57 protein-coding genes and 2 pseudogenes (1 of these 59 running past the window's edge) are annotated in these 54,845 nt (G+C 71.9%); 24 read left to right on the forward strand and 35 right to left on the reverse strand.

The annotated features are described in order from the left end of the window. Window positions 1-34 precede the first annotated feature (34 nt). Complete coding sequence (aceE, locus tag PV350_RS02500; protein ID WP_499509629.1) at window positions 35-2,722, forward strand: pyruvate dehydrogenase (acetyl-transferring), homodimeric type; 2,688 nt, start codon at window positions 35-37, stop codon at window positions 2,720-2,722. Between the two features lie 102 nt (window positions 2,723-2,824). On the opposite strand, the gene PV350_RS02505 is transcribed toward aceE, so the two are convergent. Then, window positions 2,825-5,278, reverse strand: coding sequence for an FtsX-like permease family protein (locus PV350_RS02505; RefSeq protein WP_500332693.1), 2,454 nt, complete (start codon window positions 5,276-5,278; stop codon window positions 2,825-2,827). Then, window positions 5,272-6,009, reverse strand: a complete 738-nt coding sequence (locus PV350_RS02510; protein WP_499509631.1) for an ABC transporter ATP-binding protein — start codon at window positions 6,007-6,009, stop codon at window positions 5,272-5,274. Before PV350_RS02510 ends, PV350_RS02505 begins: the two co-directional genes overlap by 7 nt. Before the next feature lie 212 nt (window positions 6,010-6,221). Between PV350_RS02510 and PV350_RS02515 the strand changes: the two genes are divergently transcribed. Together PV350_RS02515 and PV350_RS02520 are read left to right on the forward strand one after the other, a co-directional pair. Then, a complete protein-coding gene (locus tag PV350_RS02515; protein WP_500332694.1) occupies window positions 6,222-7,511 on the forward strand; it encodes a sensor histidine kinase in 1,290 nt (429 codons plus the stop codon). Then, window positions 7,511-8,143, forward strand: a complete 633-nt coding sequence (locus tag PV350_RS02520) for a response regulator (RefSeq protein ID WP_499516721.1) — start codon at window positions 7,511-7,513, stop codon at window positions 8,141-8,143. The genes PV350_RS02515 and PV350_RS02520 overlap by 1 nt, the downstream gene beginning before the upstream one ends. A 34-nt stretch (window positions 8,144-8,177) precedes the next feature. Here the strand turns inward: PV350_RS02520 and PV350_RS02525 are convergent, their stop codons facing one another. From PV350_RS02525 to fdxA, 4 genes and pseudogenes are all read right to left on the reverse strand, one after another. Further along, window positions 8,178-8,909, reverse strand: coding sequence for a DNA alkylation repair protein (locus tag PV350_RS02525; RefSeq protein WP_499509633.1), 732 nt, complete (start codon window positions 8,907-8,909; stop codon window positions 8,178-8,180). A 27-nt stretch (window positions 8,910-8,936) separates the two neighbouring features. After that, on the reverse strand, window positions 8,937-11,390 hold the full coding sequence (locus PV350_RS02530) for a SpoIIE family protein phosphatase (protein ID WP_500332695.1): 2,454 nt from the start codon (window positions 11,388-11,390) through the stop codon (window positions 8,937-8,939). 138 nt (window positions 11,391-11,528) lie between these two features. Beyond that, window positions 11,529-12,011, reverse strand: a complete 483-nt coding sequence (locus PV350_RS02535) for a GNAT family N-acetyltransferase (protein WP_500332696.1) — start codon at window positions 12,009-12,011, stop codon at window positions 11,529-11,531. Window positions 12,012-12,174: 163 nt separating this feature from the next. After that, a pseudogene (fdxA, locus tag PV350_RS02540) lies at window positions 12,175-12,486 on the reverse strand (ferredoxin); the annotation flags it as partial. A 209-nt stretch (window positions 12,487-12,695) separates the two neighbouring features. Here fdxA and PV350_RS02545 point away from each other — a divergent pair. The 5 genes from PV350_RS02545 (at window position 12,696) to PV350_RS02565 (ending at window position 17,627) form a co-directional block, all read left to right on the forward strand. Next, complete coding sequence (locus tag PV350_RS02545) at window positions 12,696-13,940, forward strand: NAD(P)/FAD-dependent oxidoreductase (RefSeq protein ID WP_499509636.1); 1,245 nt, start codon at window positions 12,696-12,698, stop codon at window positions 13,938-13,940. Between the two features lie 188 nt (window positions 13,941-14,128). Then, window positions 14,129-15,829: an L-aspartate oxidase gene (locus tag PV350_RS02550; protein WP_499509637.1), complete on the forward strand. Its 1,701-nt coding sequence runs from the start codon at window positions 14,129-14,131 to the stop codon at window positions 15,827-15,829. A 166-nt stretch (window positions 15,830-15,995) separates the two neighbouring features. Next, a complete protein-coding gene (locus PV350_RS02555) occupies window positions 15,996-16,745 on the forward strand; it encodes an SDR family oxidoreductase (protein ID WP_499509638.1) in 750 nt (249 codons plus the stop codon). Window positions 16,746-16,824: 79 nt separating this feature from the next. Further along, the gene (locus tag PV350_RS02560; RefSeq protein ID WP_499509639.1) at window positions 16,825-17,421 is read left to right on the forward strand and encodes a YceI family protein; all 597 of its coding nucleotides are present in this window, start codon (window positions 16,825-16,827) and stop codon (window positions 17,419-17,421) included. Continuing rightward, window positions 17,421-17,627: a hypothetical protein gene (locus tag PV350_RS02565; protein WP_499509640.1), complete on the forward strand. Its 207-nt coding sequence runs from the start codon at window positions 17,421-17,423 to the stop codon at window positions 17,625-17,627. Before PV350_RS02560 ends, PV350_RS02565 begins: the two co-directional genes overlap by 1 nt. 12 nt (window positions 17,628-17,639) lie before the next feature. On the opposite strand, the gene PV350_RS02570 is transcribed toward PV350_RS02565, so the two are convergent. Then, window positions 17,640-17,993: a VOC family protein gene (locus tag PV350_RS02570; protein WP_500332697.1), complete on the reverse strand. Its 354-nt coding sequence runs from the start codon at window positions 17,991-17,993 to the stop codon at window positions 17,640-17,642. 88 nt (window positions 17,994-18,081) lie between these two features. Then, a complete protein-coding gene (locus PV350_RS02575; RefSeq protein ID WP_499509642.1) occupies window positions 18,082-18,804 on the reverse strand; it encodes a DUF6082 family protein in 723 nt (240 codons plus the stop codon). Window positions 18,805-19,036: 232 nt separating this feature from the next. Here PV350_RS02575 and PV350_RS02580 point away from each other — a divergent pair, with 232 nt between their 5' ends. Next, window positions 19,037-19,444, forward strand: coding sequence for a nuclear transport factor 2 family protein (locus PV350_RS02580; RefSeq protein WP_499509643.1), 408 nt, complete (start codon window positions 19,037-19,039; stop codon window positions 19,442-19,444). A gap of 9 nt (window positions 19,445-19,453) precedes the next feature. On the opposite strand, the gene PV350_RS02585 is transcribed toward PV350_RS02580, so the two are convergent. Further along, the gene (locus PV350_RS02585; RefSeq protein WP_500332698.1) at window positions 19,454-20,344 is read right to left on the reverse strand and encodes an AraC family transcriptional regulator; all 891 of its coding nucleotides are present in this window, start codon (window positions 20,342-20,344) and stop codon (window positions 19,454-19,456) included. A gap of 181 nt (window positions 20,345-20,525) precedes the next feature. On the opposite strand from PV350_RS02585, the gene PV350_RS02590 reads away from it, so the two are divergent. Further along, the gene (locus PV350_RS02590) at window positions 20,526-21,608 is read left to right on the forward strand and encodes an aldo/keto reductase (RefSeq protein WP_500332699.1); all 1,083 of its coding nucleotides are present in this window, start codon (window positions 20,526-20,528) and stop codon (window positions 21,606-21,608) included. A 74-nt stretch (window positions 21,609-21,682) separates the two neighbouring features. On the opposite strand, the gene PV350_RS02595 is transcribed toward PV350_RS02590, so the two are convergent. The 3 genes from PV350_RS02595 to PV350_RS02605 all read right to left on the reverse strand — a co-directional run bounded on the left by PV350_RS02595 (window position 21,683) and on the right by PV350_RS02605 (window position 25,304). After that, window positions 21,683-24,064, reverse strand: coding sequence for an ATP-binding cassette domain-containing protein (locus PV350_RS02595; protein ID WP_499509646.1), 2,382 nt, complete (start codon window positions 24,062-24,064; stop codon window positions 21,683-21,685). 172 nt (window positions 24,065-24,236) lie between these two features. Beyond that, window positions 24,237-24,647, reverse strand: coding sequence for a VOC family protein (locus PV350_RS02600; protein WP_499509647.1), 411 nt, complete (start codon window positions 24,645-24,647; stop codon window positions 24,237-24,239). A gap of 84 nt (window positions 24,648-24,731) precedes the next feature. Then, the gene (locus PV350_RS02605; RefSeq protein WP_499509648.1) at window positions 24,732-25,304 is read right to left on the reverse strand and encodes a GNAT family N-acetyltransferase; all 573 of its coding nucleotides are present in this window, start codon (window positions 25,302-25,304) and stop codon (window positions 24,732-24,734) included. 113 nt (window positions 25,305-25,417) lie between these two features. Here PV350_RS02605 and PV350_RS02610 point away from each other — a divergent pair, with 113 nt between their 5' ends. Beyond that, on the forward strand, window positions 25,418-25,879 hold the full coding sequence (locus PV350_RS02610; protein ID WP_499509649.1) for a hypothetical protein: 462 nt from the start codon (window positions 25,418-25,420) through the stop codon (window positions 25,877-25,879). A gap of 16 nt (window positions 25,880-25,895) precedes the next feature. Here PV350_RS02610 and PV350_RS02615 read toward each other — a convergent pair whose 3' ends face one another. From PV350_RS02615 to qcrB, 5 genes are all read right to left on the reverse strand, one after another. Further along, window positions 25,896-27,128: an MFS transporter gene (locus PV350_RS02615; protein ID WP_500332700.1), complete on the reverse strand. Its 1,233-nt coding sequence runs from the start codon at window positions 27,126-27,128 to the stop codon at window positions 25,896-25,898. Window positions 27,129-27,383: 255 nt separating this feature from the next. Then, window positions 27,384-28,019: a DUF1062 domain-containing protein gene (locus PV350_RS02620; protein ID WP_500332701.1), complete on the reverse strand. Its 636-nt coding sequence runs from the start codon at window positions 28,017-28,019 to the stop codon at window positions 27,384-27,386. A gap of 400 nt (window positions 28,020-28,419) precedes the next feature. Continuing rightward, on the reverse strand, window positions 28,420-29,223 hold the full coding sequence (locus tag PV350_RS02625) for an alpha/beta fold hydrolase (RefSeq protein ID WP_500332702.1): 804 nt from the start codon (window positions 29,221-29,223) through the stop codon (window positions 28,420-28,422). A 281-nt stretch (window positions 29,224-29,504) separates the two neighbouring features. Beyond that, window positions 29,505-30,455, reverse strand: a complete 951-nt coding sequence (locus PV350_RS02630; protein ID WP_499509653.1) for an alpha/beta hydrolase — start codon at window positions 30,453-30,455, stop codon at window positions 29,505-29,507. Between the two features lie 77 nt (window positions 30,456-30,532). After that, the gene (gene qcrB, locus PV350_RS02635) at window positions 30,533-32,161 is read right to left on the reverse strand and encodes a cytochrome bc1 complex cytochrome b subunit (RefSeq protein ID WP_499509654.1); all 1,629 of its coding nucleotides are present in this window, start codon (window positions 32,159-32,161) and stop codon (window positions 30,533-30,535) included. A 288-nt stretch (window positions 32,162-32,449) separates the two neighbouring features. On the opposite strand from qcrB, the gene PV350_RS02640 reads away from it, so the two are divergent. Continuing rightward, window positions 32,450-33,334: a sigma-70 family RNA polymerase sigma factor family protein gene (locus tag PV350_RS02640; RefSeq protein WP_500332703.1), complete on the forward strand. Its 885-nt coding sequence runs from the start codon at window positions 32,450-32,452 to the stop codon at window positions 33,332-33,334. Between the two features lie 25 nt (window positions 33,335-33,359). Here the strand turns inward: PV350_RS02640 and PV350_RS02645 are convergent. From PV350_RS02645 to PV350_RS02655, 3 genes and pseudogenes are all read right to left on the reverse strand, one after another. Beyond that, window positions 33,360-34,001 (reverse strand): annotated as a pseudogene (locus PV350_RS02645) (sigma-70 family RNA polymerase sigma factor); the annotation flags it as partial. Between the two features lie 432 nt (window positions 34,002-34,433). Beyond that, a complete protein-coding gene (locus PV350_RS02650) occupies window positions 34,434-34,874 on the reverse strand; it encodes a MarR family winged helix-turn-helix transcriptional regulator (protein ID WP_499509656.1) in 441 nt (146 codons plus the stop codon). Then, window positions 34,871-36,226 carry an NAD(P)/FAD-dependent oxidoreductase gene (locus PV350_RS02655; RefSeq protein ID WP_500332704.1) on the reverse strand — a complete coding sequence of 452 codons (1,356 nt, stop codon included), beginning with the start codon at window positions 36,224-36,226 and terminating at the stop codon, window positions 34,871-34,873. Before PV350_RS02655 ends, PV350_RS02650 begins: the two co-directional genes overlap by 4 nt. A 283-nt stretch (window positions 36,227-36,509) precedes the next feature. Here PV350_RS02655 and PV350_RS02660 point away from each other — a divergent pair, with 283 nt between their 5' ends. Together PV350_RS02660 and PV350_RS02665 are read left to right on the forward strand one after the other, a co-directional pair. Beyond that, window positions 36,510-36,971 carry a hypothetical protein gene (locus PV350_RS02660; protein ID WP_499509658.1) on the forward strand — a complete coding sequence of 154 codons (462 nt, stop codon included), beginning with the start codon at window positions 36,510-36,512 and terminating at the stop codon, window positions 36,969-36,971. A gap of 138 nt (window positions 36,972-37,109) precedes the next feature. Beyond that, on the forward strand, window positions 37,110-37,589 hold the full coding sequence (locus tag PV350_RS02665; protein WP_499509659.1) for a cupin domain-containing protein: 480 nt from the start codon (window positions 37,110-37,112) through the stop codon (window positions 37,587-37,589). Window positions 37,590-37,646: 57 nt separating this feature from the next. On the opposite strand, the gene PV350_RS02670 is transcribed toward PV350_RS02665, so the two are convergent. The 4 genes from PV350_RS02670 to PV350_RS02685 all read right to left on the reverse strand — a co-directional run bounded on the left by PV350_RS02670 (window position 37,647) and on the right by PV350_RS02685 (window position 41,155). After that, window positions 37,647-38,522: an RNA polymerase sigma-70 factor gene (locus PV350_RS02670; protein ID WP_499509660.1), complete on the reverse strand. Its 876-nt coding sequence runs from the start codon at window positions 38,520-38,522 to the stop codon at window positions 37,647-37,649. A 48-nt stretch (window positions 38,523-38,570) separates the two neighbouring features. Further along, the gene (locus PV350_RS02675; RefSeq protein WP_499509661.1) at window positions 38,571-39,302 is read right to left on the reverse strand and encodes an SDR family oxidoreductase; all 732 of its coding nucleotides are present in this window, start codon (window positions 39,300-39,302) and stop codon (window positions 38,571-38,573) included. Window positions 39,303-39,448: 146 nt separating this feature from the next. Beyond that, window positions 39,449-40,672 (reverse strand): PP2C family protein-serine/threonine phosphatase, encoded by a 1,224-nt coding sequence (locus PV350_RS02680; protein ID WP_500332706.1) that lies wholly within the window; start codon window positions 40,670-40,672, stop codon window positions 39,449-39,451. A gap of 216 nt (window positions 40,673-40,888) precedes the next feature. Beyond that, entirely contained in the window at window positions 40,889-41,155 is a 267-nt protein-coding gene (locus tag PV350_RS02685) for a WhiB family transcriptional regulator (protein WP_499509663.1), read from the reverse strand. A 276-nt stretch (window positions 41,156-41,431) separates the two neighbouring features. Between PV350_RS02685 and PV350_RS02690 the strand changes: the two genes are divergently transcribed. Continuing rightward, window positions 41,432-41,929, forward strand: a complete 498-nt coding sequence (locus tag PV350_RS02690; protein ID WP_499509664.1) for an Ohr family peroxiredoxin — start codon at window positions 41,432-41,434, stop codon at window positions 41,927-41,929. Window positions 41,930-41,932: 3 nt separating this feature from the next. Here PV350_RS02690 and PV350_RS02695 read toward each other — a convergent pair whose 3' ends face one another. Then, window positions 41,933-42,652, reverse strand: coding sequence for a hypothetical protein (locus PV350_RS02695; protein WP_500332707.1), 720 nt, complete (start codon window positions 42,650-42,652; stop codon window positions 41,933-41,935). Window positions 42,653-42,884: 232 nt separating this feature from the next. On the opposite strand from PV350_RS02695, the gene PV350_RS02700 reads away from it, so the two are divergent. Together PV350_RS02700 and PV350_RS02705 are read left to right on the forward strand one after the other, a co-directional pair. After that, complete coding sequence (locus tag PV350_RS02700) at window positions 42,885-43,454, forward strand: DUF5994 family protein (RefSeq protein ID WP_500332708.1); 570 nt, start codon at window positions 42,885-42,887, stop codon at window positions 43,452-43,454. Between the two features lie 5 nt (window positions 43,455-43,459). Beyond that, window positions 43,460-44,182 carry a hypothetical protein gene (locus tag PV350_RS02705; protein ID WP_500332745.1) on the forward strand — a complete coding sequence of 241 codons (723 nt, stop codon included), beginning with the start codon at window positions 43,460-43,462 and terminating at the stop codon, window positions 44,180-44,182. 392 nt (window positions 44,183-44,574) lie between these two features. Here the strand turns inward: PV350_RS02705 and PV350_RS02710 are convergent, their stop codons facing one another. Continuing rightward, the gene (locus PV350_RS02710) at window positions 44,575-45,078 is read right to left on the reverse strand and encodes a DUF5994 family protein (protein WP_500332709.1); all 504 of its coding nucleotides are present in this window, start codon (window positions 45,076-45,078) and stop codon (window positions 44,575-44,577) included. Window positions 45,079-45,193: 115 nt separating this feature from the next. Continuing rightward, on the reverse strand, window positions 45,194-46,033 hold the full coding sequence (locus tag PV350_RS02715) for an SDR family oxidoreductase (RefSeq protein ID WP_500332710.1): 840 nt from the start codon (window positions 46,031-46,033) through the stop codon (window positions 45,194-45,196). Between the two features lie 109 nt (window positions 46,034-46,142). Here PV350_RS02715 and PV350_RS02720 point away from each other — a divergent pair, with 109 nt between their 5' ends. The 5 genes from PV350_RS02720 (at window position 46,143) to PV350_RS02740 (ending at window position 50,165) form a co-directional block, all read left to right on the forward strand. Next, the gene (locus tag PV350_RS02720; protein ID WP_499509669.1) at window positions 46,143-46,601 is read left to right on the forward strand and encodes an SRPBCC family protein; all 459 of its coding nucleotides are present in this window, start codon (window positions 46,143-46,145) and stop codon (window positions 46,599-46,601) included. 25 nt (window positions 46,602-46,626) lie between these two features. Then, the gene (locus tag PV350_RS02725) at window positions 46,627-48,249 is read left to right on the forward strand and encodes a phytoene desaturase family protein (RefSeq protein WP_500332711.1); all 1,623 of its coding nucleotides are present in this window, start codon (window positions 46,627-46,629) and stop codon (window positions 48,247-48,249) included. Between the two features lie 247 nt (window positions 48,250-48,496). Next, entirely contained in the window at window positions 48,497-48,973 is a 477-nt protein-coding gene (locus PV350_RS02730) for a MarR family winged helix-turn-helix transcriptional regulator (protein WP_499509671.1), read from the forward strand. A gap of 114 nt (window positions 48,974-49,087) precedes the next feature. After that, window positions 49,088-49,645 (forward strand): hypothetical protein, encoded by a 558-nt coding sequence (locus tag PV350_RS02735; RefSeq protein ID WP_499509672.1) that lies wholly within the window; start codon window positions 49,088-49,090, stop codon window positions 49,643-49,645. Between the two features lie 211 nt (window positions 49,646-49,856). Continuing rightward, window positions 49,857-50,165: a hypothetical protein gene (locus tag PV350_RS02740; protein ID WP_499509673.1), complete on the forward strand. Its 309-nt coding sequence runs from the start codon at window positions 49,857-49,859 to the stop codon at window positions 50,163-50,165. A 72-nt stretch (window positions 50,166-50,237) separates the two neighbouring features. Here PV350_RS02740 and PV350_RS02745 read toward each other — a convergent pair whose 3' ends face one another. Continuing rightward, complete coding sequence (locus tag PV350_RS02745) at window positions 50,238-51,377, reverse strand: winged helix DNA-binding domain-containing protein (RefSeq protein ID WP_500332712.1); 1,140 nt, start codon at window positions 51,375-51,377, stop codon at window positions 50,238-50,240. A 109-nt stretch (window positions 51,378-51,486) separates the two neighbouring features. On the opposite strand from PV350_RS02745, the gene PV350_RS02750 reads away from it, so the two are divergent. Then, window positions 51,487-51,654 (forward strand): DUF5670 family protein, encoded by a 168-nt coding sequence (locus tag PV350_RS02750; RefSeq protein ID WP_018561957.1) that lies wholly within the window; start codon window positions 51,487-51,489, stop codon window positions 51,652-51,654. Between the two features lie 160 nt (window positions 51,655-51,814). Further along, window positions 51,815-52,375 carry a hemerythrin domain-containing protein gene (locus PV350_RS02755; RefSeq protein ID WP_499509675.1) on the forward strand — a complete coding sequence of 187 codons (561 nt, stop codon included), beginning with the start codon at window positions 51,815-51,817 and terminating at the stop codon, window positions 52,373-52,375. 310 nt (window positions 52,376-52,685) lie between these two features. Here PV350_RS02755 and PV350_RS02760 read toward each other — a convergent pair whose 3' ends face one another. The 7 genes from PV350_RS02760 to PV350_RS02790 form a co-directional block, all read right to left on the reverse strand. Beyond that, entirely contained in the window at window positions 52,686-52,859 is a 174-nt protein-coding gene (locus tag PV350_RS02760) for a hypothetical protein (protein ID WP_500332713.1), read from the reverse strand. A 214-nt stretch (window positions 52,860-53,073) separates the two neighbouring features. Next, complete coding sequence (locus PV350_RS02765) at window positions 53,074-53,289, reverse strand: hypervirulence associated TUDOR domain-containing protein (RefSeq protein WP_499509677.1); 216 nt, start codon at window positions 53,287-53,289, stop codon at window positions 53,074-53,076. A 51-nt stretch (window positions 53,290-53,340) separates the two neighbouring features. Then, window positions 53,341-53,571, reverse strand: a complete 231-nt coding sequence (locus tag PV350_RS02770; RefSeq protein ID WP_500332714.1) for a DUF6480 family protein — start codon at window positions 53,569-53,571, stop codon at window positions 53,341-53,343. 78 nt (window positions 53,572-53,649) lie between these two features. Next, window positions 53,650-53,781 (reverse strand): hypothetical protein, encoded by a 132-nt coding sequence (locus PV350_RS02775; protein ID WP_499509679.1) that lies wholly within the window; start codon window positions 53,779-53,781, stop codon window positions 53,650-53,652. 262 nt (window positions 53,782-54,043) lie between these two features. Next, window positions 54,044-54,199, reverse strand: coding sequence for a DUF6131 family protein (locus PV350_RS02780; RefSeq protein WP_326579019.1), 156 nt, complete (start codon window positions 54,197-54,199; stop codon window positions 54,044-54,046). Window positions 54,200-54,229: 30 nt separating this feature from the next. Then, complete coding sequence (locus PV350_RS02785) at window positions 54,230-54,556, reverse strand: plasmid stabilization protein (RefSeq protein WP_499509680.1); 327 nt, start codon at window positions 54,554-54,556, stop codon at window positions 54,230-54,232. Window positions 54,557-54,716: 160 nt separating this feature from the next. Next, window positions 54,717-54,845 carry the 3' portion of a hypothetical protein gene (locus PV350_RS02790; protein WP_499509681.1) on the reverse strand. 348 nt of this gene lie beyond the right edge of the window, so only the last 129 of its 477 coding nucleotides appear in the window; the start codon falls outside the window, past its right edge; it ends in the stop codon at window positions 54,717-54,719.

A 54,845-nucleotide genomic window follows, 5' to 3' on the forward strand; every position in this document is an offset into this window, starting at 1 on the left:
CCTCCCCTCCCCTCGTCCCGACAGGAAGGCCGCCATGAGTGATCCGGCGCAGTCCGCGCAGTCCCCCTCGACCAGCCCGCTCGACCGGTTGCCCGACCGCGACGCCGAGGAGACCGCGGAATGGCGCGCGTCGCTCGACGCCGTCATCCGGCACGCCGGGCCCGACCGGGCCGCCTACCTGCTGCGGCGCGTCCACGAGTACGCGGCGGCGTCCGGGGTGCCGGTCCCCGGGTTGCTGTCCACGGAACCCGTCAACACGATCCCCGCGGCGGCCCAGCCGGCCTTCCCCGGCGACCTCGCCATGGAGTCCCGGATCACCGCGCTGAACCGGTGGAACGCGGCGGCCATGGTCACCCGTGCCTCCCGCCTGGGCCTGGGGGGCCACATCGCGACGTACGCGTCGGCGGCCTGGCTCTACGAGGTGGGCTTCCAGCACTTCTTCAAGGGCAAGGACGGGGGAGGTTCGGGCGACCAGCTGTACGTGCAGGGGCACGCGTCACCCGGCATCTACGCCCGCGCGTTCCTGGAGGGCCGGCTGCGCGAGGAGCAACTGGACGGCTACCGCCGCGAGGCCGACGGCCACGGCCTGCCGTCCTACCCGCACCCCCGGCGCCTGCCGTGGCTGTGGGAGTTCCCCACCGTCTCCATGGGTCTCGGCCCTCTCGCGGCCGTCTACCAGGCCAGGTTCAACCGCTACCTCCACGCCCGGGGCATCAAGGACACGTCGGCGTCGCGGGTGTGGGCGTTCCTCGGGGACGGCGAGGTGGACGAGCCCGAGTCGCTGGCCGCGCTGGCGCTCGCCGCGCGCGAGGGTCTCGACAACCTGACCTTCGTGGTCAACTGCAACCTGCAGCGCCTGGACGGCCCGGTACGGTCCAACTCCAGCATCGTGCGGGAACTCGAGGGCCGGTTCCGCGGCGCGGGCTGGAACGTGGTCAAGTCCCTGTGGGGCGAGGCCTGGGACCCGCTGCTGGCGCAGGACACGGAGGGCGCCCTGGTGCGGCGGCTCGGCGAGGTGCCCGACGCCCAGATGCAGACGTACGCCGCGCGGGACGCGGCCTACGCACGCGAGCACTTCTTCACCGGCGACGCGCTGGCCCGCATCGCGTCGGGCCTGACCGACGGACGGATATCCGAGCTGTTCACCGAGTCCCGGGGCGGTCACGAGCCCCTGAAGGTGTACGCCGCCTACCGCGCCGCCGTGGAGCACCGGGGCGCGCCGACCGTCGTCCTCGCCCAGACCGTCAAGGGGCACACCCTGGGCTCGGACTTCGAGTCGCGCAACGCCAACCACCAGATGAAGAAGCTGACGATGGCGCAGTTCCGCCGGATGCGCGACACGCTGGAGCTGCCCATCCCGGACAGCGCGCTGAGCGGGGACCTGGTGCCGTACTGGCACCCCGGTGAGAACTCCGAGGAGGTGCGGTACCTGCGCGAGCGACGGGCGGCCCTGGGCGGCCCCGCGCCGGTGCGCAGGGTGGTCGCCAAGCCGCTGGAGCAGCCGCCGGCCGCGCCTTTCGAGGCCCTGCGCAAGGGCTTCGGCAAGCAGGAGGTGGCCACCACCATGGCGCTCGTGCGGCTGGTCAAGGACCTCATGCGCGACCCCGACACGGGGCGGCGCTGGGTGCCGATCATCCCCGACGAGGCGCGGACGTTCGGCATGGAGTCCCTCTTCCCGACGGCCGGGATCTACTCCCCCGACGGCCAGACCTACGAGCCCGTCGACGCCGACCAGTTGCTGCACTACCGCGAGGCCGAGAACGGGCAGCTGATCGACGAGGGGATCACCGAGGCCGGGTCGCTGGCGGAGTTCACCGCCGCCGCGACGGCCTACGCCACGCACGGCGAGCCCATGATCCCGTTCTACATCTTCTACGCGATGTTCGGGTTCCAGCGGACGGGCGACCAGTTCTGGGCCCTGGCCGACCAGTTGGGGCGGGGCTTCGTGGTCGGCGCGACCGCGGGGCGTACGACGATGACGGGCGAGGGCCTGCAGCACGCCGACGGGCACTCGCACCTGCTGGCGTCCACCAACCCCGCCGCCGTGAGCTACGACCCCGCGTTCGCCTTCGAGATCGCCGTGATCGTCAGGGAGGGGCTGCGGCGGATGTACGGCGACCGGCCCGAGGACGTCTTCTACTACCTGACGGTCTACAACGAGTCGAAGCGGCAGCCTGCGATGCCCGACGGGCCGTCGGTCGAGGAGGGGATCCTGCGGGGCATCTACCGCTTCCGGCAGGCGCAGTCCCCCGGCGCCGGGCCGCGGATCCAGCTGCTGTCCTCCGGCACGGCGATCCACTGGGCGCTGGAGGCCCAGGAGCTCCTCGCGTCCGAGTGGGGGGTGCAGGCGGACGTCTGGTCGGTGACCTCCTGGACGGAACTGCGCCGCGACGCGCTCGACGCCGACCGTCAGCGGATCGGTGGTGAGGAGCGCGTCCCGTACGTGACCTCGGCGCTGTCGGGGGCACCCGGGCCCGTCCTGGCGGTCAGCGACTGGATGCGGCAGGTGCCCGACCAGATCAGCCAGTGGATCGAGCAGGACTACTCCTCTCTCGGTACGGACGGCTTCGGCCTGTCGGACACCCGGGAGGCGGCGCGCCGCTACTTCCGGGTGGACGCCGGGTCGATCGTGGTGGCCGCCCTGGACCGGTTGGCGCGCGCCGGAGCGGTCACCCCGCAGACGGTGGAGCAGGCCCGCGGCCGATACGGCTGGCAGGCCTGACGCGCCCACCGGGGACACGGAGGTCTCCGTGTCCCCGGTGGGCCCTCGGTGTGAACGTCGCCGAAGGCCCGCCGCCCCGCGCCGGGCGGCGGCCCGGCGGGTTCACTCCCGCATCCCGGCGAGTGCCGCCGCCGGGCCCCGCACGGCCAGCGCGGCCGGGACGGTCGCGGCGGCGACCGCGAGCACCGCGCACGCGCCGACGGCCGCACCGAGGGCCGTCCACGGAAGTGCGATCGGGCTGTCCACCGACAGCAGGGCCAACGCGCAGCGCATCCCGGCGAGGTTGAGTGCGGCGACGGCCAGGCCGAGCAGGGCACCGACCGCGACGACCACCAGGGACTCGGCGCCCACCAGCCGCAGCACCTGCCTCCCCGTGGCCCCGGCCAGCCGCAGCACGGCCAGCTCGCGGACCCGGTCGGAGGTGGCCATCACCATGGTGTTGACCAGGGAGATGGCGGTGTACAGCAGGGCGATCCCGAGGACGAGCAGGAAGCCGAGCCGGGTCGTGCGGTCGTTCTCGGGCCGGCCGGCCGCGAGCCACGCGTCCCGGGTGAGCACCCGGCCGCCGGACGGCTGCACCGCCTCGCGCAGCGCGGCGGCCACCGCGCCGGGGTCGGCGCCGTGGGCCAGGGCGACGTCCACCCGGTCGACGGGAGCGCCGGGGGCGTTGGCGGGGGTGACGTAGACGCCGTTCCCGCCCGTGCCGGTGGCCATCACCGCCGCGATGCGCAGCGTCCTGCCGGTGCCGTTCCCGAGCCAGACCCGGACGCTCTGCCCGACGGAGTGCCGTTCCCATTCCTCGTTGACGACGATCGACCCGTCGTCCAGGTCGCTCACCTTCCCCGCGACAAGCGCCAGCCGGCTGGTGGCGGCGAGGGCCCGGGGGTCGGCGGCGTGCGCCTCGGACCTGATCAGCGCCGGGCCGTCCTCCAGGACGTACACCGCGCTCGACGCGGTCGGTGACATCTGCGTCCCGGGGACGTCGCGCAGACGCTCCAGGGTCCGGGGGCCGAAACCCGCGCCGTCCGGTGCGACGAGGACGAAGGCGGCGGTGGTCCGCTCGCGCGCCTCGGCGGCCTCGGCACGGCCGAGCGTGGCGGTGGCACCGAGCAGCGAGCCCGTGAGGGCGACCATCACCAGCACGGGCGAGGCGACCGCAGCGGTACGGCGCACGCCGGCGGCGGCGTTCTCGCCCACCAGCATGCCGGCCGCGCCGGGCAGCAGGCCCGCGGCCCGGGCGAGCAGCCGGGTCAGCGGGCGCAGCACGACGGGTGCGAGCAGCGCGGTCGCGGTGATCAGCAGCATCGGCCGGCTCACGTACGTCTTGCGGTGCAGCAGGTCGCCGGGGTCGCCGTACAGCGTGACGCAGAGGGTCACCACGGCGGTCAGCAGCAGCCCGCCGCCGGACAGCCACCGGCCCCACGTCATCGCCCCGGTGTCCACGGAGGCCTCGCGCAGCGCCTGCGCCGGGCCGGTGCGGCCGGCCCGCCACGAGGCCGCGGCCGCCCCTCCGAGGGCGACGAGCAGGCCCGTCCAGAACGCGGCGTGGTACGGCCAGGTGTGGTCGCCGATGGCGAACCAGCCCGGTGCCAGTCCGCCGTCGACCACCGCCGCGGCCAGCCACGGCGCGGCGTACCCGCCGAGCGCGCAGCCCGCCGCCGAGGCGAGCACGCCGACCAGCAGGGACTCGGTCAGCACCATGCGGCGGAGCCGGCCCGGCGTGGCGCCCGCGGTGCGCAGCAGCCCGAACTCGCGGCGGCGCTGGGCGACCGCGAAGGCGAACGTGGACGCCACGACGAACACCGACACGAAGGCGGTGACGCCGCCGGCGGTGCCGAACAGGGCGTTCAGCGCGGTCACCGCCTCGGTGTCCCGGCCGGGGTCGGCGTCGGCGTGACGGCGGCCGTTCCCGGTGAGGACCCGGGCGCCGCTGCCGCGGACGACGTCCCGTACCGCGGCGGCGTCCGCGGCGGCCACCAACTGCACGCTGACGGGGCACAGTCGGGCGGCGCGCGCGTCGGTGTAGAACACGGCGTGTTCGAACCCGCGGCCGGGCACGGTGCCCACGACGCGGACGGTGCCCCGGTCGGTGCGCACCCGTGCGCCCGGCGTGGCCCAGCCGCCGGTCACGACGACCTCGTCGGCGGCGCGGGGCGCACGTCCCGCAGTGAGCCGGTACGGGGCGAACGCCGCGGTGGACCAGGGGTGTCCCACGAGGTCGCCGGGGCCGTCCTCGGCCCGTACGGGGAAGGACCGGTCCTCGACGACCGTGCCGAGCCGCCGCAGCCCGGCGAGGGTCGCGGCGGGTACGGCACGCGGCTGCGCGAGCGGCTGCGTCCGCTCGCCCCTCGGTGTGGGCACGCGCAGGGTGTCCTGACCACGGACCACGACCGGCGCCGCGGCGAAGCGTTCCGGCCCCCGTTCGGGCGCGTCCTGGGAGGCGGCGAGGACCAGTCCCATCACGGCCGGCAGCGCGACCCCCAGCGACAGCGCGACGAAGCTGCCGGTGAAGGTGACCCAGCGGGTGCGCAGGGTGTGCAGGGCGAGGCTCAGCACGGCACGGCCTCCAGCCCGGTCATGCGCGCGGCGATGGCGTCGGCACCCGCCGCGGCCAGTTCGCCGTTGACGCGGCCGTCGACGAGGAACACGACGCGGTCGGCGTAGGAGGCGGCCACCGGGTCGTGGGTGACCATCACGACGGTCTGGCCCTCGTGGTCGGCCATGCCGCGCAGCAGGGTCAGCACCTCGCGGCTGGTCCGCGAGTCCAGGGCGCCGGTCGGTTCGTCGCCGAACAGCACCTCGGGACGGGTGATCAACGCACGGGCCAGGGCGACGCGTTGCTGCTGCCCGCCCGACAGCTCCGACGGCCGGTGCCCGGCGCGGTCGCCGAGCCCGACCTGCCGCAGCACGTCACGCACCCGCGCCCGGGAGGGCCGGCGGCCGGCCAGGCGCAGCGGCAGCGCGGCGTTCTGCTCGGCGGTCAGCGAGGGCAGCAGGTTGAACGCCTGGAAGACGAACCCGATGCGTTCACGGCGCAGCAGGGTCAACTGCCTCTCACCGAGCCCGCTGAGGTCGGTGTCGCCGAGGAGGACCGACCCCGACGTGGGCCGGTCCAGGCCCGCGGCGCACTGCAGGAGGGTCGACTTGCCCGAGCCGGAGGGCCCCATGACGGCGGTGAAGGACCCCCTGGGAAAGGCGAGGGAGACCTCGTCGAGGGCCGTCACGGCGTTGTCGCCGCAGCCGTGCCGCCTGGTGACGGAGCGCAATCGGATGGCGTCGTCGTTCATCTGTCCCCACTCGTTCGGTGCCGGTTCTCCGCCGCGCCCGGCGGGGCGGAGTGCTCCGGGACGCGGCGCCTCCCGGACGGCTCCACGAAATCCCGTGGGGCGGGTCCGGCGCAGTGCGGCAGGGGCGAGAGCCGGGGTAGGGCCAGGCATACCCCCGGTCCTCACGCCGGCCCGATGGTCCGGGCCCGCGCCCGGGTCCTACGGTGATCCCCATGCAACCCAGGAATGTGTGGCAGGCGATGTCCGGACCGGGGTTCCTGCTGTCCGCGTGGCCGTGGCGCTCGCTGGCGTACCTGCTGACCGGGGTGGTCGCGGGCGCCGTCACCCTCGTGGGGATCGTGACCGCGGCGGCCGCCGGGGCCGCCCTCGCGGTCGTGCTGGTGGGCCTGCCGTTGCTCGTGCTCACCGCGCTCGCGGGCCTCCCCGTCGCCGTGCTGGAGCGGGGCCGGCTGCGCCTGGTCGACCGTGATCCCGCGCCGGGACCCCATGTGCCGCCCGCCGAGGGAGGGTTGTGGGCCTGGCTGACCACCCGGCTGCGGGAGCGGGCGACCTGGCGGGAGCTCGGCTACGCCCTGCTGTTCGCGGGTCTGCTGTGGCCGGTGGACGCCCTCCTCGTCACCGTCGCGCTGGCGGTGCCGGCCTCCCTGGTCGCGACTCCGGTGCTGATGGCCACCGCCGGGGAGGGGCACGAGGCGAAGGTGCTCAAGCAGTGGAGCGTCACCACGTGGCCCGCGGCGTGGGGCACGGCCGTCCTGGGGCTGCTGCTGCTCGCGCTCGGCGCCTACGTCCTGGGCGCCGCCGCGGGCGCCAGGGCCGGCCTCGCCCGGCTCCTCGTCGCCCCGCGCGAGCGGGACCTGGGCGCCCGGATCGTCGAACTGACCCGCTCCCGCGTGCGCCTGGTGGACGCCTTCGAGGCGGAGCGGCGCAGGATCGAACGGGACCTCCACGACGGGGCGCAGCAACGCCTCGTCGCCCTGTCCATGGCCCTGGGGCTGGCCCGCCTGGACGCACCGCCCGGCCCCCTGGCCGACCGCCTCGCCACGGCCCACGACGAGGCGGGCAGGGCCCTGGAGGAACTGCGTGAGCTCATCCACGGCATCCACCCCCGGGTCCTGGCCGACTTCGGCCTGGCGGCGGCCGTCGCAGACGCCGCCGACCGCTCCGCCGTCCCCGTCGACGTCGACGTGGAACTGCCCGGACGGCTGCCCCGGGCGGTCGAGGCCGCCGCGTACTTCGTGGTCCGCGAGGCCCTCGCCAACGTCGCCCGGCACAGCGCCGCCGACCGCGCCGAGGTGAGCGGCGGACACCGCGACGGGCGGCTCTTCCTCCAGGTGCGCGACGACGGCCGGGGCGGCGCCGAGCCCGCTGCGGGCAGCGGGCTGACCGGGCTCGCCGACCGGGTGTCCGTCCTGGATGGCAGAATCTCCCTGTCCAGCCCCCGGGGCGGACCGACCCTGCTGCGTGTGGAGATCCCTTGCGAGTGGACCGAGCGCTCCGCGTAGTGCTGGCCGAGGACAGCGTCCTGCTGCGGGACGGCCTGACCGGCCTCCTCGACCGCTGCGGGCACGAGGTGGTGGCCGCCGTGGGCGACGCCGGCGCGCTGGTCGCGGCCGTCGACGAGCACTCCCCCGACGTGGTGGTGACGGACGTCCGCATGCCGCCCGGATTCCAGGACGAGGGCCTGCGGGCCGCGGTGCTGTTGCGGCAGGAGCGGCCCACCCTGCCCGTCCTCGTCCTCAGCCAGTACGTGCAGCGCGCCTACGCCGCCGAGTTGCTGGACTCCGGCGACGGGACGGGCCTCGGATACCTGCTGAAGGACCGGGTCGGCCAGGTCGAGGAGTTCGTCGAGGCGCTGTGCGAGGTCGCCGCGGGCGGCACGGTCGTCGACCCCGAGGTCGTACGGCAGTTGCTGCGCCGCCGGCGCGATCCGCTGGAGCGGCTCACCCCGCGTGAGCGGGAAGTGCTGGCGCTGGTCGCGGAGGGCAGGTCGAACGGCGCGATCGCGCGCCACCTGTTCGTCTCCGAGGCGGCCGTGGGCAAGCACATCGGCAGCATCCTGACCAAGCTCGACCTCCCCCCGGCCGACGAGACCCACCGCCGCGTCCTGGCCGTCCTGGCCTACCTGCGGGCCTGATCCACGGGAAGCCCCGCACCGGTGGCTCGGCGGGTCAGCCCACCGCCGCATCGCCCTGCCGGCGCACCATCTCGGTGATCCAGACGGGCGCGAACGGGGACGTGCACCCCGGGGAGGTCGGGTAGTCCTTGAGCACCTCCAGGCGCTCGCCGATGCCGACGGCGCGGGCCCGGTGCTCGGGGTGCTCGATCCCGATCTGGGCCAGGCAGTGGTTCATCGCCCACTGCAGGCGGTCCGGGGCGTCCTTCATGTCCGCCTCGATGACGTCGAGCAGCCCCGGGAGGTCGAGGCCGTCGGGCTTCTTCGCCACGCGTTCGGTGGTCAGCGCCCATCCGGCGCTCGCCACCACGGGATCCGGGTCGGCCGGCCAGGCCACGCGCAGCTCTTCGGCGTGCGGGTTCCTCTTCACCACGTAGTTCACGAGCCAGTCGTGCACCTTGGGCGCGCGCGCCTCGCGCAGCATGACGTCCAGCTCGCCGCGCCCGAACGCCTTGGGGCGGCAGATCAGGATCGCCAGCAGTCGCGCCGCGGTGTCGTCCGTCTCCCAGAGCGCGCAGGCGAGTTCGTGCTGCGTCTTCAGCCGCTTCGCGAGGGCGCGCAGCTTGCCGAGGTTCACACCGTGGTCGTCGCCGTGCCTCTCGTTCACCGCGCGGGTCTTGGGGTCCTCGAGCGCGGCCAGCTCGGTCATCACCTCGGCCGGCGTCGTCTGCGCCACATCGGTCTCCTGTCCCTCGCGAGCGGGGTTCGGCCTACGACGGTGCCACATGCGGCCGCTGGTCGCGGCGGCCGGTCCCTACGCGGCTGAGGCGGCCACGTCCAGTTCGGCCCAGACGACCTTGCCGTTCACCGCCGAGCGGGATCCCCAGCGACGGGACATCTGGGCGACCAGGAAGAGGCCGCGGCCGCTCTCGTCCATGGAGTCCACGCTGCGCAGGCGCGGGGCGCAGACGTCGGTGTCGGACACCTCGCAGGTCAGCGCCTGGTGCCGGATCAGGCGCAGGCCGATCGGGCCGGTGCCGTGGCGCACGGCGTTGGTGACCAGCTCGCTCACGAGGAGCTTCGTGGAGTGCTCGAGCCCGACCAGGCCCCAGGCGGTCAGCTGGCCGACGGCCAGCTTCCTGGCGCGGCAGACGGCGGTCTCGTCGGCGGGCAGCGTCCAGGAGGCGATGTGGGCCGAGTTGAGCGACCGGGTCCTGACCAGGAGCAGGGTGACGTCGTCGCACGGTACCTGCGCGGGGAGGGACTCCGTCGCGCGGGTGCAGAGCTCCTCCAGGGACCGGCCCGGTTCCCCGAGGGCGGCGCCCAGGCGGTCCATCCCTTCCTCGATGTCGCCGCCGCGGCTCTCGATCAGGCCGTCGGTGTAGAGGGCGATCAGGCTTCCCTCGGGCAGTTCCAGCTCCACGGCCTCGAAGGGGTCCCCGAGGCCGATGCCCAGGGGCGCTCCGGTGGGGAGGTCGGGGAAGGTGACCCTGCCCTCGTGGTCGACGATGGCGGGCGGGGGGTGCCCGGCCCTGGCCATGGTGCACACCCGGGTGGCCGGGTCGTAGACGGCGTACAGGCAGGTGGCGCCCACGACGGCGGGTGTCTGGTCCACGGGGTCGGTGTCCTCCTCGACGAGTCTCTGGACCGTGTCGTCGAGGCGGGTCAGCAGTTCGGCGGGGGGCAGTTCCATGTCGGCCAGCGTGCGGACGGCGGCGCGGAGCGTGCCCATGGTCGCGGCGGCGTGCAGACCGTGGCCGACCACGTCACCGACGACGAGGGCGACCCGGGCGCCGGACAGCGGGATGACGTCGAACCAGTCGCCGCCCACCCCGTGGTCCATGTCGGCGGGCAGGTAGCGCGATGCCGCGTCGACGGCCATGCCGCCCCTCAGCCGGCGCGGGAGCAGGTTGCGCTGGAGGGTGAGGGCCGCGGTGTGCTCGCGTGCGTACTGGCGTGCGTTGTCCAGTGCCAGTGCGGCACGCCCGACGAGTTCCTCGGCCAGCAGCAGGTCGACGTCCTGGAACGGCTCCGGGTCCGCGGTGCGGATGAACAGCGCCACGCCCAGCAGGGCACGCCGGGCGCGGATCGGGACGACCATCAGCGAGTGGACCCCGTTCGCGCGGATCCTCGCGGCCAGGGCCGGGTCCTTGTCGATCCACATGCCGGGAGCGGTGTCCAGGATCGGCTCCAGGTAGGACCTGCCCGTGCTCAGGACGTGGGCGAACGGTGAGCCGGGCGGCACGGTGACCGGCTCGCCGCGCACCCACGCGGAGTCCGGAACCGCCTGGTGGACCGAGGCCAGACCCGCGCGTCGCAGAGCGGGGAGGCGTTGGCCCGTCGGGTCGATGCGCACCGGCGGTCCCTCGCTGAAGGGTACGGACTGCTCCAGGTCCACGGCGACGTAGTCCGCCAGCAGCGGTACGGCGAGCTCGGCCAGTTCCTGGCTGGTCTGCATCACGTCCAGGGTGCTGCCCAGACGCGTACTGGCCTCGCCGACGGCGGCGAGGCGCTCGCGCGCGAGCCGGCTCTCGACCACGTCGGCACTGATGACGCAGACCCCCAGCGATTCGCCGTCGGCGCCCTGCAGGCAGTGGAACGACGCCGCGAACGGGTGCTCCCGGCCCTTGCTCACCGGCAGCCAGGTCCGGTACTCGTGCACCTTGGTGGTGCCGCTCTTCAGGACCTGCCGCATCACGGCCTCGAGCGCGCCCGCCTTGGCGCCGGCCAGCACGTCGACGAACCGTCGTCCGAGTCGCTCGTCGCGGGGGATGCCGTCGTGGTCCTCCATGACGTCGTTGACGAAGACGCACCGCAGCTGCGGATCGCGGATGACGACCCCGATGGGCGCGCGCGCGAGGAGCGGCCCCCACACCGATCCGCTCAGCGCGTCTCCGGACAGCACGCCGGTGTCGGTCAGGGTCGCGAGCCAGCGTGTCGTGCCGTTCCGGCCCTGCAGCATCGTCATCCGCAGGGTGACGTCGATCGTGCGCCCGTCCTGGTGGGACACCGCCGTCGTGCCCGGCCAGCCGTTCTCGGCACGGCACTGCTTGACGAAGTCCGACATCGACGGGGTCTCCCCGAAGGACGGCAGCACCAGCGCGGCGGGCAGGCCGACCACGGCTCCGGCGGCGTATCCGACCAGGCGCTCGGCGGCCGGCGTCCACGCGACGACCGTTCCCCGCTCGTCGAAGAGCGCGAACGCCGAGTCGGATATCCCGGGCGTGTTCACATGCTTACCGAGTGTCACCGCGTCCGTGCAGGTCATCGAAGTCTTGTCCTCAGGCAGGCAGGGGTGGGCGGAATGCCCGATTTGCGTCTTCCGGGGTGATGACCGGACAGCATCCGGATCTGTGACAGACGGCCCCGCATCCGGCACTCCCCCGGCGCCATCCACGGCGCCGGGTCACCGCGCGCCGGCGTCGGTGGACGCCTCCGCGGCGGCTATGTCACCGGTCTCCGCCCAGAGGGTCGTCACGCCCTCCTCGTGCAGGGTGTGGATGGGGACGGAGGTGTGCGACAGGATCGCGGGGATCTTCTCGTCGCCGGGCAGGACGAGGCCGTAGACCTCCTTCCACCCGGCGCCGACGGCACGGTGCCCGAGGTCGCGCAGCAGACGGCTGCCAAGCCCGCTGTTCTGCCACGCGTCCTCGACGAGCAGCGCCGCCTCCGCGTTCCCGCGATCCGGCATCAGGTGGCCCACGGCCACGATGTCGCCGGCCGGCTGCTGCACGGCCAGGTGCACAGCCCCGGGCCTGGACAGCAGGGTGCGCAGGTAGGAACGGGGATCGCCCATCGCGCGGTGGTACCGGCTCCACAGGGTGCGTGCCGAGCACCTGAGGTGCATGGCCACGGTGCGTTCGAGGTCCTGGGGGCCGACTTCGACCACGTGGGGCCCCTGCCGCGCGGGCCTTGCGTTCCGCAGCCGGCCGCGAGCGAAGGGGATCACCGGCCCTCGCCTCCCGGGGCCGTCACGACGGGAACCACAGGTCGGCCTCCTCGGCCTCCTCCTTGCCGATGGCGAAGAGGGCGATGTCCTTCTTGCGGGACCGCTGCGGCGGCAACCGGGCCACGAAGGCGTGGTCCCCGTCGCCGACCAGCGCCCTGCCGTGCCCGCCGGAGCCCGAAGTGGGCAGGAAGTACTCGGCGTTGACCTCCCTGTAGCGTGCCCATTCCTCCGGGAGGTCGTCCTCGCGGAAGATCGCCTCGACCGGGCACACGGGCTCGCACGCACGGCAGTCCACGCACTCGACGGGGTTGATGTAGAGCGTCCTGCCGCCCTCGTAGATGCAGTCCACCGGACACTCGGCGACGCAGGCCCGGTCCTTGACGTCGACGCAGGGCTGCGCGATGACGTAGGCCACCTTCTGCTCCTCGGTCGCTGCGGGGACGGACCGGTGGGCCGGCTGCCCCGGGCGTCCTTCGATCAGCTGTATGACCGGGACACCCCTGACGTCGTGACAAGGCGCCCGCCCGGAGGCCGGGCGACACGACCGGCTGTGTCACACGACGGGGTGCCGAGCGGTCTGGTGGTTGACTCTCCGTACATGGTTCGCAGCATGCGACATCCGAGATGAGGTGCATTGTGTCCCCTGAGAACACTTTCGTGATCGTCGGAGGCGGTCTGGCCGCGGGCAAGGCGGCGGAGGCTCTGCGGGAGAACGGCTACGACGGCCGGCTCGTCCTCATCGGCGACGAACGGGAAAAGCCCTACGTCCGCCCGCCGCTCTCGAAGGGCTATCTGCTCGGCAAGGAGACGCGCGATTCGATCTACGTGCATCCCGACGAGTGGTACGACAAGCACGACGTCGACCTGATGCTCGGTACGACGGTGACCGGCCTCGACGCCGGCGCCAAGGAGGTGGAGCTCGACGGCGGGCGCCGCTTGCCCTGGACGAAGCTGCTCCTGGCCACCGGTTCGACCCCGCGCCGCCTGTCCGTCCCCGGGGCGGACCTGGACAACGTGCTCTACCTGCGCCGTGTGGGCGACAGCGAGCGGCTCAAGGAGGCGTTCACCGCGGGCGCGCGGATCGTCGTCATCGGCGCCGGGTGGATCGGCCTGGAGACCGCCGCCGCCGCCAAGCAGGCCGGGGCGGAGGTGACGGTGCTGGAGCACGAGGAGCTGCCGCTGCTCAGGGTCCTGGGGCGCGAGGCCGCCGAGGTCTTCGCGGGCCTGCACACCGACCACGGCGTCGTGCTGCGCCACGGCGTGACGGTGGAGCGCATCACCGGCACCGGCGGCCGCGCCGACGGGGTGCAGCTCGCCGACGGCACCCGCCTCCCCGCGGACGCCGTGGTCGTCGGCGTCGGCATCACCCCCAACGTCCAGCTCGCCGAGGCGGCCGGGCTGGAGGTGCGCAACGGCGTCGTCACCGACGCGCACCTGCGGACCTCGTCACCGGACGTCTTCGCCGCGGGCGACGTCGCCAACGCCCACCACCCGTTCCTCGACCGCCACATCCGCGTCGAGCACTGGGCCAACGCGCTCAACCAGCCGGCCACCGCCGCGCAGGCCATGCTCGGCAAGGACGCCGTCTACGACCGGCTGCCGTACTTCTACACCGACCAGTACGACCTGGGCATGGAGTACACCGGCTACGTGGAGCCCGGCGGCTACGACCGCGTCGTCTTCCGCGGGGACCGGGCGGCACGGGAGTTCATCGCCTTCTGGATGTCGGGGAACCGCATCCTGGCCGGCATGAACGTCAACGTGTGGGACGTCGTCGAGCCGGTCCGCGACCTGATCACCTCGCGCGCCGCGGTCGACGACGCGCGCCTGGCCGACCCGGACGTGCCCCTGGACCGCGTCGTCGCCTGACGATCCGGCCCCGTGGGCGTGGGACGGCCGGGCGCCCCGGTCGTCCCACGCCCTTCCGGACGCCCCGCCACGCGGTGCCCGGCGGGCGGGGACCGCTGTCACAGATGGCCTGACCGCCCGGTCGTATTTGGTGACAACCAAGTCGATCGGAGCAGACCGTGGCCCTCACTGAACGACACATTTCCACCATGGTGCTGGTGATCGGTACCGGAGGAGCAGGACTGCGAGCGGCGATCGAACTGGCGGAGGCCGGTGTCGACGTCCTCGCGGTCGGCAAGCGGCCCAAGGACGACGCCCACACGGCCCTGGCGGCCGGAGGCATCAACGCAGCGCTCGCCACGATGGACCCCGAGGACAGCTGGCAGCAGCACGCCGCGGACACGCTCAAGGAGAGCTACCTGCTGGCCGACCCCCGCACCGTGGAGATCGTCACCCAGGGTGCGGCCCTGGGCATCGACGACCTGGAGCGGTACGGCATGGCCTTCGCCAGGGAGGAGGACGGCCGGATCTCGCAGCGCTTCTTCGGCGCGCACAAGTACCGCCGCACCGCCTTCGCCGGGGACTACACCGGCCTGGAGATCCAGCGCACGCTCGTGCGGCGGGCCGAGCAGCTCGACATCCCGGTGCTCGACGGCGTCTACATCACCCGCATCCTCGAACACGACGGCGCCGTGTTCGGCGCGTACGGCTTCGACCTCACCGACGGCACGCGCTACCTCATCCACGCCGACGCCGTCATCCTCGCGGCCGGCGGACACACCCGGATCTGGCGGCGCACCTCCTCCCGGCGCGACGAGAACACCGGTGACTCGTTCCGTCTGGCCGTGGAGGCCGGCGCGCGGCTGCGCGACGCCGAGCTCGTCCAGTTCCACCCCTCCGGCATCATCGAGCCGGAGAACGCGGCCGGCACGCTCGTCAGCGAGGCCGCCCGCGGTGAGGGCGGCATCCTGCGCAACGCGCTCGGGGAGCGGTTCATGAGCCGCTACGACCCCGAGCGGATGGAGCTGTCCACCCGCGACCGCGTCGCCCTCGCCTCCTACACGGAGATCAAGGAGGGCCGCGGCACCCCCAAGGGAGCCGTGTGGCTGGACGTCTCCCACCTGCCGCGCCAGACCATCATGAACCGGCTCCCCCGGGTCTACCAGACGCTGCTGGACCTGCAGATGCTGGACATCACCCGCGACCCCATCGAGATCGCGCCCACCGCGCACTACTCGATGGGCGGCGTCTGGGTGCGGCCCGAGGACCACAGCACCGACGTCCGCGGCTTGTACGCCATCGGCGAGGCGTCCAGCGGCCTGCACGGCGCGAACCGCCTGGGCGGCAACAGCCTCATCGAGCTGCTGGTCTTCGGTCGCATCACGGGTCAGGCGGCCGCCGCCTACTCGCTGGGACTGACCTCGCAGCCGCGGTCGGCGGCGGCGGTGGCGCAGGCCCGCGCCGAGGTCGACGACCTGGTGGCGGCGGACGGACCGGAGAACGTCCGCGCCCTGCAGCGCGCCATCCGCAACACCATGACCGAACACGCGGGCGTGGTGCGCGACGAGGAGGGCCTGCGGGCCGGTCTGGCGGAACTCGACCTCATCGAGCAGCGGATGGAGTCCGTCGGTGTCCACCCCGACATCGCCGGCTTCCAGGACCTCGCGCACGCCTTCGACCTCAAGTCGGCGGCCCTGGCCGCGCGCGCCACGCTGGAATCGGCGCTGGAGCGGCGTGAGACCCGCGGCTGCCACAACCGCAGCGACTACCCGGCGCAGGATCCGGCGCTGCGGGTCAACCTCGTCTGGTCCCCCAGGACCGGCGTCACCCGGGAGAGCATCCCGGACATCCCCGAGGAGATCACCGCCCTGATGCAGGAGGTCTCCACCGAAGGCAAACTCGTCGAGTGAGGACCGCTCGCGTCCTGTGAGGGATCCGGGGGCCCGCCACATCGGGCCCCTGTCACAAACGGCTCCGCTGCCCGGTCTTCCCAGCGAAGAGACACCGGCCGGTGCCGGTGGGGCGCCCCACCGCCCCTTGCGCGTCACGCACGAGAACATCCGAGAGGACTCCATCATGAAGGTCGTAGTCATCGGCGGAACCGGGCTGATCGGCTCGAAGGTCGTCAGCAAGCTCAACGAGCACGGGCACGAGGCCGTCGCGGCCTCCCCCAACACCGGCGTCAACACCCTGACCGGCGAGGGTCTCGCCGAGGTGCTGCAGGGCGCGCAGGTCGTGGTCGACGTCTCCAACTCGCCCTCGTGGGAGGACGACGCCGTGATGAACTTCTTCCGCACCTGCACCGGCAACCTCATGGAGGCGAACGCCAAGGCGGGTGTCGTCCACCACGTCGCTCTCTCCATCGTCGGCACCGACCGGCTCCCGGACAACGGCTACTTCCGCGCCAAGCTGGCCCAGGAGGAGCTGATCAAGGCGTCGGGCATGCCTTACTCCATCGTCCACGCCACGCAGTTCTTCGAGTTCGTGAACGGCATCGCGGACGCGGGGACCGAGGGCGACACGGTGCGCATCGCGCCCGTGAAGTTCCAGCCCATCTACTCCGACGACGTGGCCACGGCCGTCGCCCGCACCGCGGCCGGCACGCCCCTGGGCGGCATGGTGGAGATCGCCGGCCCGGACGTGTTCCGGTTCGACGAGCTGGTCCGTGACGTGCTCACCGCCCAGAACGACCCCCGCAAGGTCGTCGCGGACCCGCAGGCCCCGTACTACGGGTCCGTGCTGCAGGACGACTCGCTCGTCCCCGGCGCCGGCGCGCAGCTCGCCGCGACCCGCTTCGCCGACTGGTTCGCCCAGCAGCAGCGGTGACCCCCGCGGGTGGCCCCTGCCCCCGGTGGGGGCCACCGCAGCCGTCCCCGACCCACCCGTACGAAGAGGTCGACCCGCCATGCCCAGGAATTGCGCGGAAACCACCGTCCCCGGCTCCCGTCCGCAGGAGGAACTGTCCGGTGCGTACGTCATCGACCCGGTCCACAGCGCGGTCGGCTTCTCCGTCCGGCACGCCATGGTCGCCAACGTACGCGGCAGATTCTCCGCGTTCGAGGGGTTCCTCCGGCTCGACGCGCGCCATCCGGCCCGTTCGGAGGCCCACGTGAGCGTGCAGACCGGCAGCCTGGACACCGGCGTCCGGGCGCGGGACTCCCACATCACCGGCCCCGACTTCCTGGACTCGGCGACGTTCCCCCTCATGGTCTTCCGCTCCACCGCGGTCGTCCCCCTGGACGAGGACCGCTTCCGCATGACGGGGAACCTCAGGATCAAGGACGTCGAACTGCCGCTGCACATCGACCTCGACTACGGCGGCACCGCCCGCGACACCGACGGGCAGCGACGGGTCGGCTTCGAGGGCTCGGCCGTCCTCCGCCGTTCGGACTGGGGCCTCAACTGGAACGTCCCCCTGGAGACCGGAGGCGTGCTGCTCAGCGACAAGGCGCGGCTCGAACTCAGCGTCTCAGCGCTGCAACTCGGCCCGGAGGCCCTGTGATGACCCGATCCGCCGACCACCACCCCGACACTTCGGCGACCGCCGCGGCACTCGCCGCCCAGGCCGTGGCGCTGGAGCGGCGCGTCATCGAACTGCGCCGCGAACTCGCGGACGTCGCCGATCGCATGACCACCGTCGCCGAGGCTCTGAGCGGCCTCCGCGGCTCCGGTCTCCTCCCCGACCAGGCCGCGGGCGACGACCACTGAGGAGCCCTGGGGTCAGGCGGGCTGCCACAGCTCGATGCGGTTGCCCTCGGGATCGGTGACCCAGCCGAACCGGCCGACGCCGTCCATGTCCTGCGTCTCCTCGGCCACGTCGGCGCCCTTGGCGCGCAGTTGCGCGAGCATGGCGTCCAGGTCGCGGACCCGGAGGTTGAGCATGGTCTGCTGGGTGCGGGACCCGAAGTAGTCGGTCCCGGACTCGAAGGTCGCGAACACCGTCGGCCCCGCCTCCTGACGCCACAGGCCGTGCTCGTCGGCGTCCAGGCCCAGGCAGTCCCGGTACCACGCGTTCAGAGCCGCGGGGTCGGCCGCCCGCATGAAGTACCCACCGATTCCCAGCACACGTTCCATGCCGCCCATCCTGCCAGGACGGCGATCAGGACGCGCGGCACCACACCATCGCCCGACGGGCGCCCGGGGCGGCACCCGGGGACGGCCTTCAGCGTCGGCCCCGCAGGACCGCTCCCAGGGCCAGACCGGTACCCAGGCCGATCAGGGTGCCGGACACGGCCCACCGCCGGCGCGGTCCCCGGGGCGCAGGGGCGCCGGGCACCCGCGGGGTGCGCGCCGGGGGGCCGGCGGCGACGGCCCGGGCGAGTTCCTCGCCGACGACGCCCAGGAAACGACGGCCCGCACGGCTCCCGGACGAGCGGGCGATCCACGAGGCGCGGGCCCTGCTCCAGTAGTCGCGCCCCGCTTCCCCGGTGAACATCCCGGCCAGCATGTCCCGCAGCAGGCCCTCGGGGATCGTCCCGATCTCGTAGCCCATCCACGCGTAGTTCATCATCAGGTCGGCGTAGACGTGCCGTCTCTGCCCGTCCGGATCGGCGATGTCCGTCGCACCCCAGACGGGCTGGAACAGTGCCATGTCGTCGAGCTCCAGCCGGGCCAGCTCCAGGTAGTAGCCGCGGATCCCCTGGATCTGCTCGGCCCTGGCCTGCCGGTTCTGGACGATCAGCGACACCGCGACACCGGCCAGCGCGAGTGCCGAGACGATCGCCGACGTGAAGCCGTAGGCGGCACCGACCTGGCCCAGCCGGTCCCAGTCCACGCCCCGCGAACCGGAGATCCCCTCCAGCACGAACGGGGACAGCAGGACCGCCGCCAGCACGACCGCCGCGGCCGCCAGCAGCCCCAGAAGCCCGGTGACACGTCGGGCCAACGAGCCCCTTCCCACCGGACGTTGACGAACCATCACAGCGCACCCTCCCCCAAGCCGGGCCCTCCCGGTTGCCACGGGCCGATTGTGCCGTGCCGGCCCGGGGGCCGGGGTGTGACCCCGCTTGTAGGAGGCTGCGCCTACCAGTTGGGAGGGACCGGCTCGTGGAGCCGGCCGACGCTTTTCTGAAACACTCGGCGCGCCGGAGGACTCCGATCACGAAGGAATGCTGGACATGAGCCGAGTATCGCCCGTGGATACGGTCCGGAATTTCTGCGCGGAATTCGGACCCACCTATGACGATGCCGTGGCCGCCTGTCACCGGTTCCTCCATCCCGACGTCAACTGGCAGTCCGTCATCTTCAACGACCATCCCGTGGACGGCCTGGACGCCCTCCTCGACGACCTGCGCCGTGCCCTGGAGACCTTCCGCGCGAGCGGCTTCCGCATGGATGTACGTCACATCCAGGCCGACGGGGACGTCGTTTCCGTGCGCCGGACCGACGAGCTCCTGGATGGGGAGGGACATTCCCTGGAGGCGCACGACATCGTGTCAGCCGTCTATCTCGAGGACGGCAAGATCCGGTGCGCGAGGGACCGCTTCTTCGATTCGAGCAGGTCCGCAGACGCGTGGGGCGGCTGACGGCGGCGTCTACTCCTGGACCACCGCCGCGGTCTGCAGGCGAGCCGCGTCCTGGCCCGGCGGGGCACCGAACATGCGGCGGTACTCGCGGCTGAACTGCGAGGGGCTGTCGTAGCCGACGGCGTGACCGACCGCGGCGACGTCGTCCGGCGCCGCGATGAGTCGCAGGCGGGCCTTCTGCAACCGGAGTTGCTTCTGGAACTGCAACGGGCTCATGGCGGTCACCGCGCGGAAGTGCCGGTTCAGCGAGGAGACGCTCACGCCCACCTCCCGGGCGACGTCGTCGATCCGGATGACCTGGTCGTAGTGGGCCTTGATCCAGTCGATCGCGCGGGCCACCAGCGACATGCGGCTGTCGGCGCGTCCGATCTGCCGGATCAACGCTCCCTGCGGCCCGTTCAGCAGCCGCCAGTGGATCTCGCGCCGCACCCCGGGAGCCAGTACGGGCACGTCCCGGGGCTCGTCCAGCAGGCGCAGCAGCCGCAGGACCGCGTCCAGCAGCCGGTCGTCGGCATCGCTGGTCGCCAGGCCCGGGCCCTCGTACGGGCTGGCCGGGACAGGGGCGGCCTCCAGCAGCAGCTGCGCGATGACCGCCGGCCGCAGCGGAAGCCCGAACCCGAGGAACGGCTCGGCGGCCGAGGCACGGCTGATCTGCGAGGTCAGCGGCAGCTCCACGGTGGCGACCAGGTACTGGCCCGCCCGGTAGTCGAAGATGCGGTCACCCAGGACCGAGCGCTTCGCCCCCTGGACCGTCAGTGCCATCATCGGCTCGTTGACGGTGCCCATCGGTTCGGTGACGTGGTCGCTGGCGAACACGACCGTTCCCTCGACCCACCGCGGCCGCGGGCTCCCCGAGGACAGACGCGTGATCCGCTCGCCGATCTCTTCCAGGTGACGCACCATCCCAGTGGACCACATCATGGCGACGCGCGCACGGACGATCTGGGCAAGGCTGAGCGGATCGTGCAACGATCCGCGCCGATCGGTCTAGGAGAACACCAGGTGGCGGGGTCGAATGGAGGAGCACCAGGGGACGGCCTGCGCGGTCTCCCCACCCCGTTCTCCGTGAGGAAGCCCCATCATGCCGCTCGATTCCTACGTCACGCTCGGCCGCTCGGGACTGCGCGTCAGCCCCTTCACCCTGGGCACGATGACCTTCGGTGAGGATCACGGATGGGGCTGCAGCCCCGAGGAGTCCGCGAACATCCTGGCCGCCTACCTCGACCGCGGCGGCAACTCGATCGACACCGCGAACATCTACACCAACGGACACTCCGAGAAGATCGTCGGCGACTACTTCGCCGGCCGGCCCGCGCTGCGCGACCGGGTCGTGCTCGGCACCAAGTTCTTCGGCAACCTCTACGAGAACGACCCCAACGGCGGCGGACCCGGCCGCAAGGCGATCGTGCAACAGCTGGAGAACTCCCTGCGGCGCCTGCAGACCGACTACGTCGACATCTACTGGCTCCACAACTTCGACCCGGCCACGCCCGTCGAGGAGACCCTCCGCGCGCTGGACGACCTGGTCCGCGACGGCAAGGTCCGCTACATCGGGTTCTCCGACGTACCGGCGTGGGCGACGGCCGAGGCCGCCACCATCGCGCGCTTCCGCGGATGGGCCCCGATCATCGCGCTGCAGCTGGAGTACTCCCTGCTCGAACGCACCTCGGAGGGCGAGCTGATCCCCATGGCCGAGGCCCTCGGCATGGCCGTGATGCCGTGGGGGCCGCTGCGCAGCGGCTTCCTGTCCGGCAAGTACTCCAGCTCCTCCACCGGGCCGGTGGACACCGCGCGCACGCAGCTCGTCGGCGCCCCCGGCGAGGCCGACTACAAGGTCATCGACGCGCTCCACGCCGTCGCCGCCGACGCGGGCGCCGACCCCGCCGCGGTCGCGCTGGCCTGGGTGCAGGGCCGCCCCGGGGTCACGTCCACCCTCATCGGCGCACGGCGCATGGACCAGTTCGAGGCCAACCTGCGGGCCCTGGACGTCAGCCTCACCCCGGCCCAGCGCGGTGTGCTCGACGAGGTGTCCACGCCGTCGCTGAACTTCCCCGCCCACAACAACGCGACGCTGGCGCCGATGCTCCAGTTCGCCGGGGCGAGCGTCGACGGCCGCCCGTCCATGCCCTCCCCGCTCCTGCGGGCCCACAGCGCCCGCTACTGAAGCGGCTCCCACGGTGCGGGGGGGTGCGTGACGACACGGGGCCGGGGCGTGATCGCCCCGGCCCCCGCCGCGCGTCAGGCGCCGACGTAGGAGGCCAGGTGCCGGCCGGTGAGCGTCGAGCGGGCGGCGACGAGGTCCGCCGGGGTGCCCTCGAAGACGATCTGCCCACCGTCGTGGCCTGCGCCGGGGCCGAGGTCGATGATCCAGTCGGCGTGCGCCATGACCGCCTGGTGGTGCTCGACGACGATGACGGACTTGCCGGAGTCGACGAGGCGGTCCAGCAGACCGAGCAGTTGCTCGACGTCGGCGAGGTGCAGGCCGGCGGTCGGCTCGTCGAGGACGTAGACGCCGCCCTTGTCGCCCATGTGCGTGGCCAGCTTCAGCCGCTGCCGCTCACCGCCGGACAGCGTGGTGAGCGGTTGGCCGAGGCTGACGTAGCCGAGTCCGACGTCGGCGAGCCGGCCGAGGATGCGGTGCGCGGCGGGCGTGTGCGCCTCGCCGGCGCCAAAGAACTCCTCGGCGTCGGTGACCGACATCGCGAGCACCTCGCTGATGTCGCGCCCGCCGAGGTGGTACTCCAGCACCGAGGCCTGGAAGCGCTTGCCCTCGCACTCCTCGCAGGTGCTGGCGACGCCCGCCATCATGGCCAGGTCCGTGTAGACCACGCCGGCTCCGTTGCAGGTGGGGCAGGCGCCCTCGGAGTTGGCGCTGAACAGCGCGGGCTTCACGTCGTTGGCCTTGGCGAACGCCTTGCGGATCGGGTCGAGCAGTCCGGTGTACGTCGCCGGGTTGCTGCGGCGCGAGCCGCGGATGGGGCTCTGGTCGACGGACACGACACCGGCGCCGGCGGGGATGGACCCGTGCACGAGGGAGCTCTTGCCCGAGCCCGCGACTCCCGTGATCACCGTGAGCACCCCGAGCGGGACGTCGACGTCGACGTCGCGCAGGTTGTGCGCCGTGGCGCCGCGGACCTCCAGGTTGCCGGTGGGCTTGCGCACCGTCTCCTTCAGGGACGCACGGTCGTCGAAGTGGCGCCCGGTGATGGTGCCGCTGCTCCGCAGCCCCTCGATGTCGCCCTCGAAGCAGACGGTGCCGCCGGCCGTTCCGGCGCCGGGGCCGAGGTCGACGACGTGGTCGGCGATGGCGATCGTCTCCGGCTTGTGCTCCACGACGAGCACCGTGTTGCCCTTGTCCCGCAGGCGCAGCAGCAGACCGTTCATCCGCTGGATGTCGTGCGGGTGCAGACCGGTGGTGGGCTCGTCGAAGACGTAGGTGGTGTCGGTGAGCGAGGAGCCGAGGTGGCGGATCATCTTGACGCGCTGCGCCTCGCCGCCCGAGAGCGTGCCCGACGGCCGTTCGAGCGAGAGGTAGCCGAGTCCGATCTCCACGAACGACTCGAGGGTGTGCTGCAGCTTCGTGAGCAGCGGCGCCACCGAGGGCTCGTCCAGGGCGCGCACCCAGGCGACCAGGTCGCTGATCTGCATCGCGCAGGCGTCGGCGATGCCGATCCCGGCGATCTTCGACTCCCGGGCGCCTTCGCTGAGCCGCGTGCCGTCGCACTCGGGGCAGGTGGTGAAGGCGACGGCGCGGTCCACGAACTCGCGGATGTGCGGCTGCATCGCCTCCTTGTCCTTGGCGAGCATCGACTTCTGCACCCGCGGGACCAGTCCCTCGTAGGTCATGTTGATGCCCGCGATCTTCATGCGGGTCGGCTCGCGGTGCAGGAAGTCGTGCAGTTCCTGCTGGGTGAAGGTGCGGATCGGCTTGTCGGGGTCGAAGAAGCCGGACTCGGCGTAGAGCCGGGAGTTCCAGCCGCCGCCCTTGTAGCCGGGGACGGTGATCGCACCCTCGTTGAGCGACTTGGAGTCGTCGAAGAGCTGGCTCAGGTCGATGTCGGAGACCGTGCCCCGGCCCTCGCAGCGCGGGCACATGCCGCCGGTGCGGGTGAAGGTGACCTTCTCGGCCTTGCTCGCGCCGCGCTCGACGGTGATCGCGCCGCTGGCCCGGACGGAGGGCACGTTGAAGGCGTAGGCGCTGGGCGGGCCGATGTGCGGGGTGCCGAGCCGGCTGAAGAGGATGCGCAGCATGGCGTTGGCGTCGGTGACGGTGCCGACGGTGGAGCGGGGGTCCGCCCCCAGCCGCTGCTGGTCGACGGTGATCGCGGTCGTCAGCCCGTCGAGGACATCGACCTCGGGGCGGGCCAGTGTCGGCATGAAGCCCTGGACGAAGGCGCTGTAGGTCTCGTTGATCAGCCGCTGCGACTCCGCGGCGATCGTGTTGAAGACCAGGGAGCTCTTGCCCGAGCCGGAGACTCCGGTGAACACCGTGAGCCGGCGCTTCGGGATCTCGATGCTGACGTCCTTCAGGTTGTTCTCGCGCGCACCGTGCACGCGGATCAGATCGTGGCTGTCGGCAACGTGCGGCGCAGGCGACTGCGCGTCCGCCTTCTTGGCCATGTGTGTCGTCTCTCCATCTGTCTCGTGCGTGCGCGGCCGCTCTCGCGGTCCCCGTCGGCGTCGCCTGGCTCGATCTGACCGGCTTCGGTCAAGTATGTCCGGTCCCCCGCGGCGGCGGGGCGCGGCCACCGTAACCGTCCGCCGGGCCGAAGCGGGAGCGGGGGCGGGGCGGTCAGCGCACCTCGTTGAAGCGGATCGTGTTGCCCGCGGGGTCGCGGAAGGCGCAGTCGCGGATCCCGTACGGCTGCTCGGTCGGCTCCTGGACGACCTCGGCGCCGCCCGCCACGAGCCGCTCGAAGACTCCGTCGAGGTCGGGCGTGGCCAGGGTGAGGCGGGCGTAGGTGCCCTTGGTCATCATCTCGGTGATGGTGCGGCGCTCGTCCTCGGTGATGGCCGGGTCGGCGGCCGGCGGCTCCAGGACGATCGACGTGCCGGGCTGGTCGGCGGGGCCGACGGTGATCCAGCGCATGTCGCCGTAGCCGACGTCGTTGCGGACCTTGAAGCCGAGGGTGTCGCGGTAGAAGGCCAGCGAGGCCTCGGGGTCGGTGTGCGGGAGGAAGGTCCAGTGAAGGGTGATGTCCATGCCCGTCACGCTAGCCGCGGCCCGCTCGCGGGGGCTTCTCCATTCCTGACCGATCCTCCCGGGCGCGCACGGTGCCCCCCTTGCTCAGAGCGCGCGACCCGGCAGGGACGCACACCACTGCTCCGAGGTCATCCGCCAGACGACCTCGATCCCCACCTCGCCGGGGGCGGACGGGCCTTCCGGTTCCGGTACGTGTGCGATCTCGGTGAAGCCGAGGCGGCGGGCGACGGCTCCGCTGGCGGCGTTGGCGGCGTCGTGGTGGATCTCCAGCCGGTCGATGCCGGTCAGGCCGAAGCCCTGGCCGACGAGTGCGGCGGCGGCCGCCGTGGCGAGTCCCCGTCCGGTCCACCGGGGGTGGAGCCAGTACCCGATCTCCAGTCCGCCCGCACCGATGCGGCGGTGGAGACCGCAACTGCCGATCACCACGTCCTCCGACGTGATCGCGTAGGCGTACGCCTCCCCGCTCCCCCACTCGTCCTGGCTGCGGGCCAGGAAGCCGGCGGTGTCCCGTCTTCCGTGGCCCGCCGCCCAGGGCATCCAGGGCACCAAGTGGCCGAGGGACTCGTGGATGGCGTGGTCCAGGGCGTCGAGGTCGCCGGTACGCCAGCGGCGCAGTTCGACCTGGTCGGAGCGGAGGATCTCGGCGGGCACGTCCATTCCCGGATGCTCTCGCAGCCTCGCGGAGCCCGACAACGGGATTTCGCCTGGCAGCGGCGGCGGGGGCGGGGGGCCGTGCGGCCCGTCGAGTCCGCTCTGATATTCCTACCGGAATGACTGCAAATCCCACCGCCCTGGTCGATGTCTCCGAGTGGGCCGCCGCGTGCCGCGGCCGTACCGGGGACGTCCTGGCCGGTCTCGGTCATGCTCCCGATCTCCTGCGGACGGACCCGGGGACCGCGGCACACGTCCTCGACGCGCGTCTGGCCCGGGAGATCCCCGCTCTCCTCGACCGGGACGAGTGGGTCGAGCTCCACACGCTGCTGGTGGCCTGCCTCGCGGAGTTCCTGATCGGCGTGCACGGCGCACGCTGGGCATGGTGCGAGGACTCGGCCTCACCCGTGGGCGGCCGCTGGGTCGTCACCGGGTTCACGCATCCGCTGGGCGGGCGGACCTCGCCGGTCGACGTGGGCGCGCTCGCGGGCGACGCGCTGACGTCCGGGCCGGCCGTCAGCCTCACGGCACTGATCGACCGCGCGGAGCTGGCGTCCGGCCTCCGCGCCGTACGCGCCTGAAGGAAGGTTCCCGCCCTCAGTTCGCCGTCGGCTCCGCACGCGCCGGCCGTCCCTTCCCCGTCCGCAGGAGACGCAGGCCCGCGAGGCTCTGGAGGGTCATCGCGGCCGCCGCCGCGGTGGTGACCACGAAGCCGCCATGTGCCCCGAACGAGTCGATCGCCCAGCCGGAGACCGCCGCGGCGGCGGCCGAGCCCGCAGCGCTGGCGGAGCCGAGCCAGGAGAACGCCTGGGTCAGGACGGCCCGGTGGACGGCCGACTCGGTCAGCACGGAGAAGAGCACCAGAAGGGGCTGGATCGTGGCACCGGTCAGGAGGACGACCAACCCGAGCCCGAACGGTGAGCCGACCATGGGCAGCAGCAGCGTGCCGAGCAGGAGCGCACTGGTCGCCGCCAGCAGTTGCACCGGGGGCGCGGCGCCCCACCGGCGCGAGCCGTACACCCAACCGGCCAGCAGACCGCTGCAACTGGAGACGGTGAAGACCACGGCCGCGGCGCCCGGTGCGCCGTGCTCCACCGCGAAGGCGGTCACCGACACCTGCATGGCGCCGAAGAAGACACCGAGGGCGAGGTTGAGCCCCATCAGTACGAAGACCGCGCCGCACAGCAACGACCGGCCCGCACGGGCGTGTACGGCGCTGTCGGCCGCCGGCGGGGGCGCGCTGCCGCGCTGCGCCGCGAGGACCAGGCCGCCGGCCACCGACAAGGAGGCGGCGAGCACCACGCCGGCCGCGGGATGTCCGGCCGCGGCGAGCGCACTGACCAGCGCCGGGCCCACGAGGTAGGCCACCGCGTTGCCGATCGACTCCAGCGCGAAAGCGGTGGGCAGTTCCGCGGCGCGATCGGTGCGCAGCAGCGCCGCCCAGCGTGCCGCGGACATCGCGCTGAGCTGGGGAAGGCTGGCCCCGACCAGCGCACCGCCCAGCGTCATGAGGGCGTCGGAGGCGTCGGCGGCCACCAGGGACACCAGGACGGCTACCGCGAAGGCGTGGGTGAGCAGTGCGGGCGGCAGCACCCGGGTCTGCCCGAACCGGTCCACGAGCCGGGCCAGTTGGGGCGCCACGAGCGCGTCGGTCACCGCGAATCCGCCGCCGACCAGGCCGGCCGCGGTGAAGGTGCCGGTATGGCTGTGCACGAGCCAGACGATGCTGAGGCCGGTCATCGCGATGCCGACGCGTCCGAGCGACGCGGGCAGGAAGAAGGCCGCGGCGCCGGGGGTACGCAGCAGGGAACGGTAGTTCGCCGAGGGCACGGCGATTCCCTTTCGCTGCCCGGCGGGACGGCCCACCTGGGACGTCGGTGCCCGGATGTGCCGTCCCGTGGAAGCCGCCTGAAACCGTCCAGTGGTGGCGCGGAGAGGGGGCACGCGCCCCGCACCGACTCCATCACCGGGCAGAAATCTTGACGTGTTGTGAGTGGCCATCCTCGACGCCGGCGCGGGTGATGTCCATGCCCCGCGCACCGGCCGGCCGGCCGGCCGGTGCGCGGGGCAGTCGGCGCCGCGACCCTAGGCCGTGTGGTCCGCGGCCGCGTCGTGCGAAGGCGGTGGGGTGGCGATGACGAAGAAGGTGAAGTCTCCGCGTGCCTTCGCGTCGACGGCCAGGGGCAGGCGTAGCCGCCCGCAGGCCGCCATGGCTCTCACAGCGGACCGGCTCAGGCCGAGTCCGGTCATGAGCAGCTTCTCGACCCGGACGGGCGCAGGGAGGTCGAAACCGACGACGACCTCGAACGATGCCGGATCGTCCTGCTCGATGTCGTAGAACGGCGTGTCGGTCTCCAGCTCCCATGTGCCGGTCCAGTCGAGCCGGTACCCGGCCCTTCCGGCCAGCGCCCCGTCCATCGTCAGATGCCGCACCATGGCCGGATCGTTGTTCTCGAACATCAGCAACCGCTCGTGGTCGAGTGCCTGTACGTGGACGCGCTCGTGGACGGGGATCTTCGACGTACGGCCGCACAGCTCGCAGCAGATCAGCATCCAGACGTCGAGGAGCTTGCCGCTCGCGTTCACGCGGAACTTGCCGCTGGGACGGTGGCGCGTGGACCTGCACGACACGCATGCCGTGACGATGGCGGGCAGAGCGAGCTCCCTGACCACCCACAGCGCTTTCCGGTCGACGTCGGAACCGCCGCCTTCAGCGGACACACGGATACTGCGGACCTCGTTCATGGCTTCGGCGAACTCCAGGGCTGACGGAGGAGGCGTCAGGGAGCGCGTCGCGGCGCTGTGAACTCCCCCGGATCCAGTGGCGTGAGGCCGGCGTCCGAGAGCGGAGCACACCGGCCGGCGCGACGTGGCACATCACGTCGCGTGAAGGAAGCCCGCACCGATCACGAGGTGCGGGCTTCGAACGGCACGCCGGAACCGGACGGGGAGTGACTCCAACCCGTCTTCATTCCGCACGTGCGCCACTGGTTACAGATCCATGGCCGAGATGATGTTCGACCAGCGGGCGGTCAGGCAACCGAATTTCCCGAAGGCCACGAACGGCGGGCGGGGCGGCGCATCGTGCGCCGCCCCGCCCGCGGGGTCACCGGGCCGGCGGTCAGCGGACCGAGCGCGCGGCTTCCTCGATGATGCGCGCGGACTCCTTGGGGTGGGACACGCTCACCGCGTGGGACGCGCGGACCTCCTCCACGTGGGACTTGGCGCGCTTGGCCATGAAGACCTGGAGCTCGCGGGGGATGTTCCGGTCGTTGGAGGCCACCAGGGTCCAGGAGGGGATGGTCTTCCACGCGGGCTCGCCGGAGGGCTCGTTCAGCGCGCCGCCGGACACGGGGCGCTGGGTGGCCGCCATGATCTCCGCGGTGTGTGCGGGGACGTCCGCGGCGAACTGCTGGTGGAACTTGGCCTGGTCGATGTAGAGGTCGACGCCCTTGGAACCGTCGGGCATCGTGACCGGCACCTGCTTCAGCGCGCCGCCGAGCGTGCTGCCCTCGAACTTCAGCGACAGGTTGAAGGCGTCCTCGCCCTTGTCGGGCATGAAGGCGGCCAGGTAGACCAGGGCCTTGACCTTGTCGGAGCCGTGGGCGGCGTTGGAGATCACGGCGCCGCCGTAGGAGTGGCCGGCCAGGACCACGGGCCCGTCGATGCTGTCCACCAGCTCCCGGACGTACGCGGCGTCGCTGGCCAGCCCGCGCAGCGGGTTGGACGCGGCCACCACGGGGTAGCCGTCGTGCTTCAGCTTCTTGACGACGTCGTTCCAGCTGGAGGAGTCGGCGAACGCGCCGTGGACCAGGACCACGGTCGGCTTGCGGTGGTGCGAGGGGGCGCCGTGCTCGCCCTTGGTGGCGCTGGCGGGGGCCATGGTCGCGGCGAGCAGACCGGCGGCGACAGTCACCGTCGCCATGACGGTGAGCGGGGTGCGGAGGGTCCGGTAACGGGCATGACGGTTCACAGGAAGGCCCTTTCGAGGCGGGAGGTGGTTGTGCGGTCCGGGCCCCGGGAACGAGGTCCGGCGGAGGGTGCGGCGGGATGCCGCCGCACGTCTGCGAGAGGTGGCTCGCGGCCGGCAACCAGGGACGTCCGGGTCCGGGACCACCAGGAATCACCGGTGCGGGCGCTTCTCGGGGAGGCCCGCGGGCAGGGGCGGCGCAGTGGCCCGGCCCCGCGCTCCGGCGGTGGGGTGGGTCAGTTGGTGTGCAGCGCGGTGTGCAGCGCGCGGGTGGCCTGCTCCATCGCGGCGGTGGTCGCCTGCGTGGGACGGACGGGGTTGAGCATCATGAAGTCGTGCAGCGTGCCGTTGTAGCGGACGCTGGTGGTGGGGACGCCGGCCTGCGTGAGCTTGCGGGCGTAGGCCTCGCCCTCGTCGCGCAGCACGTCGTTCTCGTCGGTGATGACCAGCGCGGGCGGCAGGCCCTCGAGGTCCTCCAGGCTCGCCCGCAGCGGCGAGGCGGTGATCTCCGCCCGCTCGGCCGGGTCGGTGGTGTAGCAGTCCCAGAACCAGGCCATGGCCTTCGCGGTCAGGTACGGGCCGTCTGCGAACTCCCGGTAGCTGCCGGTGTCCTGGGCCGCGTCGGTCACGGGGTAGTAGAGCGACTGGTGGACGAAGGTCACGTCGCCGCGCTGCTTCGCCATGATCGTCAGCGCCGCGGTCATGTTGCCGCCGACGGAGTCGCCGGCAACGGCCATGCGCGAGGCGTCCAGGCCCTCGTCCGCGCCCTTCCCGGTGATCCAGCGGGCCGTCGCGTACGCCTGCTCGATCGCGACCGGGTACCGGACCTCGGGCGAGCGGTCGTACTCGACGAACACCACCGCGGCATGCGCCATGACGGCCAGTTCGCGCACGAGACGGTCGTGCGTACCCGCGTTGCCGAGCACCCACCCGCCACCGTGCACGTACAGCACGACGGGCAGGACCTCCTCCGCGCCCACGGGCTTGACGATGCGCACGCGCACGTCGCCCACCTCGGCCGGCACGGTGATCCACTTTTCCTGCACGTCGTACTTCTCGACCGGCGCCGCCTGCAGGTCGTCGAGGACCTTACGGGCGCCTTCCGGACCGAGCTCGTAGAGGAATGGCGGCGTCGCCGTGGCGTCCGCGATTTCCTGAGCCGCAGGCTCGAGGACGGGCTTGCTCATTGTCGAACTCCCAAGTTCGGCACTCTCGTGCACTTCCTTCGCCCTTATGACAAAGGACCGGCTGAATATGTGACACCTCAGTGGACAATGTTCTTCTCACCGTGGTCGTGGGTGATCTCCTCGAATTCCCGCACGGTGGGCTTGGGAATCTGTGTTCCCTTCCCGTACAGGCCCCGGCTGAGCAGGGCCCGCAGTCGCTCCACACGGCCCGCCCTGCCGTCCGGGGAGAGGCGGATGGGCGCGTACTGCTCGTGCTGCGTGAGGAGGTGGAGTTGTTCGCGGCCGAGCGGCTGGTGGACTTCGACGTACTCGCCGTCCGGCAGGCGCTTGATGATCCCGGTCTCGCGGCCGTGCAGGACCTTGTCGCGGTCGCTGCGCTGGAGGGCGAGCGCCCAGCGCTTGGTCACGCCGTACACCACGAAGGGCACGACGAACAGGCCGACGCGGACGGCCCACGTCACGGAGTTGACCGACATGTGCAGGCGGATGGAGATCACGTCGTTCGCGGCGCCCAGCAGCGCCACCGCGTACACGCTGACCCACGCGGCGCCCAAGGCGGTGCGCACCGGCCGGTTGCGGGGCCGGTCGAGGATGTGGTGGTCGCGGTTGCCGTCCTTGGTGACCCATGCCTCGACGAACGGGTAGGCCCCCAGGGCGAGGAAGAGCCCGGCGCCCGCCAGCAACGGCACGAGGTTGTCCAGCGCCAGGGTGTGGCCCCAGAAGACGACCTCCCAGCCGGGCATGACGCGCAGCAGGCCGTCGAGCACGCCCATGTACCAGTCGGGCTGTGAACCGGCGGTGACCTGGTCGGGCCGGTAGGGGCCGTACAGCCAGATGGGGTTGATCTGCGTGGTCGAGGCGATGATGAGGACGACCCCGCTGACCAGGAGGAAGTACGCCCCGGACTTCACGGCGTACACCCGGAAGGGCAGGCCGACCACGTTCCGCTCGGTACGTCCGGGCCCCGGGTACTGCGCGCGCCGGTGACGGCGCGCCAGGACCAGGTGGGCGACGAGGATGCCGGCCATGAGGGCGGGGATCACCACGACGTGGAGCGTGTTGAAGTGCGCGATCAGGTCCTTGCCCGGGTACTCGCCCCCGAAGAGGTACATCGACAGGTAGGTCCCGACGACCGGTATCGAGAGGATGGTGCCGTTCACGACCATGAGTCCGGTCCCGGAGAGCAGGTCGTCCGGGAGGTCGTAGCCCGTCAGTCCCTCGAACATGCCCAGGACCAGCAGGGAGAAGCCGAGCACCCAGTTGAGCTCGCGCGGCTTGCGGAACGCACCGGTGAAGAACACCCGGAGCATGTGGGCGAACATGCTGGCGACGAAGATCAGCGCCGCCCAGTGATGGGCCTGGCGGATCAGCAGGCCGCCGCGCACCTCGAAGGAGATGCGCATCGTCGAGTCGAAGGCCTCGGACACCATTTGGCCCTGCAGCGGTGCGTAACTGCCGTGGTATTCCACCGGCGTCATCGACGGATGGAAGTACAGCGACAGGTACACCCCCGTCAGGACGAGGATGAAGAAGCTGTAGAGGGATATCTCCCCCAGCATGAATGACCAATGGCTGGGGAATGCCTTCCGCATCCCGGACGATCTGGTACGTCTGTCGACGCCCAATCGTTCGCCGACCCATTCGGCGACTTTCACCCCCCGGTCCGGCGGTCGTTCCGAATCGGCGGGCCGGCTGTCACCGTCCATGTTCCTGTCACCATTCATGTTTCACCCATGGCGGGTCGCGGGTCGGCACTCTCGTGCACCTTCCGTCAATACGACCGATCACGCGGCGAAAGTGTGACGTGTGCCGTCTGCGCGGTAATGCGGAAGGGAGTTTCGCGCCTTGCTCACGGGGGGGGGCCCGCACGGGGACAGCTCCGCCGGCGGCCGGCGCGTGGGCTCAATGTCACAAGGTCCGCACGGACCCGGTCTCACCACTAGGACCGGAATCCGGTGCCATGTCGGTGTGGTGGGCGAGGGAGGTCGGGGGTCATGGATTTCTCCGGTGACGCGGTGCCGATCGCGGAGCTGCTGGACGAACGTCGGCACTTGCTGGACGTGGCGTTGTGGATGGTGGGCGGCTCGGCGGAGGCCGAGGCGGTCGTCGACGAGGTCTACCGCCGGTGGTTCGAGCTGCCGGAGGCGGCCCGCCGGTCGATCGATCCGCCCGGGGCGTGGCTCGTGAAGACGGTCGGCGCGATCTGTCTGGAGCGTCTGGCCACGTCCGCCGGGGGAACCGTCCCGTCCGTGGCGGACACGGAACGGCCGGGCATGGGAGCCGAGCTGGAGCAGGAGATCGGTGAGGTCCTGCTGACGGCCCTGGCCGCGCTGTCGCCCGTGGAGCGGGCGGCGTTCGTGCTCAACGACTGCTTCGGGATGGCGCTGGGCGCCGTGGCGGACGTGGTGGGGCGGTCGGAGCCGGAATGCGCCGAGCTCGCCGATCGTGCGCGGCTGACGATCCGCGCCTGCCGGTCGCATCCGGTGACGCCGGAGGAGCAGGACGCGGTGGCGCGCGCGGTGCGCGCGGCCTGCGTGGGCGGCGACGTGGTGCGGCTGACGTCGCTGATGTGTCCGGACGCCACGGCCTTCTTCGACGGTGGCGGGAAGATCCGGGCGCTGGTCCGGCCGGTGCACGGCGCCGAGGCGGTCGCGCGCAGTCTGCTGACCTTGCTCGCGCACCGCCAGCGGGTGGCCCTGTCCGCCCACTCCGTGAACGGCCGCACCGGTCTGGTGGCCCGCTACGAGGGCCAGGTGGTGGCGGTCATCAGCCTGGACGTCGCCGACCACCGCGTCTCGCAGGCCTGGATCGTCCTCAACCCCGACAAGCTCCGGCCCTGGAACCATCCGGCCCGTCCCGTGCGCACCCTCGGGCCCTGACGGCTCCGCGAGCCCTTCACGCCCCGGCGTCCGGGGCGAGGAGGGCTTCCAGCGGGGCGAGGTTCCCCGTCCGGGCCGCCGAGACGAAGGTCTCCAGGAGGCGCTGGTGCTCCGCGGCGTCGACGGTCCCGCGGGGCTTGTCCACCACGTGTTTGCGGGCCCGGCTGACGATCTTGCGGACGTTGACGATGCTGAGCTGGAGTATCTCGGCGATCTCCGGATAACCGTAGTCGAACGCCTCACGCAGGACGTAGGCCGCGCGTTCCGTGGGGTTCAGCCGCTCCAGGACCAGCAGCAGGGCGAACTCCACGGCCTCCGTCCGCTGGACGCCCGCTTCGGGGTCCGCGCTCGTGTCCACGGGCTCGGGCAGCCAGGGTCCGATGTAGGTCTCCCGGCGCACCCGGGCGGATTGTGCGACGTTGATGGCCAGCCGGGTCGTCGTGGTCGAGAGAAAGGCGGCCGGGCTGAGCACCGCGGAGCGGTCGGTCCGTTGCCAGCGCAGCCACACCTCCTGCACCACGTCCTCGGCCTCGGCGGCGCTGCCGAGCACGCGGTACGCGATGCCGAACAGGCGTGGCTGGAGTTCGACGAACGCTGAGGCCGCCTCGTCGAGGCTCGGTGCGGAGGGGGACGGCTCGGCGTCCGCGTTCCGCCGGTCAGAGGTCATTTACGGGCAGCCCCTGGCCGTGTGACACAAGGGTGTCACACGATGCATTACATGGGTGGCCACTACACGGTCTCTGCTCACCGAGCGTCACGATCTCTCCATTCACGTCCGCTGAATAGACCGGAAGGGGCCCGATCATGTGACAGAAAGGGGCGGGAGAAAGTCGTCGTCGGCACCGGAACAACAGGCTTGCGGAGAGCGCATGGTGTGTTCCATGGGCTCACAACCCACCGTTGCCTCACATCATACGCTGGACAAACGGGGCAAAAGGTATGTCGAGTCCGGCACTTCGCCAAAAACCGCACAGATTCGGCCCTCTGCCGCCAGAGAAAGAGTGACACGTTATTCATCCGTGGTGGAAAGTTCCGCATACACGAATGCCAATGTGACGGAACGTGACGGGCCCGGTCGGGACGCACGCGCCTCCAGGGGCTACGAGAGCCCCTGGAGGTAGCGGATGAGGTCGGCGTCGGTGTCGTCCGCGCGGAGGCCGGACACGACGTCGTGGACGGCGCGCTCCAGGAGCGGCACCCCGAGCCGCAGCACGTCCTGCGCGACCGGCGTGAGGTGCACGTCCACGCTCCGCCGGTCGTGCGCCGAGGTGCGCGTGGTGATCAATCCCCGGTCGCGCAGCCGGGTCACCAGCCGGCTGGTCGCGGACTGGGTCAGGCCGATCGCGTCGGCAAGTTCGTCGAAGTGGAGCTGGCCCTCGGCGTCGCGGATGCTCTCCTGGAGGGCTCGCAGGGCATGGAACTCCCGTGCGCTCACGCCCAGTTGCCCGTGCAGAGCCCGCTCGACGCGGTTCTCGATGCGGCGGTGGAGCCGGTCGAGCGCGCCCCACCTCCCGCTCAGCGTCGCCTTCCCGGCGTTCACACTCCGGCGTGGTCGCCCGCCCGCGGCTCCGCGGGACGCCGGGGGGTGGCGCTCGTGACGAACGCGTCCCGCGGGTGCTGCACGGAGGCGAGGGAGACGAGGTCCCGGCCGAACAGGGCGGCGGTGAGCCAGACGGTGAGCACCCGGACCTTCCGCTCCCAGGTGGGCACCGCGAGCACGTGGTAGCCGCGGTGCATCAGCCAGGCCGGAAACCCCTTGATAACGATGGCCTTGTACTGGAAGATGCCGCGTCCCAGGCCCAGCGTGGCGACCACGCCGAGGCTGCTGTGGCGGTAGTCCCTGACCCTGCCGCCGCGCAGGCTCGCGACGATGTTCTTGGCCAGGCGCTTGCCCTGCCGGACCGCGTGCTGGGCGTTCGGCACCGTGTGTGCCCCCGGCACGGGCGAGGCCAGGTCGGGCACGGCCGCGTCGTCCCCGGCCGCCCACACGTCCGGCACCGGCTCGGCGTCCGTACCCACCCGCAGGTCCGGCCGCACGATGAGCAGGCCGCGCTCGTCGACCGGCAGGTCGGTGTGGTTGTGCACCACGGGGTTCGAGGCGTTGCCGGCGGTCCAGACGATGAGTTCCGAGTCGAACTCCTCCCCGGTGGACAGCACGACGTGCCCGTCCTCGGCGGAGACCAGCTGGGTGTTCAGGTGCACATGCCCGCCGCGGCGCTCCAGGTGGCGCACGACCCAGGCCCCGGGCCCGTCGGTCACCTCGGGCAGGATGCGGCCCCGCGCCTCCACCAGGTGGAACGACAGCTCCTCCAGGCTCAGTTCCGGGTAGGACTTGAGCATCGCGGTCGCCAGCGACAGCAGCTCACCGAAGCCTTCGACACCGGAGAACCCACCGCCCACGAAGGTGACGGTGAGCAGCTTCCGCCGCTCGGGCCCCGGGGGCAGCGAGGCGGCCTGGTCGAACGCCGTCAGCAGCCGGTCGCGGATGGCGACCGCCTCCTCGACGTGCTTCAGGCCGATGGCGTGCCGGGCCAGGCCCGGGATGGGGAAGGTACGGGTCACGGCTCCCGCGGTGACGACGAGGGTGTCGTACCGGAGTTCGTACTCCTCCCCCTTCACGGGCCGGACGGTCACCGTGCGGTCGGCGTGGCGGATCCCGGTCACGCTGCCCGCGACCAGCCGGGACTTGTGCAGGTGCCGCCGCATCGACACGGCGGCGTGGCGTGCCTCCACCGAACCTGCGGTCACCTCCGGCAGGAACGGCTGGTACGTCATGTAGGGACGCGGGTCGACGACGGTGACCCGCGCCTCCCCGGGCCGCAGCGTCTTCTCGAGGCCCCAGGCCGTGTAGAAGCCCGCGTAGCCGCCGCCGACGATCAGGATCTCGCGCATGATTCCCTCTGTTTCTCTCCGTCACCAATAAGACAGCGCAGGCCCTGTCGGTGTGACAGAGCATGTCCGCTCAGTGGTGAACACTGTGATCGCGACGGGGATGTATGGGGATGTTTCCCACCAGAAAGACCGTTTTGGTGGCTGTCCGCAGGCCCTCCGCTCGCCGGACGGATCAACACTGTCTGCTACGTTCCTGAGGACTCGACGTCAGCCGTCCCGGGCCGACGTCCACGGCGACGCCACGCGCGCCCCCCACTTCGCCTTCCTTCTTCTGGAGCTCCACGTGCGCACAGCACTCCTGTCCGCCGTACTCGTCAGCACCGTCGCGCTCGCGCCGTTCGCCACGGCGTGCACGGACGGCCCTCCCCCGGACGACGCCCACGCCTCGCCGCCCGCGACGGCCCTGCGCGGGGGTGCCGTCTGCTCCGCCCACTTCAGCTTCGCCACCGACGTCTCCTGCGGCCTGACCGACTTCGGCGACGTGCGCTTCCACTGCGCCGACGAGCTCACCGGTACGTGTCCGAGGACCCGCTCCGTTACGCTGGAGAACATCGGCAGGACGCCGGTCAGGCTCGTGGCCGTCAGCGGATCGGCGCCCGGCGAGAGGCACGAGACGGTCACCGGGACCCTGCCCTCCGGGGGCCGGCGGGTCCTGACGCCCCGCGCGGGCGACACCTACCTCTACGACATCCTCCTGCGCGCGGACAACGGTTTGGCCGCGGTGGGCGTCGTCGCCGTCTCCTGACGCCACGGAGCTGTCACACACGCGCGGGCAACCCGGTCTCCCCGTCAGGGGCGTGGTCATGGACGGCCGACCGGAGCGGCCGGCACACGCCCCACCGGTGCGCCACGGCGCACACGACGCGAGCGAGGGACGGTAGGCATGTCATACCCAAAGCAGGTGTACTTCGGGGACAGCGGCGAGGTCAACGCCAACTTCCGCCCGGCGAGCGCCCCTCCGAACGTCGGCCAGGCCGGGGACGGCATCCACTACCTGGCGACCACGGACATGACGCGGGGCGAGTACGGGCTCTACCGCGTCATGATGAGGGCGAACGCGGGCGGTCCCAAGACGCACTTCCACCGGACCATCTCGGAGTCCTTCTTCATCCTCAACGGCACCGTCCGCCTCTACAACGGCGAGAAGTGGGTGGACGCCCAGGAAGGCGACTTCCTGCACGTCCCGCAGGGCGGGCTGCACGCCTTCCGCAACGACTCCGACGCCCCGGCGGAGATGCTGCTGCTCTTCACGCCGGGCGCGCCGCGTGAGGAGTACTTCGAGCAGATCTCGCAGATGGGCAACGCCACGGCGGAGGAACGCGCCGCGTTCCTGGACAAGCACGACTCGTACTTCGTCGACTGACCGGAGCCCCTCCCCCGGCGCCGCGCGCCCCCTGGGCGGTGCCGGGGGTCCGTGCGCTCACTTGTCCAGGACGGCGAGTTTCGTCGGGCTCATCATCCACATCACCCGGTCGATGCCCTCCGGTGTGACGCTCAGCGTCAGGACGGCGTAGACCGTGCCGTCGCGGGACAGCTTCATGCCGGGCCCGCCGTTCACCTGGACGGGCTCCACGGTGGCGCCGACCCAGAACCGGTCGGCGAAGGCGTGGATGTACTTGGCCACCCGCTGACGGCCCACGACGGGGAACTTCGAGGCACGGACCTCGCCTCCGCCGTCGGAGTACGAGACGACGTCCTCGGCGAACATGTCCTCCAGCACCCCCACCTCCCCCGCCTTCGCGGCCGCCACGAACGCCGTCAGGAAGCGCTGGCGGTCGGCGGTCACGACACCGGCCCGCTTCTCCGCCGCCAGGTGCTTGCGCGCCCGGCTCACCAGTTGGCGCGCGTTGGCGTTGGACTGCCCGATGATCTCCGCGATCTGCGCGTAGGGGTACTCGAAGGCCTCCCGGAGCACGTAGGCGGCACGTTCCGCGGGCGTGAGCTTCTCCAGGAGCATCAGCACCGCGACCTCCAGCGCCTCCCCGTTCACGGCTCCCAGCGCGGGGTCGCTCTCGGTGTCCACCGGCTCCGGCAGCCAGGGTCCGACGTAGGTCTCACGCCGAGCCCTGGCCGACTGCAGCACGTTGATGGCGAGCCTGGTGACCGTCGTCGCGAGGAACGCCGGGGGGTTCTCCACCTTGGAGCGGTCGTAGGTCTGCCAGCGGATCCACGCCTCCTGCAGGATGTCCTCGGCCTCGCTCACGCTGCCGAGCATCCGGTAGGCGATGCCGAACAGGCTGCCACGGGCGGCCTGGAACTCCTCCTGTGCTTCCTGGAGGTCGTCGGCGTCATCCACTGCGTCGTCCTCGGTCGGCGTCGTCCGCGGTCGGGACGCGCCCGTCGGTCAGGACAGCCAGTCCCGGTAGTGGGTGGGGGCGATGCGGGCGGCTTGCCCACCGACGAGGACGTCGCCCTGGGGGACGGCGAACATGCCCGCGGTGTCGTCGACGACGACGGAACGCCCGTCGCCCTTGGCGGCGATGGTGATCCGGCCGATCTCGTCGAGGGAGAAGACATCGGGCCCGGCGATGTCCACGGTCCCGTTGAGCGGGGGACCCGAGGCGACCTCGGCGACCATCCGCGCGACGTCGGCGGCGGCGATCGGCTGGAGCGGGGTGTGCGGCAGCCGGACGGTGTCGCCGTCGGTGGTCCAGGACATCGTCGCGTCCATGAACTCCATGAACTGCGTGGCGCGGACGATGGAGTACGGGATCGAACTCGCCTTGAGGATGTCCTCCTGGAGCACCTTCGCCCGGTAGTAGTCCAGCTCCGGCACCTGGTCCACACCCACGATGGAGAGGATGACCATGTGACCGACGCCGCCCTTCTCACAGGCGGCGATCAGGTTGTCCATCGACGTCTGGAAGAACGCGGGCGAGGCCTCGTCGAAGGTCGGCGAGTTCGTGAGGTTGACGACGACGTCCGCGCCCGCGACGGCCTCCACGACGCCCTCGCCGCTCAGGAGGTCCACGCCGGTGGACAGGGAGTGCGGCACGGCCTCCTGGCCGGCCGCTTTGAGGTCCTTCACGACCTGCGAGCCGATGAGCCCGGTTCCGCCGATGACTGCGATTTTCATGGCTTTGCCCATCTCCCGATGCCTGTGACCGGTTAATGCCCCTACCTGCTTAACGTACCTTCGCGGCACTCGACGCGCCTGGTCTGCCGCGGAGGCCGCCCGAGGGCACGCCGGACCGCGCCGCACGGTGCGACGGGCAGGCGGTGTCAGGGCGTGCAGGCCGCCATCACCCGAAGGGGCGGCGGACGGGAACTCCCCGCCGCGCCCGGCGGCGGCCCGCCCGGAACCCGCCCGGCCTCCACCCCGGGGGCGGCCGCCTGCGCGGGAACGGGAACCCGCTGGAGGGCGACGATGGCGACGTCGTCGCTCAGCGGGCCCCTGAGGTGCCGGCACAGGTCTTCCCGTACGTGCCGCACGAGGCCGCCGGGCTCGTCGCCCGTCCAGGAGGCGACCCGGTCCTGGAGGGGGTAGAAGGTGCCCGCCGGGTCCCGGGCCTCGGTGACGCCGTCGGTGTAGAGCAGGAGGACGTCCCCAAGGGCGAAGGGGAAGGTGTCCTCGTGGTGGTCGTGGGGGGCCAGGCCGCCCAGGCCGAGGGGCGGCCCGCAGCGGCGGGGCTCCAGGAGGGTGACGCGTCCGCCACCGGAGACGAGGGGCGCGGGGTGGCCGCAGTTGACCGCGCGGATGACCCGCCGGTCGTCCGGTATCTCCAACACCAGCGCGGTGACGAAGCGTTCGGCGGCGTCGTCGTGGTTCTCCCCGAACTCCTCCAGGTGGGTGCGCATGCTGCCCTCCAGGTGCGCGGCCACTTCGGACAGGGTGGCGCAGCGAGGTGCCGCCTCCCTGAACGCGCCGACGCCGGCCGCCACTTCGTGGATCCCCTGCAGGCCCTTGCCGCGGACGTCACCGATCAGCATCCGCGTCGCTCCGGGGACGCGGGCGGCCGCGTAGAGGTCGCCGCCGACGGTGGCGTGGGCGTCCGAGGCCTGGTAGGCGGCGGCGACGCGCAGCGGGCCGATCCGGTCGGGGAGCGGGCGCAGGACGACTCGCTGCGTGATCTCGGAGACCGCCCGTACGGCGGTCAGCTCCAGCTGTTGGTGCTCCTGGCGGACGCAGAACACGACGGCGACCACGGACAGCACGAGCACGGCGGCGTCCTGTGAGGTGGTGACCGGCGGAACCCCCGTGGGGCTGACGACGAGGCCGGTCCCGGCCGCGGCGACGATCAGGACGGCTCCTGCGGTCAGCGCGGCACCGGCGAACCTCGCCGCCGCCGAGGCGGCCACGAGCGTCGCCGCCCAGCCGACGGCCGGTGCGCACAGCCCGTCCAGGACGCTCACGGCGGCGAGGAGGAGGAGCGCGACGGCGGCCTGTATCCCCGGCCCCCGCGAGCGGGGGGCGGGGCGGTTGCGGAGCGGAAGGGAGGGGATCACATGCGCTGCCTTTCCGTGCGGGGGCATTGCGTGGCCGCGCGGTCGCGCCCGTGTGCGGCGCTGCGCCACCGTTCCGGCTTTCCGGGTACGACAGGACATCCACCGCATATGTGACATGGAACCCATCCGCTTCCGCCGCGCCATCCACCCCCGACCGATATTGTTCGACATGTGACGAACATCGAACAAGGGAAGCCCATAAGCGTCCGACCCGGATCAGGCGGTGGCCTGCCGCGTCTTCCGCCAGCGCTCGACGTAGTCGCGGCGCTGCATCCTCCGCCGTTCGTCCTCCGTGGTGCCGCCCCAGATCCCGTCGAGACGACCGGCCGACAGCGCCGACCGCAGGCACTGAGCCATGACGGGGCACCGCAGGCACACGGCCTTGGCCTCCTGGATCTGCGCCATTCCCGGGCCGCTGCTGCTGATGGGGAAGAACAGCTCCGGATCCTCCTCGCGGCACGCAGCGTCGTAACGCCAATTCATGAAGACCTCCTGGTGGGGGCGGGCCGGGACTCTTCATGGAGACCAGTGGATCGACGTGGCTGTGACGCCCGATATGCCGCGCTTGGGTGCCCCGCGGGCCACCCGGGCGTCAATCGCTCGGGCCCGCGGGTGAGTTCACGTGGAATTCACCTCCGGCGTGTCACAAGTTGATCAGCTGATTGGTCAGAGTCGTTGATCGGGTCCGGGCCTCTCCCGGGATGACGAAGGGCGGACCATGCAGACCACAGTCATGTGCGGCGGAAAGGCGCCCGCACCGTGAGCGACCCGACCCGGTGGCCCGGGCTGTCCACGGCGAAGGACTACGACGGCACGGCCTTCTCCCCCATCTACACGACGTCCGTGACCGTCAGCGGCGGCGAGGTGAGCCACGGACGGGCATCGGGACGGGCCCGGTCGTCCGACGGGATGCTCGACCTCGTGCTGCGGCTGCCCCCCGAACTCGGCGGGGAGAGCGGCGGCACGAATCCGGAACAGCTGTTCGCCGCCGGGCTCGCAGCCTGCTTCCACGGCGCCCTCAGCCTGGTCGCCCGGCAGGCCGGCCGCAACCCCGCGACGATCGCGGTGGAGGCCTCCGTCGCCTTCGGCCGGGACCCCCTGGACGGCGGCTACCTGGTGCGGGCGGACCTGGTGATCACCTGGCCCGGGACGGACGCGGCGACCGCCGCTCCCCTCCTGAGGCGGGCGGACTCGCTGTGTCCCTACACCAAGATGCTGGCGCGGGGGACGCCGGCGACGCTCACGCTGGCTCCCTGAGCCTCACGCGTAGTGCACGTCGCTGACGTCGATCGAGACGAGCAACGTGTCGCGCCGCGGGCTGCCGTCCTCGGCGCGGAGGTGCACCCGGCGCTTCGAGGGCATCCTCAGCCCCTGGGCCTCGACGTAGTCGTGGACGTACTGCGCGCACGCGAAGCCGCCCGCGATCTCCACGTGGTAGTCGTAGCGGCGCAGCCGGAGGGCCTCGTCGAAGTAGAAGTCCTGCTCACGGGAGTGCGTGGCCACGTCCTCGGGGAACGTGGCGCGCAGGCCCCGCCACGTCTCGTCGCCCTCGCGCCACGCCCCGATCCCGGAGACGGTGACGCCCGGGCCGGCGAGCAGGAAGGGGGTGGTCAGGTAGGTCCACAGGGCGTAGCCGTTGAAGTAGGCGCGGTCCAGCGCGTCCCAGGGGGTGGTCATCGTGTGCCCCGCGAAGTGGGACCGGGGGTCGCCGCGCTCGGCGACGACCGTGCCGTCGGCCTTCTCGATCGCGACACGGCCGGGGGTGAAGTCCGTCCGCTGGTCCGGCGCGCCATAGGGGCGCAGGGACGCCCGCTCCTCATGGAGCCACACGGTCATGTCGCGGGGCGCCGGGTCCTGCGGCACGCCCTTCATAGCCCACAGATCGCCGCCGGTGACGATCGTCGCGCGGACCTCGCCGAACCGCGCGTAGCGGTCACCGCCGCCGTGCGCCCGAAGGACCTCCGCCAGGTACCGGTCCATGGCCGTTCGCTTCCGTCACATGGGCCCCGAGTACGTAGGACGAGTCTTCCAGGGCGCTGCCCGCGGGACATCACGGCACTGCTTGCCGCCGAACCACGGTCCCGTCGGGTCGTCACCGGAGTATCCTTGACACACCAGGAGCATTTCGCACACGGGCCCTCATGCCGGTGTCGTTCCCGGCGAACGACCATCTCGGGCAAGCGGGAACGCTCCCCGGAGTCAGGTCCGTGTCATGAACATCGTCCTCGATCGCCCATTCGTCGCTGATGGGCTGGACTCCTCACCACCGATACCGCCGCCTCGGCTGGCGCTCAAGCCGGCCGATGCCGGCACCCGGGGACTGCTGGACGGAGCCTGGTGGCCTCGTTCTCGCGATCTCACGCGCGAACTCCCGGCCCTGATCGACACGCTGGACCGCTGCTGGGCGCGCGTGACCCGAGTCGCGGTGCACCCCTCGCTCTGGCCCGTGATCCCGCGCAAGGTGCCCGTCTCGGGACATGTCGTCCACGTCGGCTGGTTCACCGAACAGGACGCGAACAAACTGCTGCTGCTCTCCTACACCACGGGCCGCCTCGATCTGCTGGTCATCCCGCCGGAATGTGACCTGGCCGCAGCGACCCGGCTGATGGCAGCCGCGGCCGACCCCCGGTGCCGACGCACTGCGAGCGGCATCCTGGCGGACGACGAACTGCTCCCGGCCGCGGGAACCGACGGCCGGGACGAAGCGGACTGGGAGTCGGAAGGCGGAGCCGCGTCCGCGGCCGACACGGTCGTGGTGCCGGTCCGCGCGGGAGGGGTGTGAGCGTGATGACGTTCCTCGTCAGCCTGGCCGTGCTCCTCGCGATGATCGCCGTGGGCACCTTCCTGATCCATGCGCTCAACGACCGCCACGACCAGCGGATCGCCGCCTTCCGCTACGGCGATCTCCTTCCGTACCGTCGTCGCCGGACCGTCGCCGTCCCAGAGGAAAGCGCGGGCGATCCCGCGAACTCACCGGCCGGGACGGTGCAGGAAGAGCCGCGAGACGGAAGCCGTCGTCTGCTGCGATCCACTGGTTCGACGGCAGCGAGTGCGCGGCGACCCGAACGGCTGCTGGCCTCGCCTCGTCGGGTCACCGTTGCGGACCGCCCGCCGTCCGCGGCGGACACCGTGCGGACGGCGCCGCCCCGGACCGCGCTCGCCGAGGTCCGCATCATCGCCGCGTCCCCCGAGGCCGCCCGCCGGGTCGCCGAAACGCTCCGGAGGCACTTCGCGGGGACGGAACAGCGCAGCTACCCGGCAACCCCCGAAGGCGGCACCCGCCTGCACCTCACGGTCGACACCACGCAGGGCCCCGGAGCCGTGGAGTCGTTCCAGTCCGGAGCGGGCACGGGCCACCCGGCCCCCACCGGCCGTCCGCACGAGGGAGAGATTCCGGCTCGACCGGCGTCGGGCCGCGATGACACGGGCGAAGCGGCGGAGACCCGCAAACGAGCGGACACCGCCCGGGCCCGCCGGGCCGACTGGCCGCCGGCAACCGCCTGGGGGTGATGTACCGGCCCGGACCCGATCGGGCCGGCAGGCGGCTGGGGCGGGCGAACCCGGGTCGCCCGGCTTCACCGCGGGGCCCGGACCGGCGACGGACCGCCGGTTCGGGCCCTGTTGGGAGCTTCCCTCTGGCGTCCGCGGGATACGGCTCTCCCGGTATCCGTGTCTCTGCGTCGAGAGCCCGGCAGCAGTAGAATGGACAGTGAACTGGCGCACTCTCACGTGCGGCAGTTTGGAAGGGCGGCCCTGGCGTGTGAATGCGCCGGGGCCGTTGTGTTGGCGGTTGCGCGATGCTCCCGCACCAGGGTGCGTGAGCGAGGGTCGTCGCCTCCCGCACTACGACAAGTCCCTGCGTGTGGGCGGAGGGGACGCCGACCGCTTCGCCGGAACCGGCGTCACGACCCGCCGGGAGGCATTCCCTCGATGTCGTCGGGTTCCGTGCCCGTGTCGATGAGGATCTGTTCGGCCCCTTGGACGTTGCCGGCCGCTACTGCCTTGGCCATCGCGGCGCGTGCCGCATCGGGGGTCGCCTGTGGCGGAACCACGAGCAGGGAGAAGTGGTCCCGCTCGCCGCGGGTGATCAGGACCGTGTCGTCACCGACGGCGAAGGAGTCGATGTGGACGACCCGGTCGTCGATGGTCAGGCGCGTGGGGAGTGCGTCCCAGGCGCTCGCGTCCAGGCCGACGCGCGTGATGGGGCCCAGGTGACGGACCAACTCGGTGATCAGGCTGGGAAGCTCCGCGACGATGTCGCGGGAACGCGGCCACCACGCACCGTCGAGGATGCCCTGACGGTCGGGGGTCGTCTCCAGCCTCAGCACTGCCGTCCCGGGTTTCACCTCTCGCTGGATCTCATCCGGGAGGAGTTCGGGAGGGTGGGGCGTGTCGGAGTCGTCCATGGTGTTCTCGCTCGTCCTTTCGTCTTCAACGTACTACCCGCACCGGCGACCCGATGCGCAGGCCCGCCGCATTGCGGGGCCGGGCCCTGCCGCCCGACGCCTCCCGGACGCGAGGTCACCGTGCTGCGTCCCCGGCGATGCCGTCCCGCCGTTCCAAGGCGCCCATCGCGTGCCGGGCCCGCCAGGCGACCACACCCGGCAGAAGGGTGCGCACCGCTTGGACGCCGCGCAGCCAGGGCTGTACGTAGACGGCGGGCGCGCGGCGTTCGATGCCCCGCACGAGCCGCTCCGCCGTGTCCTCGGCGGGGTAGGTACGGCTCGCCGGCCAGGGCATGAGGGCCCTCAGTTCGCGCAGGGGCGCGTCGTACCGGGCATCGCGGATCATCTCGGTGTCCGTCCAGCTCAGGTAGGCGACGCCCACGGCGACGCCACGGTGGACCACCTCGGCGCGCAGGGAGTGCGTGAAGGCCTCGACCCCTGACTTGGAGGCGCAGTAGGCGGACATCAACGGGGCGGCGCCGATCGCCGCGAGCGAGGAGACCTGCAGGTAGTAGCCGCGGGTGGCCAGCAGTTGTGGGAGGAAGGCCCGGGCGGTCAGAGCACTTCCGACGAGGTTGACCTCGATGATCCTGCGCCAGGTCGCCATGGAGCACTCGCCGAAGGGGCCCGCGGAGGCGATCCCGGCGTTCGCGACGACCACGGATGCCGGCCCGAACTGCCCCGTCACCTCGTCGGCAGTGCGGCGCAGGGCGGCCTCGTCCGTGACATCGAGGTGCCAGGCCCGCGCCGGACCGGGCACGCCGGCGGCCGCCCACTCCAATTCCTCCGGTTCCAGTCCGAGCAGCGCGACACGGGCGCCGCGGGCCGCGAGGAGGTGCGCCACCGCCCGCCCGATGCCCCGGGAGGCGCCGGTGACCACGGCCGTACGTCCCAGCAAGGGCAGGGAGTCCGTCACCTTGGTCCTCCCGCTGCGACGAGGAAACTCCGCAAACACGCCTATAACGACCGTAACCGAGGGCAGAAGAACAGGCGTGCGGTGAACACGAAGGTCACCGGAGGTACTCATGGCAGTTCGGCACAGGCTGGTCCGCGGCGCGCCGGAGGACGTGTGGGCCGTGCTGGCCGACGGCACGCGTTACGGGGACTGGGTGGTGGGTCCGTCGTCGTCCCGGCGCGGCGACGGCGACTGGCCGGCGGTCGGCTCCAGCATCGAGTACACCGTGCCGCTGGGCCCGGTGAAGCTGACCGGCGAGACGATCGTACGGATCTGCCGGCCCCCTCGGCTGCTGGAACTGGAGGCCTTCAGCGGATGGCTCGGCTCCGCGCGGATCGCGATCGACCTGCGCCCCTGGGGCAAGGACACCCTGGTCATCGTCGACGAGCATCCGCTGCGCGGCCCCGGCGGCCTGTTCCACAACGCCGCGCTGGACGCGCTGCTCCAGGTCCGGCACCGCAGCATGCTCAGCCGGCTCGCCGACGCCGTGGAGGCCGACGCGGCACGTGAAGGCACGGACGGCGGCTGAACGGCGCCGGCGACGGGAGGCACCCATGGCGGACGCGGTCGTGATCGGCGCGGGTCCCAACGGCCTGGTCGCCGCCAACCTGCTGGCCGACGCCGGATGGGGCGTGGAGGTACTCGAGGCCCAGGACGAGCCCGGCGGCGGAGTCCGCTCCGGGCGGGACGTCCATCCCGAGTTCGTCCACGACCTGTTCAGCTCCTTCTACCCCCTCACGGCCGCCTCGCCGGTCATCCGCGGGCTCGACCTGCACCGTGAAGGCCTGCGGTGGAGCCACGCGCCGGCCGTCGTCGCCCATCCGCTGCTCGACGGCCGCTGCGCGGTGCTGCACCGGCGTGCCATCGACACGGCCGCGGTCCTCGACACGGAGACCGCCGGCGACGGCGCGGCATGGCTCCGGCTGTGCACGATCTGGGGGCGCCTCGGCGACGACCTCGTCGATGCCCTGTTCACACCCTTCCCGCCGGTACGCCCGGGCCTGCGGCTCGCGGCACGGCTGCGCGCGGGCGGTGGGCTGCGCATGGCACGCACCCTGGTGCTTCCCGTGCGCCGTCTGGGCGAGGAGGAGTTCCGGGGCGAGTTGGGCCCCTTGCTGCTGGCCGGCTGCGCGCTGCACGCCGATCTCGCCCCGGAAGCCGCGGGGAGCGGAGGATTCGGCTGGCTCATGGCCATGCTGGGGCAGACGTACGGTTTCACCGTGCCCGTCGGCGGCGCCGGAGCGCTCACGGCCGCCCTCGTCGGGCGGCTCCGCAGACGCGGCGGGACGCTGCGGTGCGGAGCGCGGGTGACGGAGGTCGTGGTGCGCTCCGGCCGGGCGGTGGGGGTCCGTACTGCCGACGGCGACGCGGTGCCGGCACGCCGCGCAGTCCTGGCCGACGTGTCCGTGCCCGCGCTGTACGGGCAGCTGGTCAAACGGGACGACCTCCCGGACCGGGTCCTGGAGGATCTGCGCCGCTTCCAGTGGGACTTCGCGACCTTCAAGGTGGACTGGGCCCTGGAGGGCGCGGTGCCGTGGTCGTCGTCCGCGGCGGCGCAGGCGGGCACCGTGCACCTGGCCGAAGGTGTCGACGAACTGACGCGGTTCGCCGCGCAGATCGCCATGGGGCAGGTGCCCGAGCGGCCCTTCCTCCTGTTCGGGCAGATGACCACGGCAGACGGGTCGCGTTCCCCGTCCGGTACGCAATCCGCGTGGGCGTACACCCACCTCCCCCACCGTGTCCGCGGCGACGCGGGCGGGGCGGGCATCACCGGCACCTGGACCCGCACCGACCAGGACCTGATGGCCGACCGGGTCGAAGCACAGGTCGAGCGGTACGCACCCGGCTTCCGCTCACTCGTCGCCGCCCGCCGTGTACTCGCCCCGCCCCAGCTCGAGGCGAACGACGCCAACCTCCACGGCGGTGCCATCAACGGGGGCACCGCGGGCATGCACCAGCAGCTGGTCTTCCGCCCCCTCCCGGGAACGGGACGTCCGGAGACACCGATCGCGGGACTCTTCCTGGCGTCCGCGGGGGCCCATCCGGGCGGCGGCGTGCACGGCGCCCCGGGCGCCAACGCCGCCCATGCCGCGCTGCGATCCCGTTCCCCGAGCCGCCTGCTGAGCAGGGCGCAGCGTGCCCTCACCCGCCGCGGCCGCACGGGGCGCTCCACCTGATCCGCCGTGTCCTTCAGGCCTGGGTGACGCAGACGCAGGCCGGATTCGTCGTTTCCCCGGAACCAGATTCCCCGCCCTTGCGGAACTCGCTGACGTCCGACTTCTACAGGGAGATCATCACCCGGGCAGCGGCACGGTCGCTGGCGTGGCCTTCGAGCGCCGCCCCGCGACGATGCATTCGGGTCAATCGCCATGGCTAATATGTGGAGCTTTCAAGCGGAATTTCCGCCCTCGATATGATGGGGAAATGGCGAAGGGCAAGAGCGACGAATGGCTGACCGCTGACGAGCAGCGCGCCTGGCGCACCTATCTGGAGGTCGGCACGCTACTGCTCCACCAGCTCGGACGCGACCTGGAGCCGTTCGACCTCACCATCAACGACTACGAGATCCTGGTGAACCTCTCGGAGTCGCCCGAGCACCGCATGCGGATGAGCGACCTGGCCCGCGCCACCCTGCAGTCCAAGAGCCGGCTGTCGCACCAGATCAGCCGCATGGAGAACGCCGGCCTGGTCCGCCGCGAGAACTGCGAGTCCGACCGGCGCGGGCTGTTCGCCGTCCTCACGGACGAAGGCTGGGAGACCATGCGCAGGGTCGCCCCGCACCACGTCGCCGCCGTACGGGAGCACTTCATCGACCTGCTCCCCGCCGAGGACCAGGCGGCCCTCCGCAAAGCCCTCACCCCGGTCGTCGAGCACTTGCGCGCGGTGCACGGTACGGCCTGAGGAGCCACTCGCGTCATACGTGACGAATGCCCATACAAGGGGCGTTTTGGATACCGGCGCCAGGGCAGGCGTCAGCCTGAGGGGGGTTCCCGTAAGTGCTAGGGAGTCGACCCCATGTCAACAGGGACACTTCTGGCGATCATCATCCCCGTGGTGGTGATACTCGCCCTGATCGCGGTGGCGTCCACCCTCTTCATGCGCCACCGGCGCCTGAAGGAACGGTTCGGCCCGGAGTACGACCGGACGGTGGAAGGCGCCGACAGCCGCAAGGACGCCGAGCGGGACCTCGCCGCACGCACCAAGCGTCACGACTCGCTGGACATCAAGCCGCTGCCGAGCGGTATCCGTGACCGCTACGCGCGGGAGTGGACCAGCGTCCAGGAGGAGTTCGTCGACCGGCCCGAGGACGCGGTCCACGACGCCGACAGCCTGGTGGGCTCCCTGATGCGCGACCGCGGCTACCCGACCGAGAACTTCGACCAGCAGGTCAAGGACCTGTCGGTGGAGCACGGCCGGACCCTGGACCACTACCGGGCGGCCCACGAGGTCAACGACCTCAGCACCCGGCACGAGGCCACGACCGAACAGCTGCGCGGCGCGATGGTCCACTACCGCGCCCTGTTCGACGAACTGCTCACCGACGGCGGTGGGCGGCGCCACGCCCGGGCCTGAACGAAGGACCCGTCCCGGAACACCCCATCTGGAGAGGCGGAGAACCATGGAACGCGAGCGTGCCTCCCGCGGAAGCGGTCTGGCCACCGAAGACCTCGCAGAGACCCACGCACCTGCCGGCCCCGGGCAGGACCGCCCGGAAGCGGCCTCCCGGGCACCGGAGTACCCAGGCGAGAGCACCGGAACCCGGGGCGGACCGCCCCCGGAGGACATGGCGGGCACTCCTGTCCAGGAGACCGCCTCGGATGAGGCCCCGCAGTTGCTGGGTTCTCAGGACCAGGAGAACTTCCGCGACCGTTGGCAGCGGATCCAGAGCGAGTTCGTCGACGACCCCCGCGATGCCGTGCACGCCGCCGATGAGTTGGTGGCAGACGTCATGCAGAAGTTGGCATCGACGTTCGCCCAGCACAAGGGGGACCTGGAAGGCCAGTGGACCCGTGGCGAGCAGGTGAACACGGAGGACCTGCGCACGGCGCTCCGGCGCTACCGGTCCTTCTTCAACCGCCTGCTGTCCACCTGAGTCCGGCGCGGCGGGGCGCTGCCCAGGCGGCGTCCCGCCCAACGCTGTCCGGGTGACGTCGCCGCGGCACGTTCAGGCCTTGACGAACCGGCTCTCGACGCCGGGGAACCCCTTGTCCCACCAGTGTCCGTAACGCCGGTAGACGGCCGGGTCGCGGTCGGCGAGCAGAGCCCACAGCTTCGCCGCCTCCTCCACCAGCCCCTGCCAGGCGGCCTTCCCGAGCTTGCGGAAGGCGGTCAGCTCCAGGCCGTCGCCGGTCGCGCGCCACACGCCGGCGACCTGCCCGTCGACGAGCAGGCACGGCAGCGTGTCGCCGTTGCGGCGCGCGATCAGCGGCCGGTACTCCTCGGGCACGACCCGCCCCGCGCCGGCGTGGGCCAGCAGGATGCTGTCCCACATGGGGAGCAGCCTGGGCGGCGCCGGCGTGTCCTCGTCGGGGACGGTGGCGTCGGCGAGGTCGTACAGGGCGGCGCGGCCCGGTCCCGCCACCTGCAGCACCTGGTCGCCGAGCCCGTCCAGCACCCGGGTGATGACGGAGCGCTGCAGCAGTGTGAAGCGAGCGAAGTCCCGGGCCGAGGCGGGCCCGAACGCGCCCAGGTAGGCGAGCAGCAGTCGCCGCACCCCGGCGTCGGTCTGCTCGGGCTCGGGCGCGGGGACGGCCGCGGAGGCGCGGTAGGTGTTCGGCAGGGTGAACGACCAGGGGCCGCCGGCCGGCGCGTGATGCACGGGCGCGTACGTGCGCAGCGCCCACCACACGCGGTGGGCGTGCTCGCCGAAGCGTCCCGCGATCTCGTTCTCCACCTCGGTGCCGGTTCGGGGCCGGTCGAGGAACCCGGCGAGTTCGGGAAGCAGCGCGTCGGCGTCGGCGGGGTCCAGCCCGGTCGAGGTGAAGCGGCGGTCGTACAGCCGTGACGCCCGCAGCGTGGCCACCATCGCGGCGTGGTAGGCGGCATGGTCCTCGGCGTGGACGGCGTGCAGCGTGATCCGCATCAGGGTCGCCTTCACTATCCGCCGGTCCGCGAACGCCGCGTCGAGGTCCTCGGGCGCGAAGTCCCGCACCCGGTTCCACAGCGCCAGGTACGGGGAGGCCGGGGACTGTGCCTGCAGCGCGCAGACGCGGCGGACCGCCTCGGCCACGTCGATGCGCCTGCGCTCGAGCAGGAGCTGACGGTCCAGGGTGGCGAGGGCCAGTTGCCGCGTCGTGAGGCTCATGGCCGGATTATGCCGCCCCGGTCCGACAGTCCATCCGGGCGGCCGCCGCGGCACGGCGGTGCATGGTGACGGAACACCAGGGCAGACGCGGGGTCAGGAGGTTGACGACATGGTTCCCTTGCTTCTCGTCCTGCTGCTCGCCCTGATCCTCTTCGGGGCGGGCTTCGCCCTCAAGGCCCTGTGGTGGATCGCCATCATCGTGCTGGTGGTGTGGCTGCTCGGCTTCGTGTTCCGGGCCGCCGAGGGCGGCGGACGGCGCCGCTGGTACCGATGGTGACCTGACGCTCGCCCGCAGCACGACGGGGGATGCGAGGGGTTGCGCACGAACCGGAGATCATCGCCCGAATGACCGGCAAAGGGGCGTGTCCTGCGTGGGACCGGGAAGCAGCCCCGGAGAAGACCGTCGACCGCACACCGACCCGAAAGGGAGTCATGTGATGGGACACGGCGGAAACGTGATCGCAGAGCTCACAGCGGACCACCGCGAGGTGGAGGAGTGCTTCGCCCGTCTGCGGGCCCTGCCCGCGGGTGACAAGGAACGCCGGAACGTGCTCGACGAGGTCACCATCGAACTCGTACGCCACTCGGTGGCCGAGGAGATGTACCTCTACCCGGCCGTCCGGAAGCACCTGCCCGGCGGGGACGCCCTGGCCGACAAGGAGATCCAGGAACACGCCGAGGTCGAACAGGTCCTCAAGGACCTGGAGGACGTCGACATCGACGACGCCCGGTTCGACGAAATGGTGGGAAAGTTGATCACCGATGTCACCGAGCACGTCAGGGAGGAGGAGCAGCAGCTCTTCCCAGGCCTGGCGCAGGCCTGCACGCCCGAGCAGCTCTACGAGCTCGGGGACCAGGTCCGCCGGGCCAAGAAGGTTGCCCCGACCCGCCCGCACCCCAGCGCCCCGGACACCCCGCCCGGCAACAAGCTCCTGGCACCGGGGACCGGACTGGTGGACCGGGCACGCGACTTCATCACCGGCCGCGGCCGTTCCTGACGCGGGCCCGCCTCACGGGCCGTTCCGGCGGGCGACCGCCGGAACGGGCGGTCACCGAGAAGTCGAAGCCGGCCTCCTCGGCCCTGACCACATGGGCCACCAGGTCCTCCCGCGGGCCGGCCCGCGGGACCTGGTGGCCGGCTGCCCGATGAGGTCCGGGGAAAACGGCCTCCACCCGCGTGTGGGACCGCGAATCCGGGGCATCCGGATTCTGCGGTGAGGCAGCCGGATGGTGGGTGAATGCCCCGGACGCCCGGGTCCCCCCTCCCGGCGTCCGGGACCACCTCGTGTCCCCCGGTCGGCCCGATCGTCAATCGGGGGGTTCTTGCGGTGGAAGGTCGCGCGGCGCGTCGGGAACGTCGGTGTCCGGTCGTCCCCGTTCCGCCGAGTCGGGATCGCGCCCGCGGGCCTGCTGGAGGTCCTGCTGGTCCTTCGGCGGCGGGGCGGTGTGCTCCGCGCCTTCGGGTGTCTCGTCGCGCTTCACGTGCGTCTCCTTTCGGGTGCCCGGTATCGACCGGACGCGGTGACATCCGCCGCGGACGGCGGGCATCGCATGGAGCCCTGGCTGAGGCCGCCCTCGTTGGAGCGCAGCAGCGTGCCGATACGCCGACCCGGGGCGTGGCCTACGCTCTCGCCGCGGTCGCTGCGCCCACGGCCTCATCCCCGACTTCCCGTCCTTGGGCCCTGCCGGCGACGGCTCACCCGTCCTTGCCCAGTGCCCCCGGCTTGTGAACCGCCGAGCGCCCGGACTTGTCGCTCTCGACCTCGTATTGCGGTTCTGCACTCGAGGCGTCGACAGTGCGGCCCACCGCCCGGGTCCGTTTGGTGACCTTCTTCTTGACCTTGCCGGTCACCTTCTGGCCGTGGCTCTTCCACGACACCTCGTCGCCCTTGCCCAGGTCGCGCTCGGCCATGGATTCCTCCTCGCGAAGGCGTTCGTATGTCCGGGTGCCCCTGCGCCACACCTAGGAGGAGAGTGCGACGATCATGGCGATCACTCCCGCGAGGAAGATCGCGACGACGCAGAAGATCAACACCAGCGGCGTCAATCCCCACGCCTTGCGAAGTTCCGGCCGCTCGGGGAGGGAGATCCCGTGGGTGGTGCTGCTTTCCGCCGGTGGTGTCTCCGTGGGAGGCACCTTGCGTTCGGCACTGCTGCTCGGGGCGGAACGGTCGGCTGCATGCGGCGTGCTCATGGCACACCTCCCAGAGGAACGCGGTCGGTGCATCTGCTGAGCATCTGCCCGGGACCCGGCCCGGGAAACGGAATCCGATCATCCGAGGGCGTCGCCCACCACGCGCAGGTCCGCCACGAGCCCGGCGTACATCTCCTCGCGGTTCTCGCCGGTGCGCAGTACGGCGGAGGGGTGGACGGTGGCGAGGACGTGCGCCCCGTCGAGGGGCACGCCCGGCGTCAGTCGGCCGGATCGATCCCGGACTCGTCCAGTGCCCTGTGCAGCACCTTCCCGGCGGGGCCGACGAAGGTCCGCGTCCTCGGGGACGTAGGGCGAGGCGTCATGGTCCGCCATGGCGGTCCCTGCCCCGCGGCCTTGGCGGGAGGCCGGTCAGGGCAGACCCGGTGTCGCGTCACCACGGCCGTGGCCGCGCGCGGCCGCCGTGGCGGTCGCGCGCGGCCTCCGGATCGGCTGACGACCGGACCCGCGCCGCCTACCAGTAGTGCTTGCGCCCGCCGACGCTGTGCCCCACGGCGCCCAGCACCCAGAGCACGAGGCCGATGACCACGAGGATGATCCCGATGGTCCACAGGATCGAGATCCCGGTGAGGAAGCCGATGATCAGCAGGATGATGCCGAGGATGAGCATGATGTCCTCCGCTGGTTGACCCGCGTGCGCTCAGCTGTCGCCGAGGGCGCGTTGGAGTTCGGCCTTGTTCATGTGGGAGCGACCGTCGACGTTGCGGCGCTTGGCCTCGGCGTAGAGCTGGTCGCGAGTGGGTCCCTGGGAACCCTTGCCGGAGCGCTGTCCGCCGCGTTCGCCCGAGGACATGTCCTCGATGGAGGAGCGGCTGGCGGTCTTGGACTCACCCGCCCGGGCGCGTTCCTTGTTGACCGTACGGGCGGCGATCTCCTTGGCCCGCTTCTCGCTCTCGCCCCGGTTCTCGGCGCTCTCCTTGATGTGCTCGTACTGCCGCTCCCGCTTGCGACTCGACCCTGCGGGCATGTGATTCACCCCATTTGCTCATCTTGGTCTTGAGTCACGGCTACCCCGAAACGGAGGATCATCACACTTTTCACCCGAACGGCCTGACGGCGGAAGATGCCACAGGCATTGCCACGGAGCGCGTGACAGCACGCCGTTGCGGCCGTAGCGGCGGCCGGGATCACCCCAGGCCGGCACCGACGGCTTCGCGGCGTACGGTCTCCACCGTGTCGATCTGCTCCTGCGCGCGGTCCAGGAGGGTGCGCAGCCGGTCCTCGTCCAGATCCTTCTTCGGTGTGAGCGACAGAAG

This window comes from Streptomyces sp. PA03-6a (assembly GCF_033792765.1).
Taxonomy (GTDB): Bacteria; Actinomycetota; Actinomycetes; order Streptomycetales; family Streptomycetaceae; genus Actinacidiphila.

Bases quoted from the DNA above. Each gene is read 5' to 3' on its own strand.
- PV350_RS02735 (WP_499509672.1), top strand. From the start codon at position 49,088: ATGTCAACAGGGACACTTCTGGCGATCATCATCCCCGTGGTGGTGATA.
- PV350_RS02725 (WP_500332711.1), top strand. From the start codon at position 46,627: ATGGCGGACGCGGTCGTGATCGGCGCGGGTCCCAACGGCCTGGTCGCC.
- PV350_RS02695 (WP_500332707.1), bottom strand. From the start codon at position 42,652: ATGGACCGGTACCTGGCGGAGGTCCTTCGGGCGCACGGCGGCGGTGAC.
- PV350_RS02655 (WP_500332704.1), bottom strand. From the start codon at position 36,226: ATGCGCGAGATCCTGATCGTCGGCGGCGGCTACGCGGGCTTCTACACG.
- PV350_RS02530 (WP_500332695.1), bottom strand. From the start codon at position 11,390: ATGACCTGCACGGACGCGGTGACACTCGGTAAGCATGTGAACACGCCC.
- PV350_RS02710 (WP_500332709.1), bottom strand. From the start codon at position 45,078: ATGGACGACTCCGACACGCCCCACCCTCCCGAACTCCTCCCGGATGAG.
- PV350_RS02630 (WP_499509653.1), bottom strand. From the start codon at position 30,455: ATGAGCAAGCCCGTCCTCGAGCCTGCGGCTCAGGAAATCGCGGACGCC.
- PV350_RS02745 (WP_500332712.1), bottom strand. From the start codon at position 51,377: ATGAGCCTCACGACGCGGCAACTGGCCCTCGCCACCCTGGACCGTCAG.
- PV350_RS02515 (WP_500332694.1), top strand. From the start codon at position 6,222: ATGCAACCCAGGAATGTGTGGCAGGCGATGTCCGGACCGGGGTTCCTG.
- PV350_RS02545 (WP_499509636.1), top strand. From the start codon at position 12,696: ATGAGGTGCATTGTGTCCCCTGAGAACACTTTCGTGATCGTCGGAGGC.
- PV350_RS02565 (WP_499509640.1), top strand. From the start codon at position 17,421: ATGACCCGATCCGCCGACCACCACCCCGACACTTCGGCGACCGCCGCG.
- PV350_RS02605 (WP_499509648.1), bottom strand. From the start codon at position 25,304: ATGGACGTGCCCGCCGAGATCCTCCGCTCCGACCAGGTCGAACTGCGC.
- PV350_RS02755 (WP_499509675.1), top strand. From the start codon at position 51,815: ATGGGACACGGCGGAAACGTGATCGCAGAGCTCACAGCGGACCACCGC.
- PV350_RS02685 (WP_499509663.1), bottom strand. From the start codon at position 41,155: ATGAATTGGCGTTACGACGCTGCGTGCCGCGAGGAGGATCCGGAGCTG.
- PV350_RS02625 (WP_500332702.1), bottom strand. From the start codon at position 29,223: ATGGCGACGGTGACTGTCGCCGCCGGTCTGCTCGCCGCGACCATGGCC.
- aceE (WP_499509629.1), top strand. From the start codon at position 35: ATGAGTGATCCGGCGCAGTCCGCGCAGTCCCCCTCGACCAGCCCGCTC.
- PV350_RS02600 (WP_499509647.1), bottom strand. From the start codon at position 24,647: ATGGACATCACCCTTCACTGGACCTTCCTCCCGCACACCGACCCCGAG.
- PV350_RS02510 (WP_499509631.1), bottom strand. From the start codon at position 6,009: ATGAACGACGACGCCATCCGATTGCGCTCCGTCACCAGGCGGCACGGC.
- PV350_RS02740 (WP_499509673.1), top strand. From the start codon at position 49,857: ATGGCGGGCACTCCTGTCCAGGAGACCGCCTCGGATGAGGCCCCGCAG.
- PV350_RS02550 (WP_499509637.1), top strand. From the start codon at position 14,129: ATGGTGCTGGTGATCGGTACCGGAGGAGCAGGACTGCGAGCGGCGATC.
- qcrB (WP_499509654.1), bottom strand. From the start codon at position 32,161: ATGGACGGTGACAGCCGGCCCGCCGATTCGGAACGACCGCCGGACCGG.
- PV350_RS02525 (WP_499509633.1), bottom strand. From the start codon at position 8,909: ATGTGGCACCGTCGTAGGCCGAACCCCGCTCGCGAGGGACAGGAGACC.
- PV350_RS02555 (WP_499509638.1), top strand. From the start codon at position 15,996: ATGAAGGTCGTAGTCATCGGCGGAACCGGGCTGATCGGCTCGAAGGTC.
- PV350_RS02570 (WP_500332697.1), bottom strand. From the start codon at position 17,993: ATGGAACGTGTGCTGGGAATCGGTGGGTACTTCATGCGGGCGGCCGAC.
- PV350_RS02780 (WP_326579019.1), bottom strand. From the start codon at position 54,199: ATGCTCATCCTCGGCATCATCCTGCTGATCATCGGCTTCCTCACCGGG.
- PV350_RS02675 (WP_499509661.1), bottom strand. From the start codon at position 39,302: ATGAAAATCGCAGTCATCGGCGGAACCGGGCTCATCGGCTCGCAGGTC.
- PV350_RS02610 (WP_499509649.1), top strand. From the start codon at position 25,418: ATGACTGCAAATCCCACCGCCCTGGTCGATGTCTCCGAGTGGGCCGCC.
- PV350_RS02765 (WP_499509677.1), bottom strand. From the start codon at position 53,289: ATGGCCGAGCGCGACCTGGGCAAGGGCGACGAGGTGTCGTGGAAGAGC.
- PV350_RS02590 (WP_500332699.1), top strand. From the start codon at position 20,526: ATGCCGCTCGATTCCTACGTCACGCTCGGCCGCTCGGGACTGCGCGTC.
- PV350_RS02785 (WP_499509680.1), bottom strand. From the start codon at position 54,556: ATGCCCGCAGGGTCGAGTCGCAAGCGGGAGCGGCAGTACGAGCACATC.
- PV350_RS02640 (WP_500332703.1), top strand. From the start codon at position 32,450: ATGGATTTCTCCGGTGACGCGGTGCCGATCGCGGAGCTGCTGGACGAA.
- PV350_RS02730 (WP_499509671.1), top strand. From the start codon at position 48,497: ATGGCGAAGGGCAAGAGCGACGAATGGCTGACCGCTGACGAGCAGCGC.
- PV350_RS02720 (WP_499509669.1), top strand. From the start codon at position 46,143: ATGGCAGTTCGGCACAGGCTGGTCCGCGGCGCGCCGGAGGACGTGTGG.
- PV350_RS02705 (WP_500332745.1), top strand. From the start codon at position 43,460: ATGACGTTCCTCGTCAGCCTGGCCGTGCTCCTCGCGATGATCGCCGTG.
- PV350_RS02665 (WP_499509659.1), top strand. From the start codon at position 37,110: ATGTCATACCCAAAGCAGGTGTACTTCGGGGACAGCGGCGAGGTCAAC.
- PV350_RS02750 (WP_018561957.1), top strand. From the start codon at position 51,487: ATGGTTCCCTTGCTTCTCGTCCTGCTGCTCGCCCTGATCCTCTTCGGG.
- PV350_RS02580 (WP_499509643.1), top strand. From the start codon at position 19,037: ATGAGCCGAGTATCGCCCGTGGATACGGTCCGGAATTTCTGCGCGGAA.
- PV350_RS02560 (WP_499509639.1), top strand. From the start codon at position 16,825: ATGCCCAGGAATTGCGCGGAAACCACCGTCCCCGGCTCCCGTCCGCAG.
- PV350_RS02595 (WP_499509646.1), bottom strand. From the start codon at position 24,064: ATGGCCAAGAAGGCGGACGCGCAGTCGCCTGCGCCGCACGTTGCCGAC.
- PV350_RS02770 (WP_500332714.1), bottom strand. From the start codon at position 53,571: ATGAGCACGCCGCATGCAGCCGACCGTTCCGCCCCGAGCAGCAGTGCC.
- PV350_RS02700 (WP_500332708.1), top strand. From the start codon at position 42,885: ATGAACATCGTCCTCGATCGCCCATTCGTCGCTGATGGGCTGGACTCC.